The sequence below is a fragment of the Vibrio zhanjiangensis genome, assembly GCF_030161235.1.
Taxonomy (GTDB): Bacteria; Pseudomonadota; Gammaproteobacteria; order Enterobacterales; family Vibrionaceae; genus Vibrio; species Vibrio zhanjiangensis.
This window is the reverse complement of the sequence record NZ_BSPW01000036.1, coordinates 1-57,671: the sequence shown is the minus strand read 5'-3', so window position 1 is coordinate 57,671 and position 57,671 is coordinate 1. Positions and strand designations below refer to the sequence as shown.

Annotated in this window: 50 protein-coding genes, 1 rRNA gene and 1 other annotated feature (1 of these 52 running past the window's edge); of the genes, 33 read left to right on the top strand and 18 right to left on the bottom strand. The window is 42.6% G+C overall.

Going from position 1 to position 57,671, the window contains the following annotated elements; translation table 11 throughout:
• The 3 genes in view from thrA to thrC are tightly spaced (at most 16 nt apart) and all read left to right on the top strand, a layout consistent with a single transcriptional unit that may run on beyond the window.
• A protein-coding gene (gene thrA / locus QQK21_RS09985) for a bifunctional aspartate kinase/homoserine dehydrogenase I (RefSeq protein ID WP_284192046.1) crosses the window boundary here: on the top strand, nt 1-562 show its 3' portion. 1,898 nt of this gene lie to the left of the window's left edge; only the last 562 of its 2,460 coding nucleotides appear in the window; the start codon falls outside the window, past its left edge; its stop codon occupies nt 560-562.
• Between the two features lie 16 nt (nt 563-578).
• Nucleotides 579-1,535, top strand: a complete 957-nt coding sequence (thrB, locus tag QQK21_RS09980; protein ID WP_284192109.1) for a homoserine kinase — start codon at nt 579-581, stop codon at nt 1,533-1,535.
• A complete protein-coding gene (gene thrC, locus QQK21_RS09975; RefSeq protein WP_284192045.1) occupies nt 1,532-2,818 on the top strand; it encodes a threonine synthase in 1,287 nt (428 codons plus the stop codon). The genes thrB and thrC overlap by 4 nt, the downstream gene beginning before the upstream one ends.
• 55 nt (nt 2,819-2,873) lie before the next feature.
• Here thrC and btuF read toward each other — a convergent pair whose 3' ends face one another.
• The 3 genes from btuF to mtnN are packed head-to-tail and all read right to left on the bottom strand — an operon-like array spanning nt 2,874 to nt 5,368.
• Nucleotides 2,874-3,698: a vitamin B12 ABC transporter substrate-binding protein BtuF gene (btuF, locus tag QQK21_RS09970; protein WP_284192044.1), complete on the bottom strand. Its 825-nt coding sequence runs from the start codon at nt 3,696-3,698 to the stop codon at nt 2,874-2,876.
• Complete coding sequence (locus tag QQK21_RS09965; RefSeq protein ID WP_284192043.1) at nt 3,699-4,652, bottom strand: cobalamin biosynthesis family protein; 954 nt, start codon at nt 4,650-4,652, stop codon at nt 3,699-3,701.
• Between the two features lie 17 nt (nt 4,653-4,669).
• Nucleotides 4,670-5,368 carry a 5'-methylthioadenosine/S-adenosylhomocysteine nucleosidase gene (mtnN, locus tag QQK21_RS09960; RefSeq protein WP_284192042.1) on the bottom strand — a complete coding sequence of 233 codons (699 nt, stop codon included), beginning with the start codon at nt 5,366-5,368 and terminating at the stop codon, nt 4,670-4,672.
• 277 nt (nt 5,369-5,645) lie between these two features.
• Here mtnN and rpsO point away from each other — a divergent pair, with 277 nt between their 5' ends.
• The 6 genes from rpsO (at nt 5,646) to QQK21_RS09930 (ending at nt 13,304) form a co-directional block, all read left to right on the top strand.
• Nucleotides 5,646-5,915 carry a 30S ribosomal protein S15 gene (gene rpsO / locus QQK21_RS09955; protein WP_006957756.1) on the top strand — a complete coding sequence of 90 codons (270 nt, stop codon included), beginning with the start codon at nt 5,646-5,648 and terminating at the stop codon, nt 5,913-5,915.
• A 321-nt stretch (nt 5,916-6,236) separates the two neighbouring features.
• Nucleotides 6,237-8,372 (top strand): polyribonucleotide nucleotidyltransferase, encoded by a 2,136-nt coding sequence (gene pnp, locus QQK21_RS09950; RefSeq protein WP_284192041.1) that lies wholly within the window; start codon nt 6,237-6,239, stop codon nt 8,370-8,372.
• A 100-nt stretch (nt 8,373-8,472) separates the two neighbouring features.
• Entirely contained in the window at nt 8,473-9,393 is a 921-nt protein-coding gene (gene nlpI, locus QQK21_RS09945; protein ID WP_284192040.1) for a lipoprotein NlpI, read from the top strand.
• Nucleotides 9,394-9,500: 107 nt separating this feature from the next.
• On the top strand, nt 9,501-10,838 hold the full coding sequence (locus QQK21_RS09940; RefSeq protein WP_284192039.1) for an MATE family efflux transporter: 1,338 nt from the start codon (nt 9,501-9,503) through the stop codon (nt 10,836-10,838).
• A 389-nt stretch (nt 10,839-11,227) separates the two neighbouring features.
• Nucleotides 11,228-12,562: a cyclic-di-GMP-binding transcriptional regulator VpsR gene (gene vpsR, locus QQK21_RS09935; protein ID WP_284192038.1), complete on the top strand. Its 1,335-nt coding sequence runs from the start codon at nt 11,228-11,230 to the stop codon at nt 12,560-12,562.
• 490 nt (nt 12,563-13,052) lie between these two features.
• Entirely contained in the window at nt 13,053-13,304 is a 252-nt protein-coding gene (locus QQK21_RS09930) for a DUF1127 domain-containing protein (RefSeq protein WP_284192037.1), read from the top strand.
• A 76-nt stretch (nt 13,305-13,380) separates the two neighbouring features.
• Here QQK21_RS09930 and QQK21_RS09925 read toward each other — a convergent pair whose 3' ends face one another.
• Nucleotides 13,381-14,415 carry an NADP(H)-dependent aldo-keto reductase gene (locus tag QQK21_RS09925; RefSeq protein WP_284192036.1) on the bottom strand — a complete coding sequence of 345 codons (1,035 nt, stop codon included), beginning with the start codon at nt 14,413-14,415 and terminating at the stop codon, nt 13,381-13,383.
• Nucleotides 14,416-14,538: 123 nt separating this feature from the next.
• Between QQK21_RS09925 and QQK21_RS09920 the strand changes: the two genes are divergently transcribed.
• A complete protein-coding gene (locus QQK21_RS09920) occupies nt 14,539-14,850 on the top strand; it encodes a DUF6482 family protein (RefSeq protein WP_284192035.1) in 312 nt (103 codons plus the stop codon).
• Here the strand turns inward: QQK21_RS09920 and mutH are convergent.
• Nucleotides 14,847-15,512 carry a DNA mismatch repair endonuclease MutH gene (gene mutH / locus QQK21_RS09915; RefSeq protein ID WP_284192034.1) on the bottom strand — a complete coding sequence of 222 codons (666 nt, stop codon included), beginning with the start codon at nt 15,510-15,512 and terminating at the stop codon, nt 14,847-14,849. The genes QQK21_RS09920 and mutH overlap by 4 nt on opposite strands.
• A 617-nt stretch (nt 15,513-16,129) precedes the next feature.
• Between mutH and rppH the strand changes: the two genes are divergently transcribed.
• The 5 genes from rppH to QQK21_RS09890 are packed head-to-tail and all read left to right on the top strand — an operon-like array spanning nt 16,130 to nt 21,429.
• Nucleotides 16,130-16,648, top strand: a complete 519-nt coding sequence (gene rppH, locus QQK21_RS09910; RefSeq protein ID WP_284192033.1) for an RNA pyrophosphohydrolase — start codon at nt 16,130-16,132, stop codon at nt 16,646-16,648.
• Nucleotides 16,649-16,650: 2 nt separating this feature from the next.
• Nucleotides 16,651-18,894 carry a phosphoenolpyruvate--protein phosphotransferase gene (gene ptsP, locus QQK21_RS09905; RefSeq protein WP_284192032.1) on the top strand — a complete coding sequence of 748 codons (2,244 nt, stop codon included), beginning with the start codon at nt 16,651-16,653 and terminating at the stop codon, nt 18,892-18,894.
• A 15-nt stretch (nt 18,895-18,909) separates the two neighbouring features.
• On the top strand, nt 18,910-19,701 hold the full coding sequence (locus QQK21_RS09900) for a sulfite exporter TauE/SafE family protein (protein ID WP_284192031.1): 792 nt from the start codon (nt 18,910-18,912) through the stop codon (nt 19,699-19,701).
• 45 nt (nt 19,702-19,746) lie between these two features.
• Complete coding sequence (gene lgt / locus QQK21_RS09895) at nt 19,747-20,568, top strand: prolipoprotein diacylglyceryl transferase (protein WP_284192030.1); 822 nt, start codon at nt 19,747-19,749, stop codon at nt 20,566-20,568.
• A 9-nt stretch (nt 20,569-20,577) separates the two neighbouring features.
• A complete protein-coding gene (locus QQK21_RS09890; protein ID WP_284192029.1) occupies nt 20,578-21,429 on the top strand; it encodes a thymidylate synthase in 852 nt (283 codons plus the stop codon).
• Between the two features lie 93 nt (nt 21,430-21,522).
• On the opposite strand, the gene QQK21_RS09885 is transcribed toward QQK21_RS09890, so the two are convergent.
• Complete coding sequence (locus tag QQK21_RS09885) at nt 21,523-22,668, bottom strand: Na/Pi symporter (RefSeq protein WP_284192028.1); 1,146 nt, start codon at nt 22,666-22,668, stop codon at nt 21,523-21,525.
• A gap of 356 nt (nt 22,669-23,024) precedes the next feature.
• On the opposite strand from QQK21_RS09885, the gene nhaR reads away from it, so the two are divergent.
• Both nhaR and QQK21_RS09875 read left to right on the top strand, forming a co-directional pair.
• Nucleotides 23,025-23,918, top strand: coding sequence for a transcriptional activator NhaR (gene nhaR, locus QQK21_RS09880; protein ID WP_284192027.1), 894 nt, complete (start codon nt 23,025-23,027; stop codon nt 23,916-23,918).
• Between the two features lie 117 nt (nt 23,919-24,035).
• On the top strand, nt 24,036-24,338 hold the full coding sequence (locus QQK21_RS09875; RefSeq protein ID WP_284192026.1) for an ArsR/SmtB family transcription factor: 303 nt from the start codon (nt 24,036-24,038) through the stop codon (nt 24,336-24,338).
• 68 nt (nt 24,339-24,406) lie between these two features.
• Here the strand turns inward: QQK21_RS09875 and rpsT are convergent, their stop codons facing one another.
• The gene (rpsT, locus tag QQK21_RS09870; protein WP_004744855.1) at nt 24,407-24,667 is read right to left on the bottom strand and encodes a 30S ribosomal protein S20; all 261 of its coding nucleotides are present in this window, start codon (nt 24,665-24,667) and stop codon (nt 24,407-24,409) included.
• Nucleotides 24,668-24,927: 260 nt separating this feature from the next.
• Between rpsT and murJ the strand changes: the two genes are divergently transcribed.
• The 6 genes from murJ (at nt 24,928) to ispH (ending at nt 32,499) form a co-directional block, all read left to right on the top strand.
• Nucleotides 24,928-26,496 (top strand): murein biosynthesis integral membrane protein MurJ, encoded by a 1,569-nt coding sequence (gene murJ / locus QQK21_RS09865; RefSeq protein WP_284192025.1) that lies wholly within the window; start codon nt 24,928-24,930, stop codon nt 26,494-26,496.
• 66 nt (nt 26,497-26,562) lie between these two features.
• Entirely contained in the window at nt 26,563-27,507 is a 945-nt protein-coding gene (gene ribF / locus QQK21_RS09860) for a bifunctional riboflavin kinase/FAD synthetase (RefSeq protein ID WP_284192024.1), read from the top strand.
• A gap of 55 nt (nt 27,508-27,562) precedes the next feature.
• Nucleotides 27,563-30,391, top strand: a complete 2,829-nt coding sequence (gene ileS / locus QQK21_RS09855) for an isoleucine--tRNA ligase (RefSeq protein WP_284192023.1) — start codon at nt 27,563-27,565, stop codon at nt 30,389-30,391.
• A gap of 80 nt (nt 30,392-30,471) precedes the next feature.
• Nucleotides 30,472-30,984 (top strand): signal peptidase II, encoded by a 513-nt coding sequence (gene lspA, locus QQK21_RS09850; RefSeq protein ID WP_284192022.1) that lies wholly within the window; start codon nt 30,472-30,474, stop codon nt 30,982-30,984.
• 91 nt (nt 30,985-31,075) lie between these two features.
• Entirely contained in the window at nt 31,076-31,507 is a 432-nt protein-coding gene (fkpB, locus tag QQK21_RS09845; protein ID WP_284192021.1) for an FKBP-type peptidyl-prolyl cis-trans isomerase, read from the top strand.
• 38 nt (nt 31,508-31,545) lie between these two features.
• Nucleotides 31,546-32,499 carry a 4-hydroxy-3-methylbut-2-enyl diphosphate reductase gene (ispH, locus tag QQK21_RS09840; RefSeq protein WP_284192020.1) on the top strand — a complete coding sequence of 318 codons (954 nt, stop codon included), beginning with the start codon at nt 31,546-31,548 and terminating at the stop codon, nt 32,497-32,499.
• A gap of 112 nt (nt 32,500-32,611) precedes the next feature.
• On the opposite strand, the gene QQK21_RS09835 is transcribed toward ispH, so the two are convergent.
• Nucleotides 32,612-34,087, bottom strand: a complete 1,476-nt coding sequence (locus QQK21_RS09835) for a carbon starvation CstA family protein (RefSeq protein WP_284192019.1) — start codon at nt 34,085-34,087, stop codon at nt 32,612-32,614.
• Between the two features lie 240 nt (nt 34,088-34,327).
• On the opposite strand from QQK21_RS09835, the gene QQK21_RS09830 reads away from it, so the two are divergent.
• The gene (locus tag QQK21_RS09830) at nt 34,328-34,669 is read left to right on the top strand and encodes a DUF2799 domain-containing protein (protein WP_284192018.1); all 342 of its coding nucleotides are present in this window, start codon (nt 34,328-34,330) and stop codon (nt 34,667-34,669) included.
• A gap of 121 nt (nt 34,670-34,790) precedes the next feature.
• Here the strand turns inward: QQK21_RS09830 and murQ are convergent, their stop codons facing one another.
• Together murQ and QQK21_RS09820 are read right to left on the bottom strand one after the other, a co-directional pair.
• Nucleotides 34,791-35,729, bottom strand: coding sequence for an N-acetylmuramic acid 6-phosphate etherase (gene murQ / locus QQK21_RS09825; RefSeq protein WP_284192017.1), 939 nt, complete (start codon nt 35,727-35,729; stop codon nt 34,791-34,793).
• A 24-nt stretch (nt 35,730-35,753) separates the two neighbouring features.
• On the bottom strand, nt 35,754-36,863 hold the full coding sequence (locus tag QQK21_RS09820) for an anhydro-N-acetylmuramic acid kinase (RefSeq protein ID WP_284192016.1): 1,110 nt from the start codon (nt 36,861-36,863) through the stop codon (nt 35,754-35,756).
• A 315-nt stretch (nt 36,864-37,178) separates the two neighbouring features.
• Here QQK21_RS09820 and nagZ point away from each other — a divergent pair, with 315 nt between their 5' ends.
• From nagZ to tyrA, 3 genes are all read left to right on the top strand, one after another.
• On the top strand, nt 37,179-38,162 hold the full coding sequence (gene nagZ / locus QQK21_RS09815; RefSeq protein ID WP_284192015.1) for a beta-N-acetylhexosaminidase: 984 nt from the start codon (nt 37,179-37,181) through the stop codon (nt 38,160-38,162).
• Nucleotides 38,163-38,342: 180 nt separating this feature from the next.
• Nucleotides 38,343-39,416, top strand: coding sequence for a 3-deoxy-7-phosphoheptulonate synthase (locus QQK21_RS09810; protein WP_284192014.1), 1,074 nt, complete (start codon nt 38,343-38,345; stop codon nt 39,414-39,416).
• A gap of 21 nt (nt 39,417-39,437) precedes the next feature.
• Complete coding sequence (tyrA, locus tag QQK21_RS09805; protein ID WP_284192013.1) at nt 39,438-40,565, top strand: bifunctional chorismate mutase/prephenate dehydrogenase; 1,128 nt, start codon at nt 39,438-39,440, stop codon at nt 40,563-40,565.
• Between the two features lie 124 nt (nt 40,566-40,689).
• Here tyrA and QQK21_RS09800 read toward each other — a convergent pair whose 3' ends face one another.
• Together QQK21_RS09800 and ettA are read right to left on the bottom strand one after the other, a co-directional pair.
• Nucleotides 40,690-41,061, bottom strand: a complete 372-nt coding sequence (locus QQK21_RS09800; RefSeq protein WP_284192012.1) for a PilZ domain-containing protein — start codon at nt 41,059-41,061, stop codon at nt 40,690-40,692.
• Nucleotides 41,062-41,212: 151 nt separating this feature from the next.
• A complete protein-coding gene (gene ettA / locus QQK21_RS09795) occupies nt 41,213-42,880 on the bottom strand; it encodes an energy-dependent translational throttle protein EttA (RefSeq protein ID WP_284192011.1) in 1,668 nt (555 codons plus the stop codon).
• A gap of 458 nt (nt 42,881-43,338) precedes the next feature.
• On the opposite strand from ettA, the gene sltY reads away from it, so the two are divergent.
• Nucleotides 43,339-45,294, top strand: coding sequence for a murein transglycosylase (gene sltY, locus QQK21_RS09790; protein WP_284192010.1), 1,956 nt, complete (start codon nt 43,339-43,341; stop codon nt 45,292-45,294).
• Between the two features lie 29 nt (nt 45,295-45,323).
• On the top strand, nt 45,324-45,623 hold the full coding sequence (gene trpR / locus QQK21_RS09785; RefSeq protein WP_284192009.1) for a trp operon repressor: 300 nt from the start codon (nt 45,324-45,326) through the stop codon (nt 45,621-45,623).
• An 11-nt stretch (nt 45,624-45,634) separates the two neighbouring features.
• Here the strand turns inward: trpR and yjjX are convergent, their stop codons facing one another.
• The 6 genes from yjjX to QQK21_RS09755 form a co-directional block, all read right to left on the bottom strand.
• On the bottom strand, nt 45,635-46,168 hold the full coding sequence (yjjX, locus tag QQK21_RS09780) for an inosine/xanthosine triphosphatase (RefSeq protein WP_284192008.1): 534 nt from the start codon (nt 46,166-46,168) through the stop codon (nt 45,635-45,637).
• Nucleotides 46,134-48,479, bottom strand: coding sequence for a putative bifunctional diguanylate cyclase/phosphodiesterase (locus tag QQK21_RS09775; protein WP_284192007.1), 2,346 nt, complete (start codon nt 48,477-48,479; stop codon nt 46,134-46,136). The genes yjjX and QQK21_RS09775 overlap by 35 nt, the downstream gene beginning before the upstream one ends.
• The gene (locus QQK21_RS09770; RefSeq protein WP_284192006.1) at nt 48,463-49,509 is read right to left on the bottom strand and encodes a polyamine ABC transporter substrate-binding protein; all 1,047 of its coding nucleotides are present in this window, start codon (nt 49,507-49,509) and stop codon (nt 48,463-48,465) included. The genes QQK21_RS09775 and QQK21_RS09770 overlap by 17 nt, the downstream gene beginning before the upstream one ends.
• Nucleotides 49,510-49,668: 159 nt before the next feature.
• Nucleotides 49,669-50,847 carry a prephenate dehydratase gene (gene pheA, locus QQK21_RS09765; protein WP_284192005.1) on the bottom strand — a complete coding sequence of 393 codons (1,179 nt, stop codon included), beginning with the start codon at nt 50,845-50,847 and terminating at the stop codon, nt 49,669-49,671.
• Between the two features lie 12 nt (nt 50,848-50,859).
• Nucleotides 50,860-50,981: a sequence feature (Phe leader region), on the bottom strand.
• A gap of 124 nt (nt 50,982-51,105) precedes the next feature.
• Nucleotides 51,106-51,435, bottom strand: a complete 330-nt coding sequence (gene hpf, locus QQK21_RS09760; RefSeq protein ID WP_284192004.1) for a ribosome hibernation-promoting factor, HPF/YfiA family — start codon at nt 51,433-51,435, stop codon at nt 51,106-51,108.
• A gap of 342 nt (nt 51,436-51,777) precedes the next feature.
• The gene (locus QQK21_RS09755) at nt 51,778-52,503 is read right to left on the bottom strand and encodes an outer membrane protein assembly factor BamD (protein WP_284192003.1); all 726 of its coding nucleotides are present in this window, start codon (nt 52,501-52,503) and stop codon (nt 51,778-51,780) included.
• 129 nt (nt 52,504-52,632) lie between these two features.
• On the opposite strand from QQK21_RS09755, the gene rluD reads away from it, so the two are divergent.
• From rluD to QQK21_RS09735, 4 genes are all read left to right on the top strand, one after another.
• The gene (gene rluD / locus QQK21_RS09750) at nt 52,633-53,610 is read left to right on the top strand and encodes a 23S rRNA pseudouridine(1911/1915/1917) synthase RluD (RefSeq protein ID WP_284192002.1); all 978 of its coding nucleotides are present in this window, start codon (nt 52,633-52,635) and stop codon (nt 53,608-53,610) included.
• A gap of 1 nt (nt 53,611) precedes the next feature.
• Nucleotides 53,612-54,340: a peptidoglycan editing factor PgeF gene (gene pgeF / locus QQK21_RS09745; protein WP_284192001.1), complete on the top strand. Its 729-nt coding sequence runs from the start codon at nt 53,612-53,614 to the stop codon at nt 54,338-54,340.
• Between the two features lie 96 nt (nt 54,341-54,436).
• Nucleotides 54,437-57,010 carry an ATP-dependent chaperone ClpB gene (gene clpB / locus QQK21_RS09740; RefSeq protein ID WP_284192000.1) on the top strand — a complete coding sequence of 858 codons (2,574 nt, stop codon included), beginning with the start codon at nt 54,437-54,439 and terminating at the stop codon, nt 57,008-57,010.
• Nucleotides 57,011-57,469: 459 nt separating this feature from the next.
• Nucleotides 57,470-57,671: ribosomal RNA gene (locus QQK21_RS09735) — 16S ribosomal RNA — on the top strand; the annotation flags it as partial.

Sequence of the window (57,671 nt, the reverse complement as noted above, 5' to 3'; positions counted from 1 at the left end):
TGGTATTCTTTCCGGCTCGCTGTCATATATTTTTGGTAAGTTAGACGAAGGTATGACCTTGAGTCAGGCCACCAATATCGCTAAAGAAAACGGCTTTACTGAACCTGATCCACGAGATGATCTTTCTGGTATGGATGTCGCGCGTAAACTGTTGATCCTTGCTCGCGAAGCAGGCATGAATCTGGAGCTTGGCGATGTAGTGGTTGAAAAGGCGTTGCCACCAAGTTTTGATGATTCGGGGAGTGTGGATGAATTTATGACACGCTTGCCGGAAGCGGATGCATATTTCAAACAACTCTCGGAGGAAGCGGCAGAGCAAGGCAAGGTGCTACGCTACGTCGGTGAAATCGATAATGGCCAGTGCCGAGTCAGTATTTCAGCTGTTGATGATAATGACCCTATGTTTAAAATTAAGGATGGTGAAAATGCTTTAGCTTTTTACAGCCGTTATTATCAACCAATCCCTCTTGTCTTACGTGGCTATGGGGCTGGTACAGAAGTTACGGCAGCGGGTGTATTTTCAGATGTAATGCGTACATTAGGTTGGAAGCTTGGGGTTTAAACGAATGAGTATTGGTATGGATGTCGTCGTCTACGCACCCGCGTCGATTGGAAATGTAAGTGTCGGTTTTGATATTCTTGGAGCAGCCGTATCTCCAATTGATGGGACATTGTTGGGTGACCGAGTGATGGTCACAGCGGGCGAGGCCCCTTTTAGTCTTAAAACTGCTGGGAGTTTTGTTTCCAAACTGCCTCAAAATCCGAAAGAAAATATTGTTTACGACTGCTGGCGAGTCTTTGCAAGAGAACTGGATAAAAAAAATATCGCCCTGTTACCTGTCGAAATGACGCTTGAAAAAAATATGCCTATAGGCTCTGGGCTGGGCTCGAGTGCTTGCTCGATAGTCGCGGCGTTGGATGCGTTAAATCAATTTCACGGGAAACCGTTAGATCAAACTCAGCTTTTGAAATTAATGGGAGAAATGGAAGGGCAAATATCTGGTGGTATCCACTATGATAATGTTGCGCCATGCTTTCTCGGAGGTGTGCAACTGATATTGGAAGAGCTGGATATTATTTCTCAGGAGGTGCCCTGTTTTGAACATTGGTACTGGGTCATGGCGTATCCGGGAATCAAAGTCTCGACCGCTGAAGCTCGTGAAATTTTGCCTTCCCAGTATCGCCGCCAAGATATTATTGCTCATGGTCGTCATTTAGGCGGCTTTATTCATGCTTGTCATTCTAATCAGCCTCAATTAGCAGCAAAGATGATCAAAGATGTGGTAGCTGAGCCATACCGTGAGAAATTGTTACCGGGTTTTGCCAAAGCGAGGCAATATGCAGCTAGCGCTGGGGCTTTAGCGACAGGCATTTCCGGAAGTGGTCCAACACTATTTAGTATTTGCAAAGATAAAGATGTTGCTGAGCGCGTGGCTCGGTGGTTAGAACAAAATTACGTACAAAACCAAGAAGGATTCGTCCATATTTGTCAATTGGACAAGCAGGGATCCCAAGTAACAGGAAGTGAGCTATGAAGCTTTATAATATAAAAGAAAATGATCAACAAGTGTCCTTTGCTCAAGCTGTTCGCCAAGGCTTGGGTCGCAACCAAGGTTTATTTTTTCCAGCGCAATTGCCCGCTTTTGACGATATTGATTCTCTGTTAGCTGAAGATTTTGTTTCTCGTAGTACTAAGATTCTTTCTCGTTTGATTGGTGATGAATTATCCGAAGAAACCGTCAATGCTATGGTAGATGCGGCTTTTCAGTTTCCAGCGCCAATTAAAGCAGTCACAGATAACCTGTATGCATTGGAGCTATTCCATGGGCCTACACTTGCGTTTAAAGACTTTGGCGGTCGTTTCATGGCTCAATCTCTGGCAACGGTTTCTGATGGTGGCAAGATCACGATTCTAACGGCTACATCGGGTGATACTGGTGCCGCTGTAGCGCATGCTTTCTATGGTATGGAAGACATTAATGTCGTTATTTTGTACCCGAAAGGAAAAATTAGCCCATTGCAAGAAAAACTATTTTGTACTTTGGGTAAGAATATTCATACCGTCGCAATTGATGGTGATTTTGATGACTGTCAATCCCTTGTTAAACAAGCCTTTGATGATGCAAAACTGCGAGACGATATCGGGCTAAATTCAGCAAACTCAATTAATATCAGTCGACTAATGGCGCAAATTTGTTATTACTTTGAAGCGGCTGCGCAGATGAGTAAAGAGCAGCGTGAGAATTTAGTGGTTTCAGTGCCTAGTGGTAATTTTGGCAATCTGACCGCTGGACTGTTGGCTAAGGCATTAGGCCTTCCTATCAAGCGTTTTATCGCCGCGACTAATGTCAATGACACTGTTCCTCGATACCTAGAAACGGGTAACTGGGAACCTAAAGCAACGATAGCCACGACTTCAAATGCAATGGATGTCAGCCAGCCAAATAACTGGCCGAGAATTGAAGAGCTTTGTCGTATTAAAAAGTGGGGGTTGGAAACGCTTGGTAAAGGAGCGGTTACTGACCAGCAGAGTGCTGAATCTGTAAAAGCGCTTTACGCTCAAGGTTATCTCTGTGAACCTCATGGCGCGATTGCTTATCGTTTATTGGATGAGCAGTTGCAAGACGGTGAAACTGGGCTTTTCTTATGTACAGCGCATCCGGCGAAATTTAAGGAAGTGGTTGATGACATCCTTGGAACAGATATCGATCTTCCTGGGCCATTAGCGAAACATGCCGCAATGGATCTGCTTTCAGAAGATTTAGCCAATGATTTTGAATTATTAAAAGACGTATTGTATCGAGTTTGCGGTCAGTAGGAAGTCAATTAAAAGGTCACTTCGGTGACCTTTTTTAATCTAATGTATCTTCTCTCTACGAAGTGTGTTTCCGCAAAGTTTCAAAGTACATACACACTTGGTTAATGGCCTTGATAGTTCTTGGCGTGGGTCTACTCAACCAATCTGAATTAATAGACCAAACATGATGATTTTGTATCGCAGTCATTTGGGGCTCCCACTTTGACCATAGAGAAAGAGCAGAAGAATATTGTGACGAAAAAATAACATCGGGATTTTTTAAAATGACTTGCTCTTGGCCAACTTGAGGGTAGGGAACCGAACTATTTTCAAACACGTTGACGCCACCACAAAATGAGAAAACTTCGCTAGGCCACTGGCTCTTGGCCACGGTCATTAGCGGTTGATCACTAAGCTGATAGAAATAGCGAATAGGGATAGTAATTTGATATTGCTGCTTGAGCTTGGAAAGCTGTTGTCGAAAGTCTGTTGCCGCCTGCAGACCGATATCAGGATCAGGTGCGTACTGACTTAACGCTTCAAGAGACTGAGCAATATCGTCTAGTGATCGGATGTTTATTGCCAATACATTGATATTAAACGCTTTGAGCTTGTCGAGCTCTTTGGCTGGGTTGCCTCCCGGCCATGCAATAACCAGATCCGGCTTTAGTGTGATAATACGTTCCAGTTTCAGACCTTGATGGTTGGCGACAGTTTCAATTTTCCTAGCTTGTGGTGGGTAATCACTGTGTTCACTGACGGCAACCAGTTTATCTCCAAGACCTGCGGCGTATACCAGTTCAGTGATGTGAGGTGCTAAACTTATCACCCGCTCTACGGGCGCGGCTGACAGGCTTGTCGGGAAAATAATTAAGATTAACATTAGTCGCAGAAAAGACATTCAAATCCCCTGATATACGAAGCCCATAATCGCACTTTGTAGGACTATCCATGCGAACATTCTCCAGGCAAGCAAGCGTTGTACTTGAGCAATATGAATTGCTGAGGGGGCTATTCTGCCTCCTAATTTGCTTCGAATCGCCTTACTGCCCTCATATATCGCAGGCCCTCCCAGAGAGAGCTGTTGTTTCGCGCCAACAGCGACAAGTAGCCAAGCTGGACCGGGCAGAGGCCAAGAGCCTGCCTGCAATTTAAGTAGAGCAAACACTTCATGGGTTCTTTTGCCAACAGCCACCATCAAAGCAAAGAGACGCAGGGGAACGTAATCCAATATGACGACCAATCGAATCACAGGAATACCAAAGGGCGAGAATCGCTTTCTCGAAGGAGACCAAGCTCTGCCCAGCTCAACCGTCATTCTATACAGAAAAGCACCGATACCTCCTGTCAATGCGTACCAGAACAATACGCCAACCACATTTCGCCCGTAGGACATGATGAGGGTTTCTGTTCCCGCTTTACCCAAGCCAAGTAAAGATAAAGAGTGGGTAGAACGATTGACGATAGGTGTGAGTAGCATTTTGGCGTGTTCTTTATCTTCTCTTGCCATCGCTAGGACAAATTGATTGGTGAATTTGTCCGTATTGCGCCAATCTATGGCGAGTAAAAGCAAGGCTAAATCAAATAACTGAGCCTGCCAGACGAGAGGTTTTAGTGCTAAGAGAAGCGCAAACATGGGAATCGTCATCAGCAGCAAAGCTAAGGTGCCAGAAATTATACTTTGAGAATAACTGGAGTGAGTATTTACTTTGTCAGCAAGCTGCTCTGCAAATTTATGCCATAAAATAGCAGGGTGGGCTTCTCTTGGAAAAGGTAGAATCAAGTGAAACAGTAAAGCGCCCCACAAAACAAGTAGGGCGCCATTTGAGTAAAGTTGATTAAAGAGCGCTTCCAAGACGATTTATAACCCAATTATAGTTTGAGCAAGTTGATCATTTTGAACACCATTTCAGATGAGCTTTTCGCAGCTAAAGGTAGGAACTCATCGAAGCTCATGGGAGATTCCTTATCTGCAACATCGGAAATAGCTCGCACCACGACGAAAGGCACTTTAAATTGGTGACAAACTTGAGCGATCGCAGAGGCTTCCATTTCAACTGCCACGACAGAAGGGAAATGCTGTCGGATAAACGCTTGGCGTTCACTAGAACAAATAAACGCATCACCTGTACAAATCAGTCCCCGTACGGCATGCTGACCATCCATTTGAGATAAGGCTTTTTCAGCAATATCCATTAATCTAGGGTCTGCGGCAAATGATGCTGGCTGACCTGCCATTTGCCCCATTTCGTAGCCGAAGGCGGTAACATCGGCGTCGTGATGGCGAACTTCAGTTGAAATAACCACATCACCTAAGTTCAATGTCGGATCAAAGCCGCCTGCTGAGCCTGTGTTTATTACAAAGTCTGGTTGATGCTGGTCCAAAAGGATAGTGGTGCCCACCGCAGCCGCGACTTTTCCTATACCTGATTGAAGAAGAACAACATCTACCCCATTAAGTTGTCCGGAGAAAAAGGTACAGCCGGCCTTAGCGGTTTGTTTCATCCCCGTGATGGCTTGCTTCAAGAGGGTAACTTCTTGCTCCATCGCACCTATGATGCCAAGTTTCATATGGATTCCTGTTATTTCAGAAAGATAGCTTTTAATCAGCTAAGTGTAACAGAAATGTAGAAGATAGGAATGATGGCTAAATTGGCGTGAAATTCGATACGTTTTATTGCTTGGTTAGAGAGAGATTTGAGGGCTATTATTCAGAGATCTCTGAAAGTGCGAGATAAAATTCCTATTGCTTACACCTTGTCTATCCCCTATAATTCGCGCTCCTCGTGTCGGCTGAATCAGAGATTGGCTGGCACAGTGTTTAACTTACTCTTATTAGGAGAGAATAATGTCTCTGAATGCAGAAACTAAAGCAGCAATCGTTGCTGATTACGCACGTGGCGAAGGCGACACAGGTTCACCAGAAGTTCAAGTAGCTCTACTTACCGCTTCTATCAACCACCTACAAGGTCACTTCAAAGCTCATAAAGGCGATCACCACAGCCGTCGTGGTCTTCTACGTATGGTTTCTCGTCGTCGTAAGCTTCTAGACTACCTAAAAGGTAAAGACCTAGATCGTTACCATGACCTAATCAAGCGTCTAGGCCTACGTCGCTAATAATACAGCGATAGCATAGAGCAGTTTGTCGAAAAAGGGGCTTTTTGCCCCTTTTTTGTTGGCTAAATTTAGCCAAATCAAATTTATCTCGTTATACTACGCACGCGCGTGCTCATATTTTATGAGTTCGTAAAGGTAAAGCTCATCGCATTACAGTCAACCTAGTCGACCAAAAGGTCGCGACTATTATAAGTGACATTGCCTCTTGAGACGTTTCATCTTGAGGCAGTGCATTTTTACTAGTCGCGATTTGTAGTGCCTTGAGTGTCATTTAACACACTCTGAGAGCCGATTTAGGGCCCTTAGATGCAAGGAATAACAATGTTCGAAAAACCAGTTGTTAAAACATTTCAATACGGTAACCATACCGTTACTCTAGAAACTGGCGTCATCGCTCGTCAAGCTACGGCCGCCGTGATGGTTACCATGGACGATACCGCAGTATTTGTCTCTGTCGTAGGTAAAAAAGATGCGGTTGAAGGCCAAGATTTTTTCCCACTAACGGTTAACTACCAAGAGCGTACATACGCGGCAGGTAAAATCCCAGGTGGTTTCTTTAAGCGCGAAGGTCGTCCTTCTGAAGGTGAAACGTTAACTGCTCGCCTTATTGACCGTCCAATTCGCCCACTTTTCCCTGATGCGTTTAAAAACGAAGTGCAAGTGATTGCTACTGTCGTGTCTGTGAACCCAGATGTGCAGCCTGATATTGTCACTATGATAGGTACTTCTGCAGCGCTTGCTATTTCAGGTATTCCGTTTAATGGTCCTATTGGTGCTGCACGTGTGGGTCATATTAATGGTCAATTGGTACTAAACCCAAGTGAAACCGAGCTGGCTACATCCAGACTGGATCTTGTGGTTGCGGGTACTGAATCTGCAGTTCTTATGGTGGAATCAGAAGCTGACAACCTAACAGAAGAAGAAATGCTATCTGCGGTTGTTTACGGCCACGATCAGCAGCAAGCTGTAATTAAAGCAATCAATGAGTTCAAGGCAGAAGTTGCTACGCCTGTTTGGGATTGGGTTGCGCCTGAAGAGAACACAGTACTTAAAGCTAAGATCGCGGAGTTGGCTGAAGCTAAATTAGTTGAAGCGTACCAGATCACTGAAAAAATGGCTCGTTACGACCGTATTCATGAGATTGCAGCAGAGGTGAACGAAGTTTTGCTTGCTGAAGATCCAGAAGCAAATACCAAAGAAATTCACACTGTCTTCCACGATCTTGAGAAGACGGTGGTGCGCCGTAGTATTATCGCTGGTAATCCTCGAATCGATGGCCGTGAGAAGGATATGGTACGTGCGCTAGACGTACGTACTGGTGTTCTACCTCGTACACACGGTTCCTCTCTGTTCACTCGTGGTGAAACTCAGGCGTTAGTGACAGCAACTCTTGGTACCCAACGTGATGCTCAAATTATTGATGAGCTAACGGGTGAGAAGAAAGATCACTTCTTGCTACATTATAATTTCCCTCCTTACTGTGTAGGCGAAACAGGGTTTGTTGGTTCACCTAAACGCCGTGAAATCGGCCATGGTAAATTGGCTAAGCGTGGCATTGCAGCGGTTATGCCTTCAGTGGAAGAGTTCCCATACACAGTACGTGTTGTATCAGAAATTACAGAATCGAATGGTTCATCTTCAATGGCTTCAGTATGTGGTACCTCTTTAGCACTGATGGATGCAGGTGTTCCAATTAAGTCTTCTGTTGCCGGTATTGCCATGGGACTTGTTAAGGAAGGCGATGATTTCGTTGTTCTTTCTGACATCCTTGGTGATGAAGATCACTTGGGTGATATGGACTTTAAAGTTGCAGGTACTAACACAGGTATTACTGCTTTGCAGATGGATATCAAGATTGAAGGTATCACCAAAGAAATCATGCAAATTGCACTTAACCAAGCGCAAGGTGCGCGTAAGCACATTCTATCTGTGATGGATGAAGCGATTTCTGACGCTCGTGACGACATCTCTGAGTTTGCACCTCGAATTCATACTATGAAAATCAGTGCTGAAAAGATCAAAGATGTCATTGGTAAGGGTGGTGCTGTGATCCGTTCTCTAACTGAAGAGACTGGCACAACCATCGAAATTGAAGATGATGGTACGATCAAAATTGCTGCAACAGAAGGTGCTGCTGCGAAAGAAGCGATTCGCCGTATTGAAGAAATTACCGCTGAAGTTGAAGTGGGACGTATATATTCAGGTAAAGTCGCACGTCTTGCCGATTTTGGCGCTTTTGTCACTATTCTTCCAGGTAAAGACGGTCTTGTGCACATTTCTCAAATCGCTGAAAAACGCGTTGAGAAGGTGTCTGACTACCTTGCTGAAGGTCAGGAAGTTCAAGTTAAAGTGCTTGAAATCGATCGTCAAGGTCGAGTGCGCTTAAGTATGAAAGAAGCGGTTGAAAAACCTGCTGAAGAAGTGACAACAGAGCAACCATCGGCTGATGCTGAGTAATTGGCTTCTTTAGCTTAAAGCATGGTATAAAGGGAGCATTAAGCTCCCTTTTTTATGCCTACAGCGTGATTCAGGGTTTTAGCGACAGGAGTATTTAGTTGTGAAATGGTTTCAGGCTGCTGCACTGAGCATATCAATATTGGGCAATGTGGGCTGTTCGTCTCTGGTTGATCGTCAACCTGATTGGGTTTTGCCTCCAATGGTGGAAGCTTTGCAGCCAACTCTACAGCAGGAAGTACAGATTGCAAGGCTGAGTCAATTACTTCAGAGAGATGACTTGCCAAATGAAGCTCGAGCAAAGATGTATTTTGAGCGAGGCAGTTACTACGACAGTGTAGGCCTGCGAAACTTGGCTAGGTTGGACTATGAACAATCATTGGCTATTATTCCAAGCCAGTCTGAGTTGTTTAATCTACTCGGCGTGTATTTTACAGAAAATAGAAATTTTGATGCCGCGTACGATGCGTTTGATTCGGCTCTAGAATTGGCACCTGATAATGCTTACGCTGCGCGTAACAGAGCAATTGCGTTATATTATGGCGACCGAGTTGCCCTAGCTCTTGAAGATATGCAGAAACATTACGATCAAGATCCAAGCGACCCCTTTAGAGCATTATGGTTATATATAGTTAAGTCTGAGGTTTCACCTGACCAAGCTAAGAATGAGCTTCAGCAAAGTTACAAAAATGGTGACAGACAATGGGGGTGGTTTCTTGTCGCTATCATGTTAGGTGAAGTTTCAGAAAAGGACGCATTTAACGCAATTTATAGTACAAGTAAGGATCGTACTATCCGAGCGCAACGCTTGACCGAAGCATACTTTTATCTGGGAAAACGTTATCAATCAATGGGAACAGAACGCGATCTAGCCAAGGCGGTTTCTTTCTACAAGTTAGCTATTTCGTTTAATGTTTTCGATTATGTTGAGCATCGCTATGCATTCCTTGAATTGCAAAGTATCTACGAACAAGTACAGAAGAACGCAAAGCCTAGCTCACTAGAACAGCAAGCTGCTCTCTAATCGATAGCATGAAGAAAAATAAAGACCGAAACTTAGCCAAGTTTCGGTCTTTGGTGTATCTATGGAGCTAGATTTTAATATTATTCCGTCTTAAACAATGGTTTTCTATGCAAATATCAATACATCGACAGTTTCTTAAATATACCTTTCCTACTGTCTTAGCAATGCTGGTCAACGGCTTATATCAAGTGGTTGATGGTATCTTTATCGGTCGCTATGTGGGTGCTGATGGTTTAGCAGGGATAAACATTGCGTGGCCCGTTATTGGAACAATTTTGGCTATCGGGATGATGATTGGTGTCGGAACCGGTGCTCTGATTTCCATTCGACAAGGACAAAAAGACGCTATGGGGGCTAAGCAAGTGCTTGCTACTGGCTTTATGCTGCTTGTGATTCTAGCGCCAATCGTCGCTGGGTGTCTTTATTGGCTGTCTGATGACTTCATTTTTTGGCAAGGGGCACAGCAGCGTATATTTGAATTGGCGCAGCAGTACTTACACGTTCTTATTGGGGCATGCATTTTTACGCTGGGCTCAATCTCGATACCATTTTTATTACGCAATGATAACAGCCCAAACTTTGCTACTTGTTTGATGGTTATAGGTGCCCTACTCAATATTGCTTTCGACTATGTATTTATTGCCATACTCGAATGGGAATTAACAGGAGCGGCCATTGCTACAGGGTTAGCACAGATGTTCGTGACTATTATGGGAGTGAGTTACTTTTTTTCTCACCGAGCTACTTTGCGTCTTGGCAAGTCTGGTTTTAGACCCAAATTATATTTGGTACCTAAGATAGCCTTTATAGGTTTTGCGAGCTTTTTTATGTATGCCTATGGCGCAATTATGATCGCTGTACACAATGGTTTATTTGCTTATTATGGCGATCAAGTGATCATTGGGGCTTATGCTATCCTTGGCTATATTGTCACCGTGTATTATCTCATTGCTGAGGGAATTGCCAATGGTATGCAGCCCTTAGCGAGTTATTACTATGGTGCCAATCATCAGGTGAATGTTAAAAAGCTTCTTAAAATGGCGGTCATGAGTACAGTAGGCATTGGGCTTACCTTTATGTGTTTGTTGAATCTATTCCCGAACATATTTGTCTCAGTTTTTAACCACTCTGATCAACAGTTAATCGAAAGTGCTACCACAGGCATTCACTTACATCTTTTTGCTCTTGCTTTTGATGGTTTCTTGGTCGTTGCAGCTGCGTATTATCAAGCGATAGGTAAGGGAGCCAAGGCTATGTTCGTAACCATAGGCAATATATTGATTCAACTGCCATTTCTATATTTAATGCCGAAGCTAATTGGCTTGAAAGGTATTTGGCTTGCGTATCCTATGTCTAATGTCGTTTTGAGTGTCTTTGTTGTCGCTATGTTGATTAAAGACATCCGTCGCTATCCAAATCAGCAACCAACCCGATCTTTAGCTTGATGGTTTATTTTCCAATACACATAGTATGTGTATTCTCAATGAATAAATGACTTTTTATTCGTGTTTTGTGGTTTTAAATTCATTTTATGATTTGGCATTTGTCAGAAAAACCAGCATTAATCACTCTTTGTTCAAAATAAACCTTGTTAACCCTCTTATCATTCAGATGTTTACATGAAAATTATTTGAATCAATATCTCATTTATTTCCTTGTTGTTGATTCTTATGTTAATTTTGAGAAGAGAATCTTTCTGTATTTTATATAATTCAATCACTAGTCTTAATGTTAAGACAGATTATCTGGATGAGTAACGATAGTGTAACGTTTGCGTTAGCGAGTTTTCCAGAACACATTATTACAATTAAAAAAAACGAAAGGGATATATTGCATGGCTAGTCATTTCCGAATGGACTCTATTCCTGGTTCACTTATTGTTGTTGGCGGTACGTATGAACCATGGTTGTCAGTCTTAGAACAGGTCGGATGGCGCTGCACTCGGTGTGCAGATTTACGCAAGGCTGACTCACTATTTAGTGAGACAGGACCTTGTATTGGTATTGTTGACTTAAGTCACGATGAATTTAGTCTCAATGGTATTGCAAATTTAGTCAGTAATCATAAGCAAGTTCGTTGGTTAGCTTTCATCCGAGAAGCACAATTAAGTTCTGATACCATCTGTCAGTTTATTGTTAACTTTTGTATCGATTTTTTCACGGCACCAATTCCAGACGCTCAATTGTTAAGTACAATTGGGCATCAGCTTGGTATGCTTAAACTAGAGAAAAAAGTGTGGCCTCATTACGGTAATAATGACCAGATGGGTTTGATAGGTAACTCTATTCCATTGAAACGTTTACGGGACCAAATTAAACGTATTGGTCCAACAGATGTTAGCATTTTAATTTATGGCGAAAGTGGGACAGGGAAAGAAACCGTTGCGAGAGCTGTGCATAAAACCTCATCTCGGTCTCAGAAAGAATTTATTTCAGTCAATTGCCGTGCAATGTCTGAAAGAAGGTTGGAAAGTGATCTGTTTGGTATCAATCGTGATGATATATCAGAACCGTCAATTTTGGAGAAAGCGGATGGTGGGACGATTCTACTCAATGATATTTTGACCTTGCCATCTTCCCAACAAATTAATTTATTAAGATTTTTGCAGGAAGGTACGATTGAAACGCAAGAGGGAATACGAGAAGTTGATGTCCGTATATTGGCGGCAAATTCTGGTGATATTGAAAAGGCATTAATGGACGGTAACTTCAATGATGAGCTATATCACTATATTAATGTATTACGTATCAATGTGCCCAGTTTGAAAGAGCGGAGCGGTGATATTGCCATTTTAGCTCGTCATTTTCTCCAAGAGTATTCAAAAGAATACAATGCCCAAGCACGAAGTTTTACTGAAGATGCAACACGTGCCCTTGCCCGATATCACTGGCCTGGAAACGTTCGTGAGTTAATGAACCAAATTAAACGTATTGTACTGATGTCTGATACTGTGATGTTAGATGAGCAACATTTAGACTTGCCGAAACGAAGTGAAGCTAAACGTAGTTTAAAGAACATACGTGAAAGCAGTGAGCGAGATGCACTGCTGCTTGTATTGGAGTCACATTCTGGGCAGGTTGCCATGGCTGCCAAAGAGCTTGGAGTATCTCGAGCAACTATGTATAGATTGTTGAATAAACATAATTTAATTGCTGATATTGAAGCATAAATAAATTAGGCCACACTTTGTTTGTGTGGCCACCATGATACTATTTTAATTATACCATTAGTTAATAAGTTCTCTGTTTTGTTCTTACGAAGTGAGATATGGTGTCTATTTAGTTTAAAAGCTATAAAACTAGCGGAAAAGTCCGTATTAGAAATTATTAATAAAAATATATTGAAATATAATAAAATATGCATACAATTACTTGGTGAGTTAATTCTTACACCCACATATTATTTTGGATTAATTATTTACTAGGGGGCGAAAAATGACACATTTTACTGTTATATCATCGATCATCGCCTCTACTTTTTGTTTGTAACTATTGTAAGTCAAGAGTACTGAAACTCTCGTCTTTAGTTTATGAATAAATATGTAATTTAATTAATCCGTACCCACCTATTTTTAGTTGGCTGCGGAAAAGCAGCGAATTAAAAACCCTATTTAGGCTTATTTGTTGACTTTTCTCAGCCACAACGACTGGAGAATCATCATGAGTCATTCTATTTATTTAAAACTTGCTACTTTCCTACTTAAAGCTGATTTGCACCGTGAAGAGAGGTTGTTGAAGCGTCGAATCCGCCGTACGGCATTCCAAATACCCGTTTACAATGATCACCTGTTACGTGATATAGGCTTAGAAAAAGATGGCCGTTTTATTGGACATACTGTTCCAAGCAGTGTGAAAACACAACGTCGTATTCGTCATCTTCGACGAGCTCTTAGTGCACGAATACCGACGTAATATGTGGGCCAATTAAATAGTTAGTTGGCCCCATTATCAACAGCCAGTTGAGTTAATTCAGCTCGCTTTTTTATGGTTAAGGACATGGATTGGAGTACGTGGTTCCAATTTCTTGTAGCCCAGTGAGAAGCTCTTCAGTGAGTGTAAGATCTAAACTATCAATGTTCGATTTTAGTTGCGCTAAGTTTGTTGCGCCTATGATTGTTGAGGCGACGAAGGGTCTTTGATTAACAAAGGCGAGTGCCATTTGAGCAGGCTCCAAACCATGCTCTTTTGCTAAATCTATGTAAGCTTGTGTTGCGTGAATTCCTTGAGGGGTAAAATAACGTACGAAGCGTTCAAATCGAGAACACCTAGCACCTTCTGGACGAGCGTTGTTAAGGTATTTTCCGCTCAAGCATCCAAAAGCAAGGGGGGAATATGCAAGTAACTGAACTCCCTCATAGTGGCTTATTTCTGATAAACCAATTTCAAAGCTTCGATTCAATAGATTGTATGGATTCTGTATGGAAACAATACGAGGGAGTTCGTGTTTTTCTGCCAAGCGAAGTAATGTCATTACCCCCCATGGCGTTTCATTGGACACGCCGATATAACGTATCTTTCCTGCTTGGACGAGGCCAGCGAGACTGTCCAAAGTTTCTATTAAGGTGACTTCTTCTTGTTGTTCTGGGTATGGATAGTTGAGTTGTCCAAAACAATTTGTCCGTCGCTGGGGCCAGTGAATTTGGTACAGGTCAATATGGTCGGTTTGTAGCCGTTTTAAACTGTCATCAAGTGCTTGATGGATGTTGCGTCTGTCCAGGCTCATGTTGTCGCGGATATACGGAATATTTCTTGGACCAGCCACTTTCGTTGCTAGGACGACTTTTTCTCTTTTTCCTGATTTTTTTAGCCAGTTACCAAGGTATGTTTCAGTAATACCTTGGGTCTCTGCACTAGGAGGAACTGGATACATTTCGGCTGTGTCGATAAAGTTAATTCCCCGCTCCAGCGCATAATCTAGCTGCTCAAACGCCTCTTGTTGCGAATTTTGCTCACCAAAGGTCATAGTACCGAGACATATTTGGCTTACTTCAAGAGTGGAGTGAGGTAACTTGTTGTATTGCATAAAACTTCCTTACTCTATTGATCTTATACCAATATAGGGTATTGAGACCCAGGAAGAAATGAAACTGAGTAACAATTTAGCAAAATTGGCTTTTTTAACTAAACTTTAACATGGAGGTAAAGCATGCGGAAAACTCAGTTAGATAAGTGGATTCATGGGCACCATAAAGATAACTATCAGTCACCACGGGTTTTTGTTATTGGGTGTTCGGACCTATCCCATTACCTCATTGCGGTAGAGTACAAACACAAATTAGAGCCAATCAAAGAAAATGATCAACCGATACATTTTGAGTCTTTAGACTTAGTCAGAGATGCGTTACTTAAGCTTGGTGTCGAAAAGGCGTACTTACGTTTACACAGTACTGACGATGAATGCGGGGCAGGGGATGAGGCCATGTATTATGATGTTGAATTACCCTTAACGACACATTAGCAAAAGCTTTGTCCTAAAATTCTTGCAGTAAATTGTGTTCGAAGGTAAAAGCCGCGGGGCTGCGTCATAATCGGCTTTCCGATGCCACCATATGCCTCGGTTAAAACGCGACCATTTGCTGCCTTAGGCCTCAGTTGAAGTACTTGTCCGTGACGAGCGGTGATTTGTTCAACCTGACCTAACACTATCATTTCCATTAATTCTTCCCAATCTGCTTTGAGGAGCGAATTTTCTTCCTTACTCGGTGTCCAGAAGAACGGTGTGCCTACTCGGCGTTGGGCGAGTGGTATTTCTCGCTCCCCCTCGACTGGAACCCAAAGTACACGTGAGAGTTTGTTACGAACATGGCTGGTTTCCCACGTTAGGCCTTGTACACCAATAAGTGGAGCGACACAAACGAAAGTGGTTTCTAGCGGCTTACCTGTGTAGCCAATAGGAATGGTTTTTAACTCAATACCCAGCTCTTTAAAATCTTGTTCCGCTTTACTACCCGCTGATGCACCTAAATGCCATTCTAGCAGTTGTCCAACCCAGCCTTTGTCTCGTTTTAGATTTTCTGGAACAGCGAGGTTTGCTTCTCTAGCAAGTTCTTGAAAGTTGACGCCAGCAATATCCATTGCTCGGTTGAACAGCTCTTGTTCAGATTTGGGTTGAGGTTTCATCGGGAGTTATTCGATCATTAATAGGGAGGTTAGTGTACCGGAATTATACCGCAAAGTGTTTAGGCAGGATCTTGGTTGATGAAAAGATCGTCATTATGGAAGTTATCCACAGACTATGTTGTCAATCATGGAGTTTTGTCGGCTAGTGTATGAATAAACAGGTATTTTCCGTGTATTTAAGACTTGTATTTTGCAAAATATCTTTTTTCAGTAAGATCATTGTGTGGATAAAATGAACCATGATGGATCTTTAACCGATCATGAAAGTTGCTGATTTCGTGACGCTGGTTGGATAGATGGGTGGGATTTTTTTGATCTTAAGATTATGATTTTTATTTGATTTATATTTTTCTTCTTTTATATCGCTGGGCGCTAAGTTAAAAAGATGGCTAGACTAAATCACTTTTTCCTAAATTCTTCACATAGTTATTCACAGAAAAGGTGAATAAATGTGGTGTATATCTCACTGAGATGTTAGTAACTACATGTTTGGCGGAATAGTATTCATAAATTGCTTTTCACAGCATGTTTTATGCGTCATTTGTGCGAGTAAGTTTGCTACATATGGGGATATGTGGAAAAATCACAGTAATTAAGAATTTATTTGAGGTAGGCCAGTGATAGATGGCGATGGTTACCGCTTAAATGTGGGGATAGTAATTTGTAACAACCATGGTCAGGTCTTCTGGGCTAAGCGATACGGACAACATTCATGGCAGTTTCCTCAAGGGGGAATTGACGATGGAGAAACTCCTGAACAAGCAATGTACAGGGAGTTGTACGAAGAGGTTGGTCTTACTGATAAAGACGTAAAAATTGTTGCAACGAGTCGTCATTGGTTGAGATATAAGTTACCCAAGAGATTAGTTCGTTGGGACTCAAAGCCTGTCTGTATCGGACAAAAACAGAAATGGTTTCTTCTTCGTTTGGATTGTGATGAGTCACGTATCAACATGCAGCGAGGAAATGCCCCTGAATTTGATGGTTGGCGATGGGTAAGTTATTGGTACCCAGTTAGGCAAGTCGTGTCTTTTAAAAGAGATGTTTACCGCAGAGCAATGAAAGAGTTCTCTTCGGTGGCGATGCCATTTAAAGAGCGTAAGACTAAAGGTAAACGTAAGCACAAAAGAGGGTAGACATGCTTTCTCAACTAAGGGACATTGTTGAACAAGTATCTAAAGTGGAGGATGTTCACCAAGCGCTAAAGGTTTTAGTTAAGCAAACATGTAGTGCAATGAATACAGAGTGCTGCACTGTTTATCTTGCTAACGAAGACATGCAACGATTGGAACTTATGGCTACCCAAGGGCTTAAGTATGAAGGAAAAAAGATCCACATTAATTTCAGTGAGGGTTTGGTTGGCTTAGTTAAACGTACAGCTGAGCCTCTGAATCTTGCTGAGGCCTCGAAGCATCCCAACTTCAAGTACTTTTCTCAACTTGGTGAGAAAGTCTACCAAAGTTTTCTCGGTACACCGATTATCTATCGAAGACAAGTGCTTGGGGTGCTTGTTGTGCAACAAAAGCAACCTCGCCAATTCAATGAGATTGAAGAGTCGTTTTTGGTGACGCTCTCTGCTCAATTGGCTGTTATCATCGCTCATGCTCAAACCCAAGGACAGTGGCGCCTTGAAAAGGAGCAGGACGAGATTAATGGCATTGCCGCTTCTTCTGGTGTTGCGATTGGTGAGTTCCGCTGGGATGAGACGCAGTTGGATCTATCTGATGTGTACCCTGCTTCAACACTCGATGTTGAACGTGAGCAAGAGTGGCTGTTAATCGCAATAGAAGAGGCTTTAAGTGACTTTCGTAGGATGCGGAAAAAGTTTGATGGCGAAATCAATAAGGACGCATTGGCAATATTTGATCTCTTTACTCACTTGCTTAACGATCCTATGTTGCGAAAGGATCTAAAAAGTCAGATTCAAAAAGGAGATCGAGCCGATTGGGCACTAAGACAGGTCGTTGAAAACTACTCGAACCGATTTGCCAAGATGTCTGATGTATATATGCGTGAGAGGGCTCAAGATGTTAAAGAACTTGGCCAACGACTCCTTTTTTTCCTACATAATACGGAGACCAATCAACCAGAATTTGAGAAGCCCGTGATCCTGATTGTCCGTGAGTTAACGGCCACTCTTCTGGCTTCCATACCCAAAGATAAGTTACTCGCGGTTGTTGCTCTGGAAGGGGCTGCAAACTCTCATGCTGCAATATTATCCCGTGCTCTTGGGATCCCCACTGTAATGGGCGTTACGCTAAATCTAAAAGTAATCAATGGAAAAAATGGCATAGTTGATGGTTATAGTGGAAAGATTTTTATTTCTCCTAATAAACAATTGCTAAGAGAGTATCGTGAGTTAGTCAACGAAGAGAGTGAACTTGCGACCTTAGTGAATCAAAAGGTGCTCGAACCGGCGAAAACTCATGACAATGTACGTATTGAAGTGATGCTTAATGCTGGCTTGAGTGCCGATGCCAACATAGCCGTCAATCAAGGTGTTGATGGTGTAGGCTTGTACCGCACTGAAATTTCATTTTTGCTCCACCATCGTTTTCCCTCAGAAGAAGAGCAAGTCCATCAGTACAAATCCGTTTTAAACACTTATCCAAATAAACGAGTTGTAATGCGGACTCTGGATATTGGTGGGGATAAAGCGTTACCTTACTTACCGATAGAAGAAGACAATCCTTTCCTTGGCTGGCGTGGTATTCGTTTTACTCTCGACCATCCAGATATCTTTCTTATGCAGATTCGAGCCATGATGAAAGCAAGTGTAGAGCACCAAAATCTTAGCATTTTGCTTCCCATGGTATCCGGTACTCAAGAGCTTGATAGTGCATTGGATTTAGTTGATCGTGCCCATCAGGAGTTGGCCAAGCAAGACAGTCGAATTGCTATGCCAGCAATTGGTGTCATGATTGAAGTCCCATCTATGATATATTTATTACCTCTCATTGCAGAGAAAGTAGACTTTGTTTCAATCGGAACCAACGATTTAACCCAATATCTGTTGGCGGTGGATAGAAATAACGCTCGGGTTGCTGATGTTTATGAGTCGATGCACCCTTCAGTTATCATGGCTCTCGACCATATCCACCGAACGTGTGAACAACTTAAGCTTCCAGTAAGTATCTGTGGTGAGTTAGCGGGAGATCCCATCGGTGCTTTGTTGATGGTTGGCCTTGGTTACCGCAGCTTGAGTATGAATACGTCTAATGTCGCTAAGATTAAATATTTGCTCAGTCAGACAGATAGCGTTGAATTACGCGAATTAGCGACCCAAGCTTTGATGAAAGCTTATGGCAATGATATTTATGCAATGATGAAAGCCTTCTTCGATGACAAAGGTTTCTCTGGCTTTATCCGCGCAGGTAAATAATAAAAAAGGAACAATGTGAATATTGAATTTTTTGCCACGCTAGTCCTTCTTGGTGGCATTGTCGGGATATTGGCCGGCTTACTGGGTATAGGTGGTGGGTTGATTGTGGTGCCAGCTTTGCTGTTTCTTTTACCGCTGGCCGGTATAGAACCTGATATTTGTATGCAAATCGCCTTAGCAACATCTCTTTCCTCTATCATTGTAACTTCAGGCTCATCGGCTTTAAACCATTTTAAGTTGGGCAATGTTGATATCTATGTTGTTAAATGGCTAATGCCTGGAGTGGTTGTTGGTGGATTTTTAGGCGCGAATGTTGCCGAATGGCTACCAGCAGAATATTTACCTAAAGTTTTTGGTTTCATCGTGTTAGGTTTGGCGGTGCAAATGTTTCTTTCGATCAAGGGACACAGCACCAAAACCATGCCAGGTAGTCTAGCCACAATGACGATAGGGACAGGAATTGGTATGGTATCCAGCCTTGCAGGTATTGGTGGTGGGTCGTTATCTGTTCCTTTTCTCAATCGCCATGGCGTTGAAATGCGAAGGGCAGTAGGTTCTTCTTCCGTATGTGGATGTTTTATCGCTTTCGCGGGAATGGTAGGTTTCATCTTACATGGTTATCAGGCACAATCTTTGCCACCGTATAGTTTAGGGTACGTATATTTGCCCGCTCTTGTGGCGATTGCGTCTACCTCCATGTTGACGACTCGTATCGGTGCCCAAATGGCGACATCGATACCTACGAGCGTTTTGAAGAAAATCTTTGCGGTGTTTTTGCTCTTTGTAGCAGGAACTATGTTGTTTTAACAGACTCTCATTTAATTATCTTAATACCTAAAGAGTGGTAGTTTTATGTCTCAAGGATTCCTTGAATTTCCTAATATCGATCCTGTTCTGATCTCATTGGGGCCTTTGTCAATACGTTGGTACGGGCTTATGTATTTGATTGGTTTCGCATTTGCTTTATGGTTAGCCAACCGGCGAGCAGACCAAGCTGACAGTGGTTGGACAAGGGAACAAGTTTCGGATCTTTTGTTTGCTGGATTCCTTGGTGTCGTCATCGGTGGTCGTGTTGGCTACGTTGTGTTCTACAACTTTGATCTTTTCATACAAGATCCTCTATATCTGTTCAAAGTTTGGACGGGCGGTATGTCATTTCATGGTGGCCTACTGGGTGTGATTAGCGCCATGCTCTGGTACGCAAAGAAAAATGGTCGTACCTTCTTTGGCGTCGCTGATTTTATTGCACCGCTCGTGCCTTTTGGTTTAGGAATGGGGCGGCTTGGTAACTTTATGAACGGTGAGCTTTGGGGACGTGTGACGGATGTGCCATGGGCAATGGTTTTCCCAACAGGTGGACCTTTACCTCGTCATCCCTCTCAGTTATATGAGATGGCGCTTGAAGGTATCGTTTTGTTCTTTATCTTGAATTGGTTTATCAAAAAGCCGCGTCCGCTTGGTGCAGTATCAGGCTTATTCTTGGCCGGTTATGGTACATTCCGTTTCTTAGTGGAATATGTCCGTGAACCTGATGCTCATTTAGGTCTATTTGGCGGATTTATCTCAATGGGACAGATTTTATCCTTACCTATGATTTTAGGAGGGATTTTGATGATGATCTGGGCCTATAAGCGTGGTCACTATAAAGATATTCTTCCACAGCAAACCAAATGAGGACGGGAAGTGAAACAATATTTAGAACTCTGTCAGCGTATTGTGGAACATGGTCAGTGGGTTGAAAATGAACGTACAGGTAAGCGCTGTTTAACTGTGATTAACGCTGACCTCACGTATGATGTTGCTCAGAATCAGTTCCCTCTAGTCACAACGAGGAAAAGTTTCTGGAAAGCGGCAGTCGCTGAACTACTTGGTTATATCCGAGGTTATGATAACGCCGAGGATTTTCGCACTCTAGGCACTAAGACTTGGGACGCAAATGCCAACCAAAATTCAGCTTGGTTGAATAACCCATATCGGAAGGGTACTGATGATATGGGGCGTGTCTATGGGGTTCAGGGTCGTACATGGGCGAAGCCGGATGGTGGTTATGTCGATCAGTTGAGAAAGATTGTCGATGATTTAACCCGAGGTGTTGATGATCGTGGTGAGATCCTCAATTTTTATAACCCAGGCGAGTTTCATATGGGGTGTTTACGCCCATGTATGTACAGCCATCACTTTTCCTTATTAGGGGATACGCTTTATCTCAATAGTACCCAGCGATCTTGTGATGTTCCGCTTGGACTGAATTTTAACATGGTGCAAGTTTACGTCTTGTTGGCTGTCATCGCGCAGATCACAGGTAACAAAGCAGGTCAGGCTTATCATAAGATCGTTAATGCGCATATTTATGAAGATCAGCTAGAGTTGATGCGTGATGTACAGCTTAAACGTGAGCCTATGAAAGCGCCTACTTTCCACATTAACCCAAGCATAACATCATTGGAAGACTTAGAGACATGGGTAACGCTGGATGATTTCTGGGTTGAAGGATACGAGCATCATGAGGCTATTCAATACCCATTTTCAGTGTAACGATATTTGGTGAGTTGACTTAGACTTCAATGAGTTAATTTGATTTTGTCAAAAAAGAAAACCCTGCAATCAATGTTGCAGGGTTTTCTATATTTAGGCGCTGAGTGCTAAGATCGTACCCGGTAATACAAGGAACACAGCCAAAAGATACCCAGCGACAACCGCTTTATTTTTTACGGCCATGTCTGAGATGATATCTGCAGCCTTAACCGGTAGATCCCTAAGCACCGGAATACCGAAAATAACTAGGGTTGCTAGGATATTGAATGAGAGATGGACCAAGGCGATTTGAAGGGCAAATACCGCAAATTCTCCAGATGCGGCGGTTGCTGCTAATAAGGCCGTAATACAAGTACCAATATTAGCACCCAGAGTAAAGGGGTAAACATCTCTGACTTTTAGTACACCAGAACCAACCAGAGGAACCATCAAGCTGGTTGTTGTTGATGAAGATTGCACTAACACAGTCACTATTGAACCAGACAAAATACCGTGGATAGGACCTCTACCAATAGCACTTTTCAGAATTTCTTTAGCGCGACCGACCATAAGGCTTTTCATCAGTTTACCCATAACAGTGATAGCCACAAAGATAGTTGCAATGCCAATAACAATAAGAACGATGCCTCCTATGCTATCGCCAAAGGTACTCAGGGGTTCTTTGATTGCGCTCACAACTGGTTTGGTAATCGGTTTGATGAAATTGAGTCCTTTCATGCTCATATCACCCGTTGCTAAAAAAGGTGATACTAGCCAATGAGAGACTTTTTCTAAGATACCAAACATCATTTCTAATGGAAGGAAAATGGCAACCGCGAGAAGATTAAAGAAGTCATGAATAGTGGCACTGGCAAAAGCACGTTTAAACTCTTCTTTGTTACGTATGTGTCCAAGGGAAACTAAGGTATTAGTAACCGTTGTTCCTATATTGGCACCCATGATCATTGGGATAGCGGTTTCGACAGGTAAACCACCAGCCACAAGGCCAACGATGATTGAGGTTACTGTACTTGAAGATTGGATTAATGCAGTGGCAACAAGACCTATCATCAAACCAGCAATGGGATGTGAGGCAAACTCAAACAAGACTTTCGCCTGATCACCCGTAGCCCATTTGAAACCACTACCAATCATAGACACTGCTAATAGCAGCAAATACAGCATGAATGCCAAGTTAGCCCAGCGTAACCATCGAGTTGTGCTCGAGATGGGAGCCGCTGTTGTAATAGCTTGGTTCATAAATCTTCTCCGTGACCTTAATTATATTGACGGTCAATAATTAATACTGTTGGCGATAGTAGAGGTTAATTATGTCATTTATATTACAACTGATTTTTTAGCTGACTATTCACTTGCTAAAACCTTGAGGTGGTTATTTACATTATGATTTTAAAGGAAATTTTTATATTTTCTTAAAATTGACTAGCTTGAATATCAACATTTTCTTATTCCGTTTTACTGGAATTGTCATCTTACTGGACTGTATTTTCGGTTTTAACATAACAATATTATAATAATGTTCGTTTTTTCCGATCTCTTGTTGTCATGAAAAGGTTTTGCTATAACCGATAATACTTAGATTAGCGAGAATGATGATGTCGCATTTAAACTATAATCATCTTTATTATTTTTGGATGGTGTGTAACCAAGGTTCGGTCTCAAAAGCGGCTGATGCACTCTTTCTGACTCCCCAAACGGTCACTGGGCAAATCAAAGCATTAGAGGAGCGAATGGGGGGGAAACTCACCAAGCGTAGTGGTCGAGGCATCGAACCAACGGAACTAGGGCAGCTTATTTACAAATATTCTGATCGAATGTTTGGTTTAAGCTATGAGATGTTGGATATTGTCAACTATAGCCAGCGTGCGAATATATTGTTTGATGTAGGAGTTGCTGATGCTTTATCTAAAAGGTTGGTCAGTAAGATTTTGATGAAAGCTATTCCTGAAGATAACAGTATTCACTTACGTTGTTTTGAGTCAACTCACGAGATGTTGCTTGAACAATTATCTCAACATAAATTAGATATGATTTTGTCAGATTGTCCTGTTGACTCAAGTCAGAGTCCCGGCTTGTATAGTAAAAAGCTTGGAGAATGCCATATGAGTTTTTTTTCTAGCAGCCATATCCTGCGATGCTCGTTTCCTCAAATACTCGAGGAGAAAAAATTACTCATCCCTGGCAGTCGAACCGCGATGGGGAGAAAAGTACTTCAGTGGTTTGATTATCAAGGCCTACAGCCTAATATTCTCGGTGAGTTTGATGACGCAGCATTAATGAAGTCTTTCTCCCGTTATCATCCTGAGGTGATTCTTTTGGCTCCCTCTCTTTATATGTCGGAAGTAGAGAATGACTTGCCCCTACAATTGATAGAGCATATTGAAGAACTTAAAGAAGAATACTACGTTATCTTTGCTGAACGCATGATTCAACATCCTGCGGTGAAAAATATCTGTGATGCTGATTTGGCTGATTTGTTTCAACACTAATTTTTTGGTTTCAACAAATAGATTACTTGATGCAAATAGATTAGTATCAGTTTTGTAAATGTATCAATATGTGAATTGTAGGCTGAGAGATTAGGTTGTCTTAAGAGGTGCTAGCCGATGAATTTAAAGGAAATGGAAAAAAATTCTGCCAAAGCGGTGGTACTACTTAAAGCAATGGCGAATGAAAGGCGCCTGCAAATACTGTGCTTATTGCATAATCAGGAGCTGTCGGTAGGTGAGCTTTGCAGCAAGTTGGAATTAAGCCAGTCCGCGCTATCGCAACATTTGGCGTGGCTGCGTCGTGATGGCTTAGTGAATACGCGTAAAGAAGCACAAACAGTATTTTATACTCTCAGTAGTGAAGAGGTTAAATCCATGATTCATCTTTTACATAGCCTATATTGTGCAGAGGTAGTGTAAGCGATATGCTCTAGTAATAAAAAAACCGGCCAAGGCCGGTTTTTTTCGCTATAGAAATCAGAGTCAGATTATAGAGCTTTGATTGCAGCAGCGAAACGAGACTTATGACGTGCAGCTTTATTCTTATGAATAAGGCCTTTAGTCGCCATGCGGTCTAGGATTGGTGTAACTGCAGCAAATGCTTCAGTTGCAGCAGCTTTGTCGCCTGCTTCGATAGCAGCAACAGTTTTCTTCATATAAGTGCGCATCATAGAACGACGGCTAGCATTGTGCTGACGACGTTTCTCAGCTTGGATAGCGCGCTTCTTAGCAGATTTACTATTTGCCAAGGGTCTAACTCCCAAAAACTTTAGTTCGGTGACAATTTAAGGGCGAGGAATATCCCCTATTTGCACTTAAATGTCAAATGATTTGTGCAAAAACCAATCGGAGCCAAACAAATTTTGGATTAGATAGGTCTTCACGGTTAAGATGGCGGGGATTCTATCAGTATTTTTTTTTCATTGCTAATACTAATCTACTCTAGGCCTGACATTCTTGTCGTAGAGTAGGGCTTTATAATCAGTATTACTGGACTTTAGAGGTAGCTGTGAGCAAACGTCTACTTAAGTCAGGACTAATTGTTAGTGCTATGACTTTTATTTCTCGTGTACTTGGCTTAGTGCGTGATGTTGTGGTGGCTAATTTAATGGGAGCCGGAGCTAGTGCCGATGTATTCTTTTTTGCCAATAAAATTCCGAATTTTTTGCGTCGTTTGTTCGCTGAGGGAGCTTTCTCCCAAGCATTTGTTCCCGTGCTAACGGAGTATCATGCAACGGGCGATATGGACAAAACTCGCCAATTAATTGCCCGAGCCGCGGGTACTTTGGGTGTTTTGGTTTCAATTGTGACTGTTTTGGGCGTCCTGTGCTCAGGAGCGGTGACGGCGCTGTTCGGTTTCGGCTGGTTTCTTGATTGGGTCAATGGCGGCCCCTCTGCGGGGAAATTTGAACTGGCGAGCTTTATACTCAAGATAACCTTCCCTTATCTATGGTTTATCACTTTTGTTGCTCTATCGGGGGCGATATTAAATACCTTGGGAAAATTCGCAGTATCTTCGTTTACGCCAGTGTTTCTCAATGTAATGATTATTTTGTCCGCTTGGTACATAGCGCCGAAACTGTCACAACCAGAAGTTGGATTGGCAATTGGTGTCTTTCTTGGCGGCTTGGTCCAGTTTCTATTCCAAATTCCTTTTTTAATTCAAGCGGGGGCGTTTGTTAAACCCGCTTGGGGATGGAGAGATCCAGGTGTGGTCAAAATTCGAACCTTGATGATTCCTGCCCTATTTGGTGTCTCTGTTAGCCAGATCAATTTATTATTTGATACTTTCATCGCCAGCTTTTTACAAACAGGGTCAATCAGTTGGTTGTACTATTCAGATCGTTTACTTGAGTTTCCCTTGGGCTTATTTGGTATCGCAATTGCTACTGTGATTTTGCCTGCCTTGTCGCGAAAACATGTTGATTCTCATAGCATAGGCTTTTCTCAAACTATGGATTGGGGAATCCGGATGGTGGTTTTGCTGGGTGTTCCTGCCACTTTGGGCTTGATGGTATTAGCAAAACCTATGCTGATGGTGCTTTTTATGCGTGGGGAATTTAGTCCTATGGATGTTGAACAGGCATCAATGTCTTTAGTTGCTTATGCATCAGGCCTGTTGAATTTTATGCTTATTAAAGTTCTCGCTCCCGGTTATTACTCACGCCAAGACACCAAAACACCAGTCAAATATGGCATTATTGCCATGGTGACCAATATGGTATTTAACGCTATTTTTGCTTGGTTCTACGGATATGTGGGCTTAGCCATTGCAACGGCGTTATCTGCTTTTGTGAATATGTCGTTACTTTACAGGGGGCTTCATCTAGCAGAGGTTTATCAATTAACTCGTCAGACTTTGGTTTTTATTGCTAAAGCGATGACCGCGGGTGGTTTGATGGTTGGAGGAATTTTGTGGCAATTAGAGGACATCTCTACTTGGTTAAGTTGGAGCCTCTCGCATAGGGTTATTGGGTTATCAACACTGATTGGTTTAGGGGCCGCGGTATACTTGATTGCGCTTTGGGTAATGGGGGTTCGTTTAAAAGATGTAAAAGCCGCGACACAACAAGAGTGATTAGTATATAATCCGTCAGTTTCACGTAGGATAAAATTTGAAACCAATAGGACTTAGACGCGCTTAATGGAATTGATTCGAGGAATCCACAATATCAAAGCACATCATGCAGAGTGCGTTCTGACCATAGGCAACTTTGATGGCGTGCACTTAGGCCACCAAGCTGTGTTGAAAAAACTGTCTGCAAAGGCAAAAGAAATGGGGTTGCCTGCGACCGTCATGATATTTGAACCTCAGCCTTTAGAGCTCTTTGCTAAAGATAAGGCTCCGGCGCGGCTAGCTCGTTTGAGAGATAAATTTGTTCAGCTAAAGAAACTGGGCATCGAACGCTTACTTTGTGTCAATTTTAACCATGGATTTGCTAATCAAACGGCACAAGAATTTATTAGTGACTTGTTGGTAAGTCGATTGGGTGTTAAGTTTCTTGTCGTCGGAGATGATTTCTGTTTTGGTCGAGAGCGGCAGGGTAATTTTGCTATGTTGCAAGCGGCTGGGGAAAAGCATGGTTTTGATGTTGTGAATACACATAGCTTTTGCCTAGAACAGTTGCGTATTAGCAGTACGGCGATTCGAGAAGCCTTAGCCAGTGATAATTTACCGCTAGCTTCGAGTATGCTGGGGCGTAATTACAGCATTAGTGGCCGAGTTGCGCACGGCAGGAAACTAGGTAGAACCATAGGCTTTCCTACTGCGAATATTCCGCTTAAACGGTGTGTGTCACCGGTTGCTGGTGTGTATACCGTTCAGGTGCTTGGTTTAAGCGAGCAACCAATCGGGGGCGTGGCTAATATAGGCACTCGACCAACGGTAGATGGCGTGCGACAACAACTTGAAGTGCATTTGTTCGACTTTCATGATGATTTATATGGCAAGCAGCTCGAAATCGTACTTTTGAATAAAATAAGAGACGAACAAAAATTTGAGTCCTTCGACTTATTAAAACAACAGATTAAATTGGATGCTGAGGCAGCAAGGGTGTGGCTGCGTCGGTATAAAGACCAAGCGGTTTAGTTCGCTGTTTGGCATAATGTCTAACTGTCACCCAACACAACGGAATTAAGAATCGATGAGTGAGTATAAAGATACCCTGAACCTTCCTGAAACAGGGTTTCCGATGCGTGGCAATCTGGCTAATCGTGAGCCAGAAATGCTTGAGCGTTGGTACAAAGAAGACCTTTACGGTGAGATCCGCAAAGCGAAAAAAGGCAAACAATCTTTCGTTCTACATGATGGTCCTCCATATGCGAATGGTGATATTCATATTGGCCACGCACTAAACAAGATTCTTAAAGACATTATTATTAAATCCAAAACACTTTCTGGTTTTGACGCACCATACATTCCTGGCTGGGATTGTCATGGTCTACCAATTGAACTAATGGTAGAAAAAAAGAAAGGCAAACCAGGCCAGAAGATTTCCTCTTCTGAGTTTCGTGAAGAGTGCAGAAAATACGCGGCAGGCCAGGTCGAAGGGCAAAAAGAAAGCTTTAAACGTTTAGGAATCATGGGAGAGTGGGATAAACCATACCGCACCATGGATTTTGCGACTGAAGCCAATATTATTCGTGCTCTAGGTAAAATTGCTGATAATGGCCACCTGCTAAAAGGCTTTAAACCCGTTCATTGGTGTACTGATTGTGGTTCGGCATTGGCAGAAGCAGAAGTTGAGTACAAAGACAAAGTATCCCCTTCAATTGATGTTCGATTTAAAGCGAGCGATCAATCTGCCGTATTATCAAAGTTTTCATTGAGTCAAGGCCATGAAGGACACGGTGATATTTCTATCGTGATTTGGACTACAACACCTTGGACTTTGCCCGCGAACCGCGCAGTATGTCTACGTGATGATCTTGAGTATGTTCTAGTGCAAGTCGAAGGGGACAATCCAGAGCGAATTATAGTGGCTTCCGAGCTTGCCAAAGACGTCATGGATAGAGTAGGTATCGAACATTTCCACAACCTAGGCTTTGCTAAAGGGAGTGATCTCGAGCTGTGTCAGTTTGAGCACCCATTCTATGATTTCAGTGTTCCCGCGATTCTTGGTGATCATGTTACTACTGAGTCTGGTACAGGTGTGGTTCACACAGCTCCCGGTCATGGTCAGGAAGACTTCGCAGTTGGTAACAAATACGGTTTAGAAGTAGCAAATCCAGTGGGCTCTAATGGCGTTTATTTGCCTGATACAGAGTTATTTGCTGGTCAGCACGTATTTAAAGCCAATGATGCTGTTGTTGAAATACTTAAAGAGAAAGGCGCTTTACTTCATCACCATGCATACGAACATAGCTATCCGCATTGTTGGCGCCACAAGACACCGATTATCTTTCGTGCGACGCCGCAGTGGTTTGTGTCTATGGAGCAAGCGGGTTTGCGAAGCAAAGCGCTTGAATCTATCAAGGGTGTTGAGTGGATGCCTGAATGGGGACAAAGTCGCATTGAGGGTATGATAGAAGGTCGCCCAGAATGGTGTATTTCTCGTCAACGTACTTGGGGCGTGCCGATTGCACTCTTTGTGCACAAAGAAACCGCGGAGCTTCATCCTCGTACATCTGAGCTTATTGAACAAGTCGCTCAATTGGTTGAGCAAAAAGGCATTCAAGCGTGGTGGGACCTAGAAATCTCGGATTTACTGGGTGAGGATGCAGTAAAGTACGAAAAAGTGCTGGATACACTTGATGTCTGGTTTGATTCTGGTGTGACTCACTATTCAGTCGTTGACGCTCGCGAAGAATACAATGGTCATAGCGCAGACTTGTACCTTGAGGGCTCTGACCAACATCGTGGCTGGTTCCAATCGTCGCTCATTTCATCGATTGCGATGAAAGGTCAAGCGCCATACAAGCAAGTGCTGACCCATGGATTTGTGGTTGATGGTCAAGGCCGTAAGATGTCTAAATCGATCGGTAATGTTGTTGCGCCAAAAGACGTCACCAATAAGCTGGGGGCTGATATTTTGCGTCTTTGGGTAGCGTCGACAGATTACACTGGTGAAGTTGCGGTGTCTGACGAAATATTAAAGCGCAGCGCGGATGCCTATCGCCGTATTCGTAATACAGCTCGATTCTTCTTAGCAAATCTCAATGGTTTTAATCCTGCAACCGATATTGTAGCTGCAGAAGACATGGTGGCGTTGGATCGTTGGGCTGTCGGCCGTGCATTTGCCGCTCAAGACGAAATCATTAAAGCCTATGATGAGTACAATACGCATGCGGTAACGCAGCGTCTAATGCAATTCTGCTCAATTGAAATGGGTTCTTTCTATCTCGACATTATTAAAGATCGCCAGTACACAGCAAAGCGTGGTGGGCATGCACAACGGAGTTGTCAGACTGCGCTTTACTACATCGTTGAAGCCTTAGTTCGTTGGATGGCACCCATTATGTCGTTCACGGCAGACGAAATCTGGAATGAGATGCCAGGTGAACGTGAAAAATTTGTCTTCACTGGTGAATGGTTCGATGGTTTGTTTGGTGTTGCAGATGATGAAGTGCTGAACAACGAGTTTTGGTCTGATATACAAACGGTGAGAAGCGCGGTCAACAAACTTCTCGAAAATGCCAGAAATGACAAAACCATAGGCAGTGCTCTGCAGGCCTCAGTCATTTTGTATGTCGATGATGCTCTTGCGGCAAATGTGAATAAATTGGCAAATGAATTGCGCTTTGTATTGCTCACGTCAGCGGCAATGGTCAAACCTCTTAGCGAGAAATCGGATGCAGCACAAGCGACCGATATTGAAGGTTTATTTGTTGAAGTCTCGGTTATTGATGCAGACAAGTGCGATCGTTGCTGGCATCACTCTCCCGATGTAGGCACTATTGATGGCCATGAAAAAATCTGTGGTCGCTGCGTGTCGAATGTGGAAGGCGAGGGTGAAGTTCGTAAGTTCGCTTAACAAGCGAATATTACTGTCACTTGGAACTTTTAAGTCAATCGATAGCCCCAGTATCTACTGGGGCTATTTATAGGAATCGTATGAGCGAACAAGCATTAACTCTCAAGCAGTCTGGAGTGCGCTGGCTGTGGGTTGCCATCGTCATTTTTTTTGCTGATATAGGCATTAAACTTTGGGTCATGGATAGCATGGGGTACGGTTGGGCAAATCGTATCGAGGTGTTGCCTTTTTTTAATCTTCTCTATGTTCACAACTATGGCGCGGCATTTAGTTTTTTAAGCGATCAAGCTGGCTGGCAGCGCTGGTTATTTACAGGTATCGCCTTTGGCGTTACAGCTTTACTTATCTATTGGATGAGTAGACTACCGGCAAAAGAAAAGTGGAATAATATCGCTTACGCGATGATCATAGGCGGTGCTGTCGGCAATGTGTTTGATCGCGTTGTGCACGGTTTTGTTGTCGATTATTTGGATTTTTTCTGGGGAAGTTATCACTGGCCAGCTTTCAATCTTGCCGATAGCGCAATTTGCATTGGCGCAATCATGATTATCCTCGATGGTTTTCGCAGCAAAAAGCTAAGAACTAGCAATTAAAGCCCCTATTGGCATTCTAAATGTTAAGCGAGCATTCGCCTTTTTGCATGTGCTAGTAGCAAGCACTGCACGACAACAAGGAAACAATATAGTGACCACTATTGTCCAACAATCTGCAGTTACTCTGCATTTTACTATCAAACTTCAAGATGGTTCAGTCGCGGACAGTACCCATAATATGGGCAAGCCGGCTAAGTTAGTGATGGGAGATGGTAGTCTCAGTGAAAACTTTGAGCACTGTTTACTGGGGCTAAAAGCTGGTGATCAAAAAGCAATTGAACTGCAGGCCAAAGATGCGTTTGGTGCACCAAACCCTGATAATATTCATCATATGGATCGCGCTAAGTTTGTTGGTGATGCTGAAGTTGAAGTTGGGACCATTATGGCATTCTCCGGTCCTGACGGTATGGAAATTCCAGGAATAATTACCGAAATTGCTGGCGATTCAGTGACAGTCGATTTTAATCATCCTTTGGCTGGCCAAGATGTCACTTTTGAAGTTGAGATCTTGTCAGTAGAATGACGCCGTTAAGTAATAATGTACCCATTATGAGCGATGAAATGAAAATTCTTTTAGCTAACCCACGTGGTTTTTGTGCCGGTGTCGATCGCGCAATCAGCATCGTCGAACGTGCGTTGGAACTCTATCAACCACCTATTTATGTACGTCATGAAGTCGTTCACAACCGATTTGTGGTGGAAGGCTTGAAGCAGCGTGGAGCCATTTTTGTTGAGGAGTTGAGTGAAGTTCCTGATGATAACATTGTGATCTTTTCGGCTCATGGAGTATCTCAAGCCGTTCGCAAAGAAGCTAAAGAGCGAGATTTAACCGTTTTTGATGCTACCTGCCCACTTGTTACTAAGGTGCATATGGAAGTTGCTCGTGCAAGTCGCAAGCATATGGAAGTCGTGCTGATAGGCCACGCTGGGCATCCTGAAGTTGAAGGGACCATGGGACAGTATGCCAGTGAGCAAGGTGGGATGTATTTGGTTGAAACGCCATCTGATGTCATTCACTTGAAAAGTAAAGTAAAAGATCCCTCTCATTTGCACTATGTGAGTCAAACTACTTTATCTGTGGATGAAACCGCAGATGTCATTGAAGAGCTCCGCCGAGTATTCCCAGATATTCAAGGGCCGCGTAAAGATGATATTTGTTATGCCACTCAAAATCGTCAAGATGCAGTGCGAGACATGGCCGTGGATGTTGATGTGGTTATCGTGGTTGGGTCTAGAAACTCGTCCAATTCAACGCGCTTGAAAGAGTTGGCTGAAAAGCTTGGAACACCGGGTTATTTGACCGATTGCCCTGAAGACATTAAGCCTGAGTGGTTTAAAGACAAAGCGAAAATTGGTGTTACCGCAGGGGCATCTGCGCCTGAAGAACTGGTTAATAAAATTCTTGATCGCATTCAAAAATTATCCGGCACTCGAGTCGTGCAAGAAATTCAGGGTAGAGAAGAAAACATGTTTTTTGAAGTGCCGAAAGAATTACAAATCAAACAAGTGGATTAGTCTTTTTACTCGTTGCTCAGTGGACTTAAATACAATCTCTGTCATTGATTTAAGCATTAGGCTATCCATTGTTAAAAGGCTCCATTTAATCAATGGAGCCTTTTGGGTTAGATTATGCCCTTTTTTCCACAGCCGCATTATCGTTTAGACTTTCTATCTCACTTTGTTTAGGAAGTCTGATGATATACATACTCACTAAAAGAGAAAATGCGATACCGACGATGGTCGATATAGTGATAGGTAGCCCGAAGCCAAGGCTGGCACTATTAAGAATAAAACTTGTCACAACTGTGGTCATAAAAACAGCAGGGATAGTTGTTATCCAATGGATTTTATTATGGCGAACCAAATAGGCCGAGGCGGTCCACAACATCATGACCGCTGTGGTTTGATTGGCAAATCCGAAGTAACGCCAAATAATGCCAAAGTCTACTTGAGTGAGTATGCCACCGATGACAAATAGCGGCACTGCCATCATGAGTCGGCTGCGCAGGCTTTTTTGTTCCAAATTAAAATATTCAGCTAGAATGAGGCGACTTGAGCGAAATGCAGTATCTCCCGAGGTTATGGGGAGAATGACGACCCCTAAGAAAGCGATGACGCCTCCAAATACTCCTAATAAACCAAACGATGCACTATAGACTACATTGCCAGGGCCGCCCGAATTGACCGCTTGAGACAGTGACTCCAAACTGTCGAAGAAAGACAACGCAATTGCACACCAAATCAGAGCAATGATCCCTTCACCAATCATGGCACCATAGAAAACAAAACGTCCATTACGTTCATTCTCCATACAGCGAGCCATAAGTGGTGATTGGGTTGCATGAAATCCTGATATTGCTCCGCAGGCAATAGTGATAAATAGTGCTGGCCAAAGAGGCATATCATTTGGGTTTAGGTTGCTAAGCATGTCTTTAGCTTCAAAATTACCCATAAGAGTATGGTCACTTGATAACGCAACCGCTGTGATTAAACTGATTGACATGAACAGAAGTAAGGCACCAAATAATGGATAAAATCGGCCAATAATCTTATCAACAGGGACAATTGTTGCGACAATATAATAAATAAAAATTGCGCTAACCGTTGTCGTCATACTGATAGAGAGGCTTGTCTGCTCGTTGATAAGATTGGTGATCATGCCAGCTGGGGCAGAAACAAAGACAACACCAACGAGCAGCAGCAAGACAATGGCAAAAATGTTCATAAAGTGTTTGGCGCCATTGCCAAGATATCGACCTGTGATTGTTGGTATTGATGCTCCACCATTGCGAACTGATAGCATGCCAGAAAAGTAGTCATGTACAGCGCCTGCGAAAATACACCCTACGACAATCCAGAGCATAGCTGCGGGACCGTATAAGGCCCCCATTATTGGGCCGAAAATGGGTCCAACGCCAGCAATGTTTAGTAGCTGCACGAGGTAGACCTTCTTGGTTGACATGGGGACATAATCGACCCCGTCAGATTGACTGTGGGCTGGGGTTTGACGCTTTTCATTGATATGAAAAATCTTTTCAATCAATGTTCCATAGAGGAAGTATCCTCCAACTAAGGCCGCAACACAGGTTAAAAACCAAAACATGGCAAATGCTCCGTAGCAATGAATGAACTATTAAGTCAATATAATAAACATCTTTATCATTAAGTTCTGTTAGCTGGGTTAGTGTTCTCAATAAATCCGTTTTTCTTACCATGGTTGACTATTATCCGAAATAAAGACATGGTGCTAGGGTTATGAGGGTGTGTTGCTGGCGGGGCGGATACCAAGGATACTCTCGTAACAAGCGATACTTTTAGATTCTTGATAAAAATAAGGAAAATGATGAGAAACCTCATAGGTCTAATGTTATTAACAACACTATTTGCCTGTACATCAACGACACAGCAGCTTGCTGAGGAAGGAGATTGGTATGCGATAGGTTATCAAGATGGTATTCGTGGCAATGTTCAGCGCTCATCGCGTGAGCTTACCAAGCTAGGTAGTGCAAATCATAGTGACTATGACCAAGGCTATTTGGTTGGAATTGAAGAGTTTTGTAACCCGAATCATGCCTATCACGTAGGACTTTCTGGTCAGCATTATGACGGTGTTTGTGAAGGTACCGAAGACGCACAAAAATTTCGAATGGAATGGCAACGTGGGTGGGATGATTATTCGAACTGACCAATGATAGCATCGGACATCAATAAATTATGGTGTGGAAAATGGCAAGACAACATTGTTGCTGAATTTATGCGGCTCAGTTGGTAAGACAAGAAATGCCTAACATTCCGTTAGGCGTTTTTCAGTTATTGTCAGTTTTACCTGCTTGATCAATAACAGCTTTTCTCAAGTAACCATGTTGAAGGTTTAATTTTTCTTTGGCAGCCTCCTTGCCTAGCCCAGTTAATAGCATCAAAATGGTGAGTTTGACGTCGTAGTCGGTTTTTTTAAGGGTATCTTGGGCTTGTTGCTGATGACAGTCAGTGGCTTGCATGACAATTCGTGTGGCTCTTGCAACTAGTTTTGCGTTGGTTGCTTTGACATCGACCATTAGGTTTTGGTAGCTTTTTCCCAGACGTATCATACTTGCGGTGGTTAGCATATTGAGTACCAGTTTTTGCGCAGTGCCTGATTTTAGACGTGTTGAGCCTGTCAAAGCTTCTGGGCCAACGACAGGGCATATCGCGATGTTGGCAATATCAGCAATTGGGGAGTCTGGGTTGCATGACAGAGCAATCGTTGTGGCACCAACTTCGTGGGCGTATTCGAGACCTCCAATTACATAAGGCGTTCGTCCACTTGCTGCAATCCCAACCAGTATGTCACGATCGGTAAAGCCGATTTTCAGTAAATCTTGCTCTCCCATCTCCGGCAAATCTTCTGCGCCTTCTTTGGCTTTTAAAATCGCATCTTTACCACCCGCAATTAATCCAATCACCATATTATCTGAAACGCCAAAGGTTGGCGGACATTCTGAGGCATCTAATATGCCTAGCCGACCACTAGTGCCCGCTCCCATGTAAACCAGTCGACCACCCACTTGAAAGGCCTGGGTTATTCTATCGACAGCCAGTGCGATTTCAGGCAATACTTTTTCAACCGCAAGAGGAACCAGTTTATCTTGTTGGTTCAGACGTTGAACAATATCGAGTGATGGTAGCATGTCGATATCCATGGTGTCTGGATTGCGGTCTTCCGAGATTAAATGAGAAAGTGCATTTATCAGTGCATCGTTTGTCATGATCTTCCTTACATCTAATTTGTGTTAATCAGCAAAATATATGACGCCAAGAGACGCTAAGCGACTTGCCCCTGTTACTTGGGGTAAATTACTTGGCAGGTTGTGGATACGACGATAAGCAAGCCAAGCAAATGCCATCGCTTCAATATTTTGGCTGTCAATTCCCTCGGAGTCAGTGGGATTTACTGACCATAATGGTAACAGTTCATCTAAGCGCTTCATCAATAGAGGGTTTTTGGCACCTCCTCCGCATACAAGAAGCTTTTGCTGCTTATTCTGTTGGTACTTTTCGACTTCATGACTGATCGTTCGAGCGGTAAACTCACACAAGGTGCGTTGTACATCTTCCGGTTGACAAGAGTGACTACGCAAAATTTGCTCTAGCCATGTGAGGTTAAATAACTCACGACCTGTACTTTTTGGCGGTGGCAGTGCGAGATAAGGCTCAGTAAGTAGTGCATTTAATAATGGAATATTGACTTGTCCTTGCTGAGCGAAAAAAGCATTTTCGTCATAGGGTAAATGTTTATATTGTGTACACCAAGCGTCCATTAGCATATTACCAGGCCCAGTATCATAACCTATGACAGGATACTGTGGGCGCAGTACTGAGATATTGGCAATGCCGCCGATGTTTAGTACAACGGTCGTGACCTTTTTTGAACCAAAGAGCGCCTCATGAAACGCTGGAACCAATGGTGCTCCTTGACCTCCCAGAGCGATATCTTTGCGCCTGAAATCTGCGATGGTCGTTATTCCAGTCTGAGCGGCAATGATATTGGCATCACCGAGCTGTATCGTAAATGGGGTGTCACTGTTTGGCTGATGGAAAACGGTTTGTCCATGGTTACCAATCGCGGTGACGCTATCTTTGCTGACACCTGTTTGTTTCAGTAAAGTTAGTACGGCGTTTGCGTACAAATGCCCTAGCTGGTGGTCTAATTCGCCGAGTTGTTTTAGATTGGTGTCTTGGCCAAGGCATACATCGAGCACTTGTTGCTTTATCTCTTCAGGTATAATGTAGCTTTGGGATGCGACTAGCTTGACTTCTCCTTTGGTGATTTCTGTCAGCACAGCATCGATACCATCAAGACTGGTGCCGGACATTAGACCAATGTATAGCTCTTTATTCATCGCCTACTTTTTCCCTGAAATGCTGATTAGCACATAGTATGCGATGATATTGGAGTAAAAAGCGATAGAAGCAGCACGATTTTTATTTGTTACCGGATCAAATTATCAATAGGCTAAGTGTTAGTGGTGTCGAAATGGTTAATATTACAATTTGCGCTGGATAAGATCTTTTAAAAAGGTTCTGCTAATAGCATTAAGGGCTTGATATTATCGTTCGTCATTGAAGAGTTTAGGTGGCTTAGGACTTGTGAGTCGCATCCTATCTCAGCCAAGATAATATTTTGAGGGTGATTTGAATTTATGAGGGTGAATGATATGGGACCTTTATGGCTTGATGTGGAAGGATGTGAGTTGACGGCGGAAGATAAGGAAATTCTGCAACATCCTTCAGTAGGAGGAGTCATACTATTTTCTCGTAATTTTTATGATAATCAACAGTTACTCGCACTGAATCAATCGATTCGTCATGCGGCTAAGCGGCCTATTCTGATTGGTGTAGATCAAGAAGGTGGACGAGTACAACGTTTTAAGCAAGGTTTCTCTATTATTCCAGCTGCGGACTTGTATGCAAAACAAGAAAATGGAGAGGAGCTTGCACAGCTCGGTGGCTGGCTGATGGCAGCTGAATTGATTGCTCATGATATTGATTTAAGTTTTGCCCCTGTGCTGGATAAAGGCCATCAGTCGAAAGCTATCGGCAGTCGGTCTTTTGGTGAAGATATTGATACGATAGTTCGTCATAGTAGCGCTTTTATGCGTGGAATGAAGGCGGTGGGGATGTCGACAACAGGAAAACATTTCCCAGGTCACGGTGGTGTCGTTGCTGATTCTCATCTTGAAACGCCTTTTGACAGTCGAGAATCAATATTTGAACAGGACATGGCGATCTTTGAAACCCAGATAAAAAACAAGTTACTTGATGCTCTGATGCCCGCTCATGTGATTTTTCCTCACTATGACTCAGAGCCCGCAAGCGGTTCTAAATATTGGTTGAACAATGTGCTAAGAGAGATGTTAGGTTTTGATGGCATTATTTTTTCAGATGATTTGACTATGGAAGGGGCTGCTATTTTAGGCTCTTATGCTGAACGCGCGCAAAAATCGCTGGCTGCTGGATGCGATATGATCCTTGTGTGCAATAAACGTGAGGCTCAAGTTGAGGTGTTGGATAATCTGCCCATTACAAGTGTTCCTCGTGCCCTTAGCTTGCTCAAAAAGAAATCCTTTGGTTTTGACGAGCTTTGCCGTAGTCAGGAATGGAAGACCGCTTCTGAGGCGATGAAACGCATTCAGGATTAATTGACTTATTTGACTCTCAACAACCGATGCAAGTTAAAATAATTAATTGTAAATTTAATTTTACATATGTTTTTTATTGTTTACACTGTTGAGTTTTTTTCTGATCCTGATAAGGTATTTGAAACCTGCTGTGCAGGTGAGATGAAAAGAAGTGTAAATTTTAATGTACGAAGTTGAGTTATGCAAAAAAGTAAACTGAGCAATATTAATATTATTGACGAGCAGGTGCTTATCACCCCCGACGAATTGAAAGCAAAGTTGCCGCTAAGTGATAAAGCGCGACAATTTATTCAGCAATCTCGCCAGACAATCTCTGACATCATCCATAAGAAAGATCATCGTTTGCTGGTTGTATGTGGACCGTGCTCCATTCACGATATTGATGCTGCTAAAGATTACGCTCGACGCTTGAAAGCACTGTCTGAGCAGTTGAGTGATCAACTTTATCTAGTCATGCGTGTTTACTTTGAAAAGCCTCGTACAACAGTGGGTTGGAAGGGGTTAATCAACGATCCTCACCTTGATGGCTCTTTTGATATTGAACAGGGACTGCATGTTGGGCGCAGATTATTGGTCGATCTTGCTGAAATGGAAATACCTTTAGCGACAGAGGCGCTTGATCCTATCAGTCCACAGTACCTTGCAGATACATTTAGCTGGGCGGCGATAGGAGCGAGAACCACCGAGTCTCAAACCCACAGAGAAATGGCCAGCGGTTTGTCAATGCCGATTGGATTTAAAAATGGTACGGATGGGAGTTTGTCTACGGCCATTAATGCAATGCAGGCTGCTTCTTCAAGTCATAGGTTTATGGGCATCAGTCGTGAAGGGCAAGTTGCCTTATTAACGACTCAGGGAAATGCCAATGGCCATGTTATCCTGCGCGGTGGGAAGCAGACCAATTATGATTCAGTATCCGTTACTGAATGTGAACAAGACATGGAAAAAGCGGGATTAGAGCCTTCTTTGATGGTGGATTGCAGCCATGCCAATTCTCGTAAAGATTTCCGCCGCCAGCCATTGGTGGCAGAAGATGTGATTCACCAAATTCGAGAAGGGAACCGGTCCATTATTGGTTTGATGATCGAAAGCCATATTCACGAGGGAAATCAAGCCTCGGATCTTCCACTAAATGAGATGAAATACGGTGTCTCCATTACCGATGCGTGTATTGATTGGCAAACAACAGAGACACTACTGCGCCATGCACATAGTGAACTGGTACCATTTTTACAGCAACGACTTCAAGGTTAGCGAGAGGTTTACAAAAATACAATGGCTGTTGAACTAAACGAATTACGTGATCAAATAGATGCTGTAGATAAAAATATTCTTGAGTTACTTGCTCAGCGATTGTCTTTGGTCCAGAAGGTTGGTGAGGTAAAAAGCACTCATGGTTTACCCATCTACGCGCCAGACCGTGAGGCGGCTATGTTGGCTTCTCGTCGTGAAGAAGCCGCCAAAATGGGTGTTCCACCTCAGCTTATCGAAGATATCTTGCGTCGCACTATGCGTGAGTCGTATGCCAGTGAAAAAGAGGCTGGATTTAAGTGTCTAAACCCAGAATTAGGTACAGTTGTCATTGTCGGGGGACACGGTAAGTTAGGGCGATTGTTTGGAAAAATGTTTAAGTTATCGGGTTATCACGTTGAAGTGCTAGGTAGTGAGGATTGGACAAAAGCTGATGAGCTGCTAGCTAAAGCAGGCTTGGTTATTGTAACGGTACCGATTGATCTTACCGTTGACGTTATTGAAAAATTGGGCAACCTACCGAAAAATTGTATTTTATGTGACTTGACCTCAATTAAAGCCAAGCCTTTGCAGGCAATGTTAGATACTCATGACGGACCGGTTGTGGGACTGCACCCAATGTTTGGCCCTGATGTCCCTAGTTTAGCCAAGCAAGTGATTGTTCACTGTAATGGTCGAGGGGAAGCGGATTACCAGTGGCTACTAAAGCAGTTTTCTATTTGGGGCGTAAGCTTATGTAATATGGATGCAGGTGAACATGATCACGGTATGACGCTTATCCAAGCACTGCGCCACTTTACTTCATTTGCTTATGGTTTGCATTTAAGTCAAGAAAATCCATGCCTTGATAAACTTCTACAACTCAGTTCTCCAATTTATAGACTTGAATTGGCAATGGTTGGCCGTTTATTCGGACAAGATCCCAATTTGTATGGCGATATTATTTTGTCATCGGATGAGAATATTCAAATGATCAAGCGTTTTCATCAACGTTTTGGGGAGGCAATGCAACTTCTTGAACGCAAGGACAAACAGGCGTTTGTGTCTAGTTTTAATATTGTCAGTGATTGGTTTGGTGAATACTCGCAACAATTTATGCATGAAAGCCAAAATTTATTGAAGCAAGCCAATGATGCTATCCATCGTGGTTAGGGATGATTCTGGCGGGGACAATTGGCATTGAGCTGTGTTTAAGTAAGCTCATTGAAAAATGCGTCATATCTTATTTGGACGCGAGCTGCCGTGAGTGCTTTCGTTTTAATGTATGTAGGGGCGGTCAGGTGTATTCACCTAAGTCTGTTAAGTGCTCGATATCTCTGTGTAATAGATCATCGTCTCCTACGTTTAACTCGATTAACCTTTTGAGATAGCCAATACTTTCAATATCAATATGGTCAATACTCAAACGTATTACGTTACTGTTTAGTCCAACGACTTTTCCTACTAATTCTATTTTTATATCAGTGTCTTGAAGTGAGAACTCGACATCCACCATAGAATTAAGACTTAACTCATCAGCATTATCTGATGTCAGTAACAATCCGTGTAGTGACAGGTCGCAAATAAAGCAATCTACTACTTTGTTGTTTTGCGATAATACCGCTGGTGTTTGGTAAATAATTCGCGAAAACTGTCGGCGTTCTATCATGGTTATTTCTCTCTGTCATACTCAATATTCAAGATTATCCCTTAAGAATGACTCCCACAAATGCAGTAATTTCAATAATATGAAAGTCTGCAGTGGTGATAGAAATAAGGCCGCTAATCTAGGCGGCCTTGGTACGAATAATAAGCAATCGTTATTTAGACATGCGCTTATATTTGATTCGATGAGGTTCCGCTGCATCGGGGCCTAACGTTTTCTTCAGCCATTCCATATACTCAGTATAGTTACCTTCGTAGAAGTTGACCTGACCTTCATCACGATAGTCAATAATGTGAGTTGCAATACGGTCTAAGAACCAGCGGTCGTGGGAGATAACCATGGCACAGCCAGGGAATTCTAGTAGTGCCTCTTCCAATGCTCTGAGCGTTTCCACATCCAGATCGTTGGTTGGCTCATCAAGTAACAATACATTGCCGCCAGCTTTTAACAGTTTGGCTAGGTGCACTCGGTTACGCTCTCCTCCTGATAGCTCACCAATAACTTTTTGCTGATCACTGCCTTTAAAGTTAAATCGAGAGCAGTATGCACGAGCGGGAATTTCAAAATTGTTGATCTTGATGATATCAGCACCTTCTGAGATCTCTTGGAAGACGGTTTTTGTATCATCCATACTGTCTCGAAACTGATCTACTGAAGCGAGTTTAACGGTCTCTCCCATTTCAATCGTTCCCGAATCAGGCTGTTCTACACCACTAAGCATCTTAAATAGTGTTGACTTACCTGCCCCGTTGGCACCTATAATTCCAACGATCGCGCCTTTCGGCATACTAAACGATAGATCGTCGATCAATACGCGTCCGTCAAAGGACTTAGTGATATTTTTTACGTCAATAACTTTATCACCCAAACGTTCACCTGGCGGAATGAACAATTCATTCGTTTCATTACGTTTTTGATGATCGTTACTTTGTAGTTCCTCAAACCGAGCCATACGAGCTTTTGATTTGGCTTGGCGACCTTTTGGATTCTGGCGAACCCATTCAAGTTCTTTTTCAATAGTCTTTTGTCGCGCTTTTTCTTGAGAAGCTTCTTGCTGTAGACGTGCGTCTTTTTGCTCTAGCCATGACGTGTAATTTCCTTGCCAAGGAATACCTTCACCTCTGTCTAATTCAAGAATCCAGCCCGCAGCATTATCAAGGAAGTAGCGGTCGTGGGTAATAGCCACTACGGTCCCTGTATAGTCGACTAGGAAGCGTTCAAGCCAAGCTACAGATTCTGCATCAAGATGGTTGGTTGGTTCGTCAAGCAGCAACATATCAGGTTTTTCTAGCAATAAACGGCATATCGCAACTCGGCGTCTTTCACCACCAGAGAGATGTTTTATTTGTGCGTCCCACTCTGGCAAACGCAGTGCATCAGCCGCTCTTTCAAGAGCATTATCTAGGTTATGTCCGTCTTTGGCTTGAATTAATGCTTCCAGTTCACCTTGTTCTTTTGCCAAGGCATCAAAATCGGCATCAGGTTCAGCGTAGGCAGCATATACTTCATCGAGACGTTTCATTGCACCAGCAACATCGGAGACCGCTTCCTCAACAATTTCACGAACGGTTTTGGATTCGTCAAGTACTGGTTCCTGAGGTAGATAGCCAACGTTTAATCCGGGTTGAGGACGAGCCTCACCATCGATATCTGTATCTATACCAGCCATGATGCGAAGTAAAGTGGATTTACCTGCGCCGTTCAGACCGAGTACGCCGATCTTTGCACCTGGAAAAAAGCTTAGCGAAATATCTTTGAGAATTTGACGTTTAGGTGGCACAACTTTGCTCACCCGAGACATGGTATATACGTATTCAGCCATTGCCGATTGTCCCTAGACTATGAGATTAAATAGAAGGGCATTTTATACTAAGTTGAGAGGCTTTGTTACCTTCACTTTGTTAGGTTATTCTCCTGATTATTTTGTTTTTTATTTTATGGATTTTCATTACATTTGTCACATTGATGTGATTTTATTGGTATTTATATCTAGTTAGGTTACGGTTCTGTTTAAAATGGCGGTAGATTTATACTCTGGCCTAGATACAGGTGGTTTGATAATCTCAAAAAGAGGTTTCTAGGTCGCTTTTTGTGAGGCGTGTCTTGTTTTATGGGGCTATTCTTAAATAGTAAGCTTCAACGAATGAAACACTGAAAATCGAAGTGTAAGTGCAATAAAAAGCCCAGCAATACATTGTATTATTGCCTGTTTTAGATGTTTGGTGAATACAAGTACATACCGCGATATAAATATTTAGTTTATCTAAGGGATGAGAACTTATGACGCTAACGTTTCCTAAGTCGCTGCATGGTATTTTTCCATTACTCCCCTTACGTGTCATGCTGGCTTGTTGCGCAGCTATCACAGCACATGCTTGGGCCAACGACTTACAACAGCAGCGAGCTGTCTATGATAAGGCTCAGCGACTGCTCGACAAAGGAAGTGTGTCTGAATACGTTAACATTCGAGATCAAATCAAGGACTACCCTTTAACACCTTATACTGATTACCGAGCATTCTTGATTAATATTGCTCAAAGAACACCTGCGGAAGTTGAAAACTTTATTGAGAAATACAAAACTCTTCCTTTTTCTGGGCGAATTCGTGCGCCCTATATTGATGGTCTTGCGCAAAGAGGACTGTGGAAGAAATTATCTGATTTTCAGACAGTTGAGCCTCGAGGGGAATCTTATCAATGCCACTATTATTACGCGCTTTATCGAACAGGAAATCGCGAGGTAGCCTTTAAAGGCGCAGAAAAACTTTGGCAATCAGGGGAAAGTATATCTGACGCATGTGATTCTCTTTTTAGCGCATGGGACCAATCAGGCTCAAGAACTGATCAACATATTCTTGAGCGAATGCAGCTCGCTTTTGAAGCTCGCAACGGCTCATTGATGAATTACTTGAGTAGACAACTTCGAACAAGTAAAGCAAAAGTTCAAGCTGAAGAAATAAAAGTGTTGTTTACTCATCCAGAGCGAGTGTTGGAGTTTGCTCTTGAACACTCAGAGAACGATTGGTATCGCTCTGTTACTGCCATGGCTTTAAAAAAGCTGGCTCGTAAAGATATCAAAAAAGCATTTAGTGCTTTTGAGCAAGTTGTCTCTGCGCAAAACATGTCAATCGAACAATCTCAGGCGCTTGCTGATTATTTATCATTTAGGTTAATGAACACGGACTCTTTGTTGCAACAACGATGGCGTGATAAAAAAATCGCCTCATCAACCAACAATAAATTGATTGAAAGAAGGATTCGTCTTGCGATTCAAGATGCCGACTGGCAGGGTGTCATTAATTGGATTACGTTGTTACCAGAGAGTAACCAGAGTAGTTTGCGGTGGCAATACTGGTTGGGTCGAAGTGAATTAGCGAAGGGCAAAACGAAGCAGGGTAGTGAGCGCCTTGAGCAGATCGTTGGTCAGCGAAACTTTTATAGTGTTGCGGCTGCGAAAGAAATCAAACGATCGATTAATTATCCAGTCTCTACGATTTCGTTTCATCAAGAGGCTGTACAGCCTTTTCGTACTGCCTTAATAAGAATTGAAGAGTTAATAGAAAGAGAGAAAATTACAGCAGCCAAAAATGAATGGGAATGGTTACTTGACCGTGCCGATGACGAGCAGAAAGAGATGTTAGCAGCATATGCGGCGAATAAGCAGTGGTCTCATCTGTCAGTGCAAGCCAGTATTCAAGCTAAGATGTGGGACAATATAGAGCTCCGTTTCCCAGTTGCTCATCGCTGGTGGTTTGATTTTTATGGTGAAAAGCACAGCATTGATCCAATTACCTTGATGTCTGTCGCCAGACAAGAAAGTGCGCTCGATGTCCTTGCAAGATCTCCTGTGGGAGCGAGAGGCATCATGCAAGTTATGCCATCTACGGCTAAGTATACTGCGCGTAAGTATCAACTTATGTACAGGAGTAGCAATGAATTGTATGAAGTGGGAAAAAATATTGAGATAGGGAGTCACTACCTAAAAGGCTTGTTAGAAAGGTACGATAATAATCGAGTTTTTGCATTTGCTGCGTATAATGCGGGGCCAAACCGAGTGAAAACTTGGCGGGAACGCACACAGGGCCGACTAGATGCATATGCTTTTATAGAAGCTATCCCAATCAAAGAAACACGCGGCTATGTGCAGAACATTTTGATGTTTGAAACATACTATCGTGATTTGTTAGGGGTTGATGGTGCCTTTCTCAATCAACATGAGATTGAGACCAGATATTAGTTTTAAGTAATCTTGGGATTGAACAGTAAATGCTGACACAAGCTGAATACAATGAGTGGCAACAGATTCTGGACCTTATAAAGAGCAGCACTGAATCTAATCAACATGAGATGCTACTCACTATGCTATTGACTGCCGACGAGCGAGAAGCTTTGATTTCTCGAGTCAATATTTGTTGTGAACTGCTAAAAGGTGAGCTTTCACAAAGGCAAATTAGCAATAAACTGGGGGTAGGGGTAGCGACAATAACACGGGGTTCAAATGAACTTAAACTAAAGTCAGAAAATGAAAAAGCCCAAATTAGCTCACTTTTGGGCCTTAAGTCATGATAGCTTACTGTTTATAGATTGTTGGGAAAGTACTCAGGATTGGAGAATGGAATGAGTGCTAACACTAAAGCCTGATGATAGACACTACTGCGAGTTAGTTGATCATGAGTCAGTAAACTGATGGCTCCGCCTTTTTGTTTAATATTCTCTGTGCCAAATACTTCATCCATCACATCGCCAAGCTCATTGGCTTGAGTCAATTTTTCTAATACTAGCGGTGGCAGCATCAGGCTAGCTGAACGAGATTCGCCTCTTTGTGTCGCCGATTCAATCACCATCCAAGCAAAAGTCGTGTTTTCCTCAATTCCAGCTTCAAGGCCAACATAATAGTCTGCTTGAGGTTGCTGCTCTTTTGCAGCTTTGACTCGATTGAGAGCGCCTATACGGGTTTCTTCGTTACTCATGGGCTGATCCGCGACACCACTTGGTACATGAATCGTGAGAAACTCAAAGTGCTGCGAACCAAAAACAGCCTTAAAGGCACTTTCGACCGCTTTTTTTTTCGCAGGATTAAGAGAAGTGATAACAACTTTCTTCACTGACATTCTCATACCTTTTTTGTACTTGATTGAGACATTTTAACTCCGGTAATGACAGAGGAGGAGATAGAAAATAACCTTGCATGTAATCACATTGGTTTTCTGCCAGCCAGTTTAACATCGATATCGACTCTATTCCTTCTGCTGTTACTATCATTGATTGAGAGTGGCACAGTTCAACCAAAGGTTTGATGACTTTTTGGTTATCAGTTTTGATTAAAGTCGTAAGAAACTCTCTATCAAGCTTTATCTTTTGAACTGGGTATTGTACCAATTGAGTGATCGACGTATAACCGGAGCCGAAATCGTCAATGGCAAGTTTGAACCCCATTAAAGAGAGCTCATGCAGGAGAGAGTAACTTTGCGAATCCGTAGCAAACGTTTCAGTAATTTCGAAATCAACTAAGCTTGGCTCGACATGGTATTTTTTAGCGGCATTTTGTATGTCCCTCGCGAGTTGTCTGGAATCGAGTTCAGCAGACGATAAGTTTATTGAGAGTTGAAGAGAGTGACCAAAACACTCTTGTAACTCACTGAAATCTTTAAATGCTTGCTGAATAACCCAGCGATCTATTTTACCAAATAAGCCTGTTTTTTCTGAAATTGGGATAAACTCCGCTGGGTTCACTTTACCCACGTTGGGTGAGAACCAACGCAGCAATGCTTCAACCCCAACAATGTTGTCTCCCGAACGATCAAAATATGGTTGATACATCAGAGAAAATTCATGATCGAATTCACCATTTCTAAGAGCTTGCTCTATTTGGTTTCTTCGCCGAACGATTTCATCAAGTTCTTGCGAGTATCTTGCTATTTGATTTTTACCTGCTCGTTTGGCTTGGTACATAGCAGTATCTGCATTGGAAAGTAATTTCTCTATGTCTTCGCCATCTTCAGGATAGGTTGCTATTCCAATACTGGCAGTTATAGGAAAGTTGCCCAAAGGAGATCCTTGAGGGTTTTGTATTGGCTCTAAGATATCCTCAGCAAGATGATACGAATAATCGTTTTGATGTGCAGAGGAGATAAAAATAGCGAACTCATCCCCAGAAAGGCGTGATGCAAGACATTTGCTGGCGTATTGCTTTTCATAAATACTACTGACTTTACGGATATGTTCTGCAAAATCAATTAATAGCGAGTCTCCGACATGATGACCGTATTTATCGTTAACATATTTAAAATTATCCAAGTCAATGTATAAAATCCAGGCTTGTGCACACTGGTGGCCATCTTTAATAGTTTGCTCTGCACATGTTTGAAACTGATAACGATTGGCAAGTTGAGTTAAGTGGTCATTCTCAGCCATTGCTTTGGTTTTTTGATAGCTAGAATTTAACTCCTTGTACATATCATAGAAGCGAACCGATAGCCTTCCTATTTCATCGTTGGTGCTTAGACGCTGAATATTATGTCGTTGACGTCGTTCTACTTGTCTTAGCTGCTTGTCTAAGAAAATAATCGGACTGACTACTCGGTTATGAAGTAGAAAAAGCAGGATAAAAATCGTGACGACAGTGGATGCACCAAAAAAGAGGACTAGTCTTTGCTTAATGGTGTAAAGCTGGTTAGTTAGTAAGTATTGAGCGGGGTCCAACACAGCATAAAAATCTGGGAGTAGTTCAACCGATTGAGTTAACCCAGTTTTGATTACAGGGGCATCACTGAAAAAGATACTTGTATCATTGTCAAACTCGATAATGTGTTTTAGCTGATCAAATTTATCTAATGACAAGTAAACAACCACAAAAAATACATGATCTTTATTGTAACTTAGGGGGGACATCAAGGTATCTGTATCTAACACGTCATAACGTATAAGAATGCTCTGACCTTGATGGTTTTGGGTAAACCCAATAAAAGAGCTATTACCCGTTAGTCGATAATTGGTATTGACGAACTTATGTACATATTTATCTAGCTTAGAGAACGGATCAAGCTGGCTATCGGCATAAAACAATGGAGTACGAGTGTTATCCAAAATAGCAACGGCGACATCACTCTGTGAATTGACCTGAAGACTCGCAATTGTCGTTTGTAATGTCTCTATCAGTTCCATTTCACGATACGGGTTATCTTCTTTGGTGAAATAATGACGGATAATATCGCTTTTTGTTAGGGTAAGAGAATAGCTATTTAATAAAGCAACGGATTGACGAAAATGCCCAGCGAGCTTTTCCATCGTTAGTTGCAGGTAGCTGTTTTCGCGTTTGATTAACGCATCTTTCTGATCGTAATATATACCATAGCTAGAAAACGCAGCACTAATTAGAATGACTGGTGATACTAGCATTAGTACTCTAGTACTGAGTTTCATGATATTTCAAAATGCGGTTAAGTATTTTAGCTCGTAAGCTGATGTTTTTAGCCGATAGTTCACTATCAACCCTGCCTTCTTCGATTCTTTTCTGATCGGGAAACAATGATGCATCATTCTTATACCAATCGGGCAGTTGTTTTAGCGCTGTGGCATTCGGAGTTGAAGCTTTGATAAAAATTGCATTTTTTGCAGCCACATCGGGGTCCATAATATATTCCAAAAAGGCTTTAGCGCCTGTGGGATTTGTAGAACGTTTGTTAATGGCAAGGCAATCAATCCAGATGAATATTTCTCCATCGGGAATGGTGAAATCCCATTTATCGCCAATGAAATATCGATTCAGAGAATACTGATCGCCACTGTAGGCGAGTGCCATAGCCAGTTCATCACTATTTTTAGTACTTCTTACATAGCTAAGTAAATACTCATAGGTTAATACTTTATCGTTGAAGGCTTGTATTTTTGGGTAAGCGGCTTCAATCAATGTTGCGTCATCTACATCAGGCGGAAATCCCAAGCTATACAATACGGGAAGAAAGCTTTCGATGCTATCATCGATCATGCCTATGCGCCCTTCTAGTTCCTTAGGAGGAACAACAAATTCACTCCATGTTTTAGGGGGGGTTGGTACTAAGTCTTTTCTATAGGCAACGCCGACCGTTCCCCAGAAATATGGAACCGCGTAATCGCCACAGGCTTGTAACCATTTTTTTCCATTATGTTGGCGATTTTTGATATTGCGTAGATCTTCAAATACACCTAAACGACCGTATATTTGTGCAGAGACATTGTCTAAGATAATAACGTCAAAAGGCAGTTGAAGACTTTTCATCATCAAGAGACTACGCTCATCGTCGTTATCAAAATGGGTCCGTTCAATTGGTATACCTGTTGAGGTTTCCCAATCTTCCACGACATAGGGTGAGATAGTATCCTCCCACATGTAGATATTTATCGGTGTGTTGGGTGGCTGGGCTGAAAAAGCTTGCGTGGTGAAGGCAAGTGAAAGAAAAAACAGCGATCTCATGTCAAACGGGAAGCTCCATAACGCTCCAAAAAACTCGCTTTAAATGACATGTCCAAAATGACTGACACTACATTTATATGCAACTAATGTGATTATATTAATTATTTTTCTGATCAGTGTCAGTCATTTGAAGTTATTTATTTGATCTATATTCCTTTTTTATTGGTTTTTAATTTTTGTAGGGGAAACATTTTCACTTGGATAGCAGCCTAAAACTTTTAGGTGCTTAGTCAACTTTGTTAATTCCTGTAGCGCATGTTGCATTTGCTCAGATGTAAGGTGTGCTTCCAAATCGACATAAAACATTTCTTCCCATGGATTTCCCATAATAGGCCTAGACTCAAGTTTACTCATATTAATGTCATATTTTTGAAGCACTAACAAAGTCGCAACTAAGGACCCTGCTTCTTGGGATGTCGACATTATTAATGTTGTTTTAGCTGGGATTTGTGTTGATACTTCAACAGGTTTTCTTGCCACTATGATAAAGCGAGTATGATTCTCTGTTTGGTTGGCAATATTGCTTTGAATAGGTTGTAGCCCATAGAGTTTTCCACTTGCCGCATGTCCAATGGCAGCCACATCTTTTCTATTGATTTCTTTTACTTTTTTCATTGCGTCAGCGGTGCTAGTGCAGGACTCAAGCGTGATATCTTTTAGTCGACTCAAAAACTCACTACATTGTTGATGTGGTTGAGGGTGCGAGTAGAGGGTTTTTATATCCTCTATACGAATGTCTGAAGTGGCCACTAGACAGTGCTCTATCGGCAAAATCATTTCACCGACGATATGCAAAGTCGTATGTTGCAGAAGATCATATACCTCATTGATCGAGCCTGAACTGGTATTTTCAATTGGAAGAACACCATAATCCGCATGGCCAGACTCAACCGTTTGAGCCACTTCTTTAAAGTGCTGGCAGTTAAGCTCGATGAGCTCTGTATTTTTGCGGCTGAAATACTCTAGGCTTGCGAGGTGAGAGTACGAGCCTTTGGCGCCCAAAAATGCAACTCTGGCTAGGGGTTTACGACTGAGTTCTGGATTGGCAAGGTTTTGCAGATAAGATTGTTGAAGTAAGACAGAGTCTTCAATAATAGTATGGAATAGTTTTGTGATGTACTGGGCGTCAAGGTCATATTTTTCTCGTCCCGCAGTGATGAGTTTTACCAAGAGTTGTTGCTCACGAGCGGCATCACGTACAGGTTTAGATGTTTGAACTTTGCTCTTGGCGACTTCAATACTCATTTGCCTTCTCTCAGATAAGAGTTTTAGCAGTTCGTCGTCCAACTCGTTTAAACGCAAGCGAATATCATCGAGTGAGTATTTTTGTTCAGTCATCTTATTGTCCTCATTAAAAAAGCCTCCCATATGGGAGGCTTCCTGTTCGTTTTTGACTTTTCTTTCACAAACGAGAGCGCCTCCAGTGTTATTGGAGAAAAAAGAAGTCAAAAAAGAACAGGTGGTTTAGAATCATATTTATCAACTTAGCTGTGATGGCGTTAACACAATAAGCAAGCGTTCAATCAGCGTCAAGCAAAAAAATAGCGCCATAAGCGCTATTTTCCCGATTACTATTCTAATCTAATGCCAATGAGACTAGTCAGTTTCAATTTCCTCTAGCTCGGGTTTTTCAGCACGCCTAGCTTCAGGCTTGTGGCGTAGCTTATTAAGTTGTCGTTCAAGTTTCTGCTCTACTTCATTGACAGCAGCATACAGATCTTCGTGAACAGCAGAAGCGACAAGCTTTCCTTTTGGCACAGTAATGATAGCTTCAAATTTCATCTGCTTGTTTGGTTCTTCGCTAAAACAAGCTTGGCAGCCGATAATGTCAACTTGCCATTTTTCTAACTTCTTGAATTTACTCTCTATATGAGTTCGGATAGCAGAGGTGATGTCGATGTTTTTGCCAGTGATGTTTACTTTCATAGATATTTTTCCTCTGTAGCACCCTTAGTGGATTAACTTCAGATTACCTATCTGTAAGCAAAATAATGTGACCAATGTCAATATTCCAAGTGCGTATTGAGAGAGAGAATTCAAACGTGATCAACATCTAGATCTGAGTGGCTAGACAGAAAAAAAGATTTGTGAAGAAGATCTAACCTTGTTAGATTGGACTCGTAACGAACTAAAAAATATAGATTTTTTAGCACTTCATCTCGATTGAAAAATATACCACCTTCTCAATATCATCATCCTGATTGGATATTTGGCTAGGTTGTGCCTCGATAGAACCCATGTCAACTTTCTATCAAGGCAAGATTTATCCTATCTGGAGTTCAATTCTATTAATTGTTGAGTGTGTTTAACCGCATCTTCTAGTCCTAATTCTTGATAGGCCTCCAGTTGAATATGAAGAGATTTCAGTGCAGCCTCTGTATTTGGATAAGTTTTTTGTAACTCTTGTGTGCGGTTGATGGCGGCTATCCATGCTTCACGGCGGAGATAAAAATCAGCGGTAGCAAGATCGTAATCGGCGAGGCGGTTTTTTAACGCGATCATGCGTTTTTGGGCATCCTTGGCATAAGGACTATTTGGGTAACGTTCGAGTAGCTTTTTGAAGTCTTCAAAGGCTTTTTTAACAGGCTCAGGATCACGATCACTGCGATCTACATTGAATAAGTCATGCATGAAATTACGATCTTGAGCCATATGGGTTAAACCGCGCATATACAAAACCCAATCCAGTTTTTCGTGTGTTGGATTGAGCCTAGAAAAGCGTTCTATTGTCGCTAAACCTAGTGCTAAATCGTCATTTTTGTAATAAGCATATATAAGGTCTAGCTGAACTTGCTCCGAATAGGCGCCAAATGGATATCGAGAGTCCAAAGCTTCTAATTTATCGATTGCTGATAACCAATTGCCACTTTGTAAAGATACTTGTGCTTCAGAATATAATTCTGAAGGTGGAATATCTGGAACAATCTCATCGCTGCTTGAGCAGCCAACTAATACAGATAATGCCAATAAGCCAGATAAAGTATGCTTTTTCATGTCAGGATTCGGTTCCTTGAGATAAATATTTTTTCGCTTCCGTTACTTTTGGGTCGGTAGCAGATACAATGGAGCAATATTCTTCCACACTAGTGGCAATTAGTCCCACAGTTTTTAAAAAAGTTCGATATGGCTCAGCAGATTGAATTAAGTAATACAGTAAAAGATAGTCAATTGGGTCAGCGCCTTGACCAAGCAATTGCAGAATTATTCGCCGATTTTTCGCGTTCTCGTCTTAAAGAATGGTTGTTGGATGGCAAAGTTCAGGTTAATGGAGAAGTCGTCATTAAACCTCGCACAAAAGTGATGGGGGGGGAAATTGTTACACTACAAGCTGAATTAGAAGACGAAGAGCGTTGGGAAGCGCAGGACATTGCATTGGATATCGTTTATGAAGATGACGATATTATTGTGATCAACAAACCACGTGATTTTGTTGTTCATCCTGGAGCAGGAACACCCGATGGCACGGTTTTGAATGCGTTGTTGTATCACTACCCAGATATTGCGGAAGTGCCTCGTGCTGGTATTGTGCATCGTCTTGATAAAGATACGACAGGTTTAATGGTCGTTGCTAAAACGGTCCCCGCTCAGACACGTCTGGTGAGAGCGTTGCAAAAGCGCAATATTACTCGAGAATATGAAGCCATTGCCATTGGCCGTATGACGGCTGGGGGACGAGTCGAACAACCAATTGGACGTCACTCAACGAAAAGAACCTTAATGGCTGTCAGTCCAATGGGTAAACCTGCAGTAACACATTATCGCGTTGCAGAGCACTTTCGTGAACATACACGCATTCGTTTACGGTTAGAAACAGGTCGTACTCACCAGATTCGTGTTCATATGGCCTATCTTCAACATCCCCTGTTGGGTGATGCAGCTTATGGTGGTCGTGCGAGGATTCCAGCCGGAGCTTCTGAAGAGTTAGCCACTATGATACGTCAGTTTGACCGCCAAGCTCTGCATGCCGTGATGCTAAAATTCGAGCACCCTATATCGGGAGAGGAGCTAGAGTTTCATGCGCCTGTACCTCAAGATATGGTCGTGATGACACAAGCTTTGCGTACAGATGCTCAAGACCACGGCATTGAGGAAGATATGTAGTATGGAGATGATTGTTCCCAACTGGCCAGCGCCTAAGAATGTTAAAGCTTTTTCTTCGACTCGAAATGAGGGTTTTTCTAGCGGCGTATACAAAGGCCTAAACTTAGGGGGGCATGTTGGGGATGATTTGGACCATGTAAAGCTTAATCGTCGTTGGCTAGCGGAGCATTCAGCAATGCCAGACGATCCAATATGGTTAAATCAGACTCACTCTACGACAGTATTGGAAGTTTCTGCCATCGGTCAGGACGTGTTAAATGCCGATGGCGTATACACGAAACAGGTTGGGGTGGTTTGTTCAGCGATGACAGCTGACTGCCTTCCCGTATTGTTGACCGACACATTGGGTACTCAAGTTGCCGCCGTGCATGCGGGATGGAGAGGGTTAGCCAATGGTATCATTGAAAATGCGCTAGCTAAGTTTGATGGACAAGTTATTGCATGGATAGGCCCAGCCATTAGTGCTTCTGCATTTGAAGTTGGTCAGGATGTCTTTGATGCTTTTGTCGCACATAATTCATCTGCTAGTCAGGCATTTAAACCCACTCAAGTTCACGATAAGTGGCTAGCGGATATGAATATACTTGTGACTCAAAGGTTAAATAGCCTTGGTGTGCGTGGTGTTTATTACAGCAATATGTGTACTTACTCAGAACCAGAACGTTTTTTTTCCTATCGCCGGGATGGAATAACAGGTCGACAAGCGACTTTTATTTGGATAGAAAAATAGCAATTTCGAATTAGTAGCCCTTGAAAGTCGCAGCCAGCGGAACCATCTATCATACTGACTAAAAGAGTTTTCTTCGTTAAGGTTAGGAAGGTAGATATGCGTCTTGATAGGTTCACCAGCAAATTTCAAATCGCGATATCTGACGCTCAATCATTGGCGTTAGGACGTGATCATCAATACATTGAGCCAGTCCATCTCATGGTTGCTTTAATGGACCAAAATGGCAGCCCAATACGGCCATTGCTCACTATGCTTGATGTTGATGTGACGCATTTAAGATCAAAGTTAAGTGAGATCCTCGACCGTCTGCCTAAAGTCAGTGGCATTGGGGGTGATGTGCAGCTGTCTAGTTCCATGGGGACTTTGTTTAACCTTTGTGACAAAGTTGCGCAAAAACGCCAAGACGCTTATATCTCTTCAGAAGTTTTCCTTCTTGCGGCAATTGAAGACCGCGGACCTCTAGGCGAGCTACTTAAAGACTTAGGGCTCACTGAGGCCAAACTAAGTGCAGCAATTGATAAAATTCGAGGAGGTCAAACCGTTGATGATCCTAATGCAGAAGAGCTTCGTCAAGCGCTAGAAAAATTTACTATTGATCTTACAGAGCGTGCTGAACAGGGTAAGTTAGACCCTGTTATTGGTCGTGATGATGAAATTCGCCGCACTATCCAAGTACTGCAAAGACGTACCAAAAATAATCCTGTCATCATCGGTGAGCCCGGAGTGGGAAAAACAGCCATAGTTGAAGGTTTGGCTCAGCGTATTATCAATAATGAAGTACCCGAGGGGCTTCGCAACAAGCGGGTTTTATCCCTTGATATGGGGGCTTTAGTCGCAGGGGCGAAATACCGAGGTGAGTTTGAAGAGCGTCTCAAGTCGGTGCTCAATGAATTATCTAAGGAAGAAGGTAGCATTATTCTCTTCATCGATGAAATTCACACTATGGTGGGTGCGGGTAAAGGTGAAGGCTCGATGGATGCTGGAAACATGCTCAAACCCGCTTTGGCTAGAGGGGAACTTCACTGTGTTGGTGCTACAACATTAGACGAATATCGACAATATATAGAAAAAGATCCCGCACTTGAGCGCCGTTTCCAAAAAGTTTTAGTTGATGAACCTTCTGTAGAGGACACGGTAGCAATCTTACGCGGTTTGAAGGAGCGTTATGAGCTCCACCATCACGTCGAAATAACCGATCCCGCGATTGTTGCGGCTGCAAGTTTATCTCATCGATACATCTCTGATCGTCAGTTACCGGATAAAGCCATAGATTTAATTGATGAAGCTGCATCTAGCATAAGAATGCAAATCGACTCTAAACCAGAATCATTGGACAAACTTGAGCGGAAAATTATCCAGCTCAAGATAGAGCAGCAAGCATTAACCAATGAGCATGATGAAGCAAGTGAAAAGCGTCTTTTCAACCTTAATGAAGAGTTGCAAGATAAAGAACGGGCCTTTGCCGAGCTCGAAGAGGTTTGGAATGCTGAGAAAGCCGCGTTATCAGGTACACAGCACATAAAAAGTGAACTTGAACAAGCACGACTAGATATGGATTTTGCCCGCCGAGCTGGAGACCTCAATCGAATGTCTGAGCTTCAATATGGCCGCATTCCTGAACTAGAAAAACAGCTGGATCTCGCGACTCAGGCTGAAATGCAGGAGATGACGTTGCTGCGCAATAAAGTCACTGACAATGAAATTGCTGAAGTGCTTTCTAAGCAGACGGGTATTCCAGTATCGAAGATGCTTGAAGCTGAGAAAGAGAAATTACTGCGAATGGAGAAAGTGCTTCACAAACGCGTGATCGGGCAAACAGAAGCAGTAGAAGTCGTCTCTAATGCTATTCGCCGCAGCAGGGCGGGGCTGTCAGATCCCAATAAGCCGATTGGTTCGTTTCTATTTTTGGGGCCTACAGGCGTTGGTAAAACGGAGCTTTGCAAGACATTGGCGAATTTCCTATTTGACAGTGAAGACGCTATGGTTCGTATTGATATGTCGGAGTTTATGGAAAAACATTCGGTTGCTAGACTAGTTGGTGCGCCTCCTGGGTATGTAGGGTATGAAGAAGGTGGTTATATAACCGAAGCGGTAAGAAGAAAACCTTACTCAGTTATTTTGTTAGATGAAGTCGAGAAAGCTCATCCAGATGTTTTCAATATACTATTGCAAGTTTTAGATGACGGCAGACTGACCGATGGACAAGGAAGAACGGTTGATTTTCGTAATACCGTAGTGATTATGACGTCTAACTTGGGCTCGGCAAGAATTCAAGAAAATTTTGGCTCACTTGACTACCAAGGAATGAAAGAGCAGGTGATGGAGGTCGTCAACAAACATTTTCGTCCTGAGTTTCTTAATCGAGTTGACGAAAGTGTTGTCTTTCATCCGCTCGCTCAAGACCATATTAAATCTATCGCATCAATTCAATTGGATAGATTGTCTAAGCGTATGGAAGAAGGTGGCTATAAACTGCAAGTTACAGACAAGGCCTTAGAGCTTATTGCTCAAGTTGGGTTTGATCCTGTATTTGGTGCGCGGCCACTAAAACGAGCTATTCAGCAAAGCGTTGAAAATCCACTTGCGAAAGCAATCCTTGCTGGTAAGGTCGTACCCGACAAACCTATTAAATTGTCGGTTAGCAAGGATGAGATAGTCGCTCAGCAATAAAAGTGAGCTTTGATAGAGGGCGAGTTAGCCCTCTTATCGTCTATTTTAATTTCATTTAGGTTGAATTTTGAGCGAGTGATGCATTAAAAAGAATTTTTTGCTGTTTTTCTCTTGTGCTCTCGAAATAGATCCCTATAATTCGCTCTCGTTGTCAGGACATAAAGCGCTGACAACAAACGGCTGTTAGCCAAATAAAAGCTAACCTACAGAAAAGTAAAGAAAAGTGCTTGACACTCAACTTTATCTCGCTAGAATAGCCGTCCGTTGTGAGTTTTGCTCATAACGCTGCTCTTTAAAAATATAAACCTATCAATCTGTGTGGGCACTCGTTGATGATAATCCAAAAGATTTATCAATGAACTGAGTGACCAATCGGTAGTAATACCGGCACAGTCAATTCAACATTACACAGTAATGTTATCAGTATTCATTGAGCCGCATCTTAGATGCACAAAACTTTAATTGAAGAGTTTGATCATGGCTCAGATTGAACGCTGGCGGCAGGCCTAACACATGCAAGTCGAGCGGAAACGAGTTAACTGACCCTTCGGGTGACGTTAACGGCGTCGAGCGGCGGACGGGTGAGTAATGCCTGGGGAATTGCCCTGATGTGGGGGATAACCATTGGAAACGATGGCTAATACCGCATAATAGCTTCGGC

Bases quoted from the DNA above. Each gene is read 5' to 3' on its own strand.
- thrB (WP_284192109.1), top strand. From the start codon at position 579: ATGGATGTCGTCGTCTACGCACCCGCGTCGATTGGAAATGTAAGTGTC.
- thrC (WP_284192045.1), top strand. From the start codon at position 1,532: ATGAAGCTTTATAATATAAAAGAAAATGATCAACAAGTGTCCTTTGCT.
- btuF (WP_284192044.1), bottom strand. From the start codon at position 3,698: ATGTCTTTTCTGCGACTAATGTTAATCTTAATTATTTTCCCGACAAGC.
- mtnN (WP_284192042.1), bottom strand. From the start codon at position 5,368: ATGAAACTTGGCATCATAGGTGCGATGGAGCAAGAAGTTACCCTCTTG.
- rpsO (WP_006957756.1), top strand. From the start codon at position 5,646: ATGTCTCTGAATGCAGAAACTAAAGCAGCAATCGTTGCTGATTACGCA.
- pnp (WP_284192041.1), top strand. From the start codon at position 6,237: ATGTTCGAAAAACCAGTTGTTAAAACATTTCAATACGGTAACCATACC.
- QQK21_RS09940 (WP_284192039.1), top strand. From the start codon at position 9,501: ATGCAAATATCAATACATCGACAGTTTCTTAAATATACCTTTCCTACT.
- vpsR (WP_284192038.1), top strand. From the start codon at position 11,228: ATGGCTAGTCATTTCCGAATGGACTCTATTCCTGGTTCACTTATTGTT.
- QQK21_RS09930 (WP_284192037.1), top strand. From the start codon at position 13,053: ATGAGTCATTCTATTTATTTAAAACTTGCTACTTTCCTACTTAAAGCT.
- QQK21_RS09925 (WP_284192036.1), bottom strand. From the start codon at position 14,415: ATGCAATACAACAAGTTACCTCACTCCACTCTTGAAGTAAGCCAAATA.
- QQK21_RS09920 (WP_284192035.1), top strand. From the start codon at position 14,539: ATGCGGAAAACTCAGTTAGATAAGTGGATTCATGGGCACCATAAAGAT.
- mutH (WP_284192034.1), bottom strand. From the start codon at position 15,512: ATGAAACCTCAACCCAAATCTGAACAAGAGCTGTTCAACCGAGCAATG.
- ptsP (WP_284192032.1), top strand. From the start codon at position 16,651: ATGCTTTCTCAACTAAGGGACATTGTTGAACAAGTATCTAAAGTGGAG.
- lgt (WP_284192030.1), top strand. From the start codon at position 19,747: ATGTCTCAAGGATTCCTTGAATTTCCTAATATCGATCCTGTTCTGATC.
- QQK21_RS09885 (WP_284192028.1), bottom strand. From the start codon at position 22,668: ATGAACCAAGCTATTACAACAGCGGCTCCCATCTCGAGCACAACTCGA.
- nhaR (WP_284192027.1), top strand. From the start codon at position 23,025: ATGTCGCATTTAAACTATAATCATCTTTATTATTTTTGGATGGTGTGT.
- QQK21_RS09875 (WP_284192026.1), top strand. From the start codon at position 24,036: ATGAATTTAAAGGAAATGGAAAAAAATTCTGCCAAAGCGGTGGTACTA.
- ribF (WP_284192024.1), top strand. From the start codon at position 26,563: ATGGAATTGATTCGAGGAATCCACAATATCAAAGCACATCATGCAGAG.
- ileS (WP_284192023.1), top strand. From the start codon at position 27,563: ATGAGTGAGTATAAAGATACCCTGAACCTTCCTGAAACAGGGTTTCCG.
- lspA (WP_284192022.1), top strand. From the start codon at position 30,472: ATGAGCGAACAAGCATTAACTCTCAAGCAGTCTGGAGTGCGCTGGCTG.
- ispH (WP_284192020.1), top strand. From the start codon at position 31,546: ATGAAAATTCTTTTAGCTAACCCACGTGGTTTTTGTGCCGGTGTCGAT.
- QQK21_RS09835 (WP_284192019.1), bottom strand. From the start codon at position 34,087: ATGTTTTGGTTTTTAACCTGTGTTGCGGCCTTAGTTGGAGGATACTTC.
- QQK21_RS09830 (WP_284192018.1), top strand. From the start codon at position 34,328: ATGAGAAACCTCATAGGTCTAATGTTATTAACAACACTATTTGCCTGT.
- murQ (WP_284192017.1), bottom strand. From the start codon at position 35,729: ATGACAAACGATGCACTGATAAATGCACTTTCTCATTTAATCTCGGAA.
- QQK21_RS09820 (WP_284192016.1), bottom strand. From the start codon at position 36,863: ATGAATAAAGAGCTATACATTGGTCTAATGTCCGGCACCAGTCTTGAT.
- nagZ (WP_284192015.1), top strand. From the start codon at position 37,179: ATGGGACCTTTATGGCTTGATGTGGAAGGATGTGAGTTGACGGCGGAA.
- QQK21_RS09810 (WP_284192014.1), top strand. From the start codon at position 38,343: ATGCAAAAAAGTAAACTGAGCAATATTAATATTATTGACGAGCAGGTG.
- tyrA (WP_284192013.1), top strand. From the start codon at position 39,438: ATGGCTGTTGAACTAAACGAATTACGTGATCAAATAGATGCTGTAGAT.
- QQK21_RS09800 (WP_284192012.1), bottom strand. From the start codon at position 41,061: ATGATAGAACGCCGACAGTTTTCGCGAATTATTTACCAAACACCAGCG.
- ettA (WP_284192011.1), bottom strand. From the start codon at position 42,880: ATGGCTGAATACGTATATACCATGTCTCGGGTGAGCAAAGTTGTGCCA.
- sltY (WP_284192010.1), top strand. From the start codon at position 43,339: ATGACGCTAACGTTTCCTAAGTCGCTGCATGGTATTTTTCCATTACTC.
- trpR (WP_284192009.1), top strand. From the start codon at position 45,324: ATGCTGACACAAGCTGAATACAATGAGTGGCAACAGATTCTGGACCTT.
- yjjX (WP_284192008.1), bottom strand. From the start codon at position 46,168: ATGTCAGTGAAGAAAGTTGTTATCACTTCTCTTAATCCTGCGAAAAAA.
- QQK21_RS09775 (WP_284192007.1), bottom strand. From the start codon at position 48,479: ATGAAACTCAGTACTAGAGTACTAATGCTAGTATCACCAGTCATTCTA.
- QQK21_RS09770 (WP_284192006.1), bottom strand. From the start codon at position 49,509: ATGAGATCGCTGTTTTTTCTTTCACTTGCCTTCACCACGCAAGCTTTT.
- pheA (WP_284192005.1), bottom strand. From the start codon at position 50,847: ATGACTGAACAAAAATACTCACTCGATGATATTCGCTTGCGTTTAAAC.
- hpf (WP_284192004.1), bottom strand. From the start codon at position 51,435: ATGAAAGTAAACATCACTGGCAAAAACATCGACATCACCTCTGCTATC.
- QQK21_RS09755 (WP_284192003.1), bottom strand. From the start codon at position 52,503: ATGAAAAAGCATACTTTATCTGGCTTATTGGCATTATCTGTATTAGTT.
- rluD (WP_284192002.1), top strand. From the start codon at position 52,633: ATGGCTCAGCAGATTGAATTAAGTAATACAGTAAAAGATAGTCAATTG.
- pgeF (WP_284192001.1), top strand. From the start codon at position 53,612: ATGGAGATGATTGTTCCCAACTGGCCAGCGCCTAAGAATGTTAAAGCT.
- clpB (WP_284192000.1), top strand. From the start codon at position 54,437: ATGCGTCTTGATAGGTTCACCAGCAAATTTCAAATCGCGATATCTGAC.